The organism is Nocardia inohanensis NBRC 100128, assembly GCF_001612945.1.
In the GTDB taxonomy this organism is placed as follows: domain Bacteria; phylum Actinomycetota; class Actinomycetes; order Mycobacteriales; family Mycobacteriaceae; genus Nocardia; species Nocardia inohanensis.
Genome location: NZ_BDBK01000001.1, coordinates 1,190,775 through 1,245,128, shown reverse-complemented (window position 1 = coordinate 1,245,128; position 54,354 = coordinate 1,190,775). Strand labels below are relative to the sequence as shown.

Sequence of the window (54,354 nt, the reverse complement as noted above, 5' to 3'; positions counted from 1 at the left end):
GCCGCTGCGCACGATGCGATCGTGCGGGCGGGACCGCGCACCGAAGGCCGCCAGCATGGGCTGCGCCGACCAGTGCGTGGTGGCGGGATGCCCGCGCAGGATGTCGGCGGCGGCCAGTACCAGCGCACCGCTGCACACCGAGGTGGTCCAGCTGGTGTTCGGATGGACGGCGCGCAACCATTCCACCAGTTCCCGATCGGCCATCGCCTCGGTGGTGGCGGACCCGGATCCGGGCACCAGCACCAGATCGGGGGCGGGCGTCTCGGCGAAGGTGTGGGTGGCCCCGAGCACCAGCACGCCGCTGTCGGACACGATCGGCCCGACTTCGCCCGAGACGAACCGCAATTCACTGTCGGGCAGATTGCGCAGGATCTCGTAGGGGCCGATGGCATCCAGCACGGTGAGCCCCGGATACAGCACGATGGCGATCTGGAAGGTCATGGAGGGAACTCTCTTTCAGCATCGAGTGAACCGGGCGCGATACTCGCCCGGCGGTATGCCCAAGTGGCGGTGGAAGATTCGGTACAGCGTTTCCGGACTGCCCAGCCCGACGGCGGCGGCCACCCGATCCAGGGGCTGGTCGGTGGTCTCCAGCAGCCGGCGTGCCGCACCGATCCGCACCCGCTCCACATAGCGGGCCGGGGTCAGACCGGTCTCCCCCGCGAACACCCGCGAGAAATGCCGGGTGCTCATGCCGGTCCGCGCGGCCAGTGCGGGCAGTGACAGATCCGCGGCCAGGTTCTCCTCCAGCCAGACCTGTAGGGCGCGCAGCGAATCCCGCTTCGGCGGATCGGCCGCGATAGGTGTGCTGAACTGGCTCTGCCCGCCGGGCCGATGCAGGTAGACCACCAGCCACCGCGCCACTTCCCGCGCCAGCTCGTGCCCGTGATCGGCGGCCACGATGGCCAGCGCCAGATCGATTCCCGCGGTCACCCCGGCCGAGGTCCAGATCGGCCCGTCCTGCACATAGATCCGGTCGGGTTCGGTTCGCACACGCGGGAATTCACGGGCCAGCGACTCCCCGCCCGCCCAGTGCGTGGTGGCCCGCCGGCCGTCCAGCAATCCCGCTCGCGCCAGCAGGAACGCCCCCGAGCACACCGAACCGGTCCGGGTAGCCGACCGCGACACCCGTTCGATCGAACCCACCAGCGCCGCGTCCTCGCTGGCGGTCCAGGACGACAGGCCCCCGGCCACCAGCAGCGTGTCCACCGGCTCCGACCAGGTGGCCAGATCATGCCGGGCGATGACTTCGACCCCGCTCGAGGACCGCACCGGCCCGGCGGGCGTCGCCGCGATCTCCAGCCGGTATCCGGGCGCGGCCCCCAGTGCGGCGGCCGCGCTGAACACATCGGCGGGCCCGGCGAGGTCCAGCAATTGGAACCCGTCGAACACCACCATCAGCACCACCCGCATGCCTACAGCCTGCGACCGCTACCCCATGGCGTCAATGACACGACTATTGCAATTCCGGCCATCTCGACACACGCACCCGCGCGTCACAGGTATCCGGCGGCGGACGGGTGAGACGCTGCCCGCCGTGACCGATTCCCTCATGCTCGCTGCCATGGACACGGTGTCGGAACTGGTGAATTCGACTGCCGTCGAGGCCACCGGCGCCGATCTGCCGCGCGTCACCTGGACCTGGGACAGCTGCGCCCGCCTCGCCACGCCCGGCGCGGGCCGTCCGGAGTTTCTCGGGACCATCCATCTGGACCTATCCGGGCCCGAGGCCGAAGCCGCACTGCTGGCGTGGGCGAGCGCGCTCGAGCTGTCCGAATCGACCAGTGCACGCGAGGCGGCCGACGGGCGGCGCGGCTTCTCCGGGGTGCTGGCCGGATCCCTCATCCGGATCACGGCCGTGGTCGAAACGGCCAAGGACGCCATGGATTTCGATACCGACTACTACAGCGTCGTGCGCTGACGGCGAGACCGGGCGCGCGGATTCTCACGCCCGGTCTCGTTCCCCCTCGATCCAGTCCCCGATCATGGCGGCGGTGTCGTCGATCAGCCGATCGCGGTCGATCCCCTTGGGCGAGAAAGCGATCCGGAAGCTGGCGGCCAGGCCGGTGTTCATCATGACCAGGGCCTTCCCATCCAGGTCCAGCTCGTCGCGCGGACCCCATTGATGCAGCAGGTAGGCGCGGGTCAGCACGAGCAGCCGGCGTTCCAGGTCGGTCAATTCGAGCGCGCTGAGCGGGATCTGCGCGACCAGCGCACGGGCCAGACCTTCCTGCGCGGCAAGGGTATCGGCGATGGCGCGCAGGCTGGCGGCGACCGCGACGCGCGGCGGTCCGGCGAGGGTGCCCAGCACCGCGGTGGTGAATCGCTCCTCGATCTCGGCGAGGAAGCGGGCGCGCAGCACGGCCACGATCTCCTCGCGGTCGGCGAAATAGCGGTACAGCGTGCCGATGCTCATGCCCGCGTGCGCGGCGATCCGATTGGTCGAGGTATCCGCGATCCCGCGTTCGGCGAAAAGTTGAGCGGCCGCCTCGACGACCCGCTCCCGCGAGTCCTGCGCGCGCTGCTGTTTCGGGCTTCTCCGCTGTTCAGACGCCATAACCGACGCCCCTGCCAGACGGCGTGAAACTGGAGTAGAAGGTGAGCACCAACTCACTTTACAGTTTCGGTATGAGCACCGCGGCCGCCTCGCCGGCACCCCCGGCTCCCAGCGAATTCCGCTACTGGGACAAGGTTTACGATCCACGCGTGCAGCGCGCACGACGGCTGTGGGAGCGGGTGTTCCGCTTCGATCCGCAACCCTCCGACGAGCTGGTGCGGTCCTTCGCCGCCGCCTACTACGAGGCCGATCCGGTGGCCGAGGCATTCGTGGACGAGGTGTACCTCGGCGAGATCGGGCCGAAGGCCGGACGCGCCATGCTCGATCGCGCGCTCACGCACGGCATCGAGGCGGTACCCGACGCCCCGCCGTCCCTGGTACGCCTGTTCCGCGAATACGAGACCCCGCCCGACTGGCTGGATCCCGAGCTCGCCGAATTGGGGGCGCGGGTGTTCCGGCGCTGGGGCACTTCGGTTTTCAGCTTCGCCACCACCAGCACGCTCGAAATGTATTCGGAGAGTTCGATCGCCAAACCGCTCGCCTACACCGGCGGCTATACCGGCGCGCGGGCGCACAAACGGCAATTGGAGACGGTGCGATTCTGGATCGACGTGTCCGAGCCCGGCGGTCTGGATCCCGGCGCACGGGGCCGGCAGACCGCCATGCGGGTGCGGATCATGCACGTGTTCATCCGCCGCAAGCTGACCCAGCGCCCGGAATGGGATCACGCCGCCTGGGGTGTGCCGATCAGCGTCGGCGACGCCACCCTCACCCTGATGGGCGGCAGCGTGGTGCCGGGGCTGGCACTGTGGAGCCTCGGCTATCAGACCACCATCCGGGAAATCGAAGCGACACTGCACTTCTGGCGATATGTCGGTCATCTGCTCGGTGTGCAGCCGCAGTGGTATCCGCGGGACTTCCGGGATTCGGTGCGGCTGATGTTCGCCGCCTTCGTCAAGCGCGCGCACACGGCCGGGGCGGACGGCGCGGAGCTGGTCGAATCGTATCTGCCCGCCTTCGCTCCGAAGCCGGATACGCCGTGGCACAAGCGGATTCGCGACGAGCTCAACTATCGGGTGCAGATCGGCTACACCGGGGTGTGGCTGCCCCCGGCCACCTATGCCCGCCACACCATGCCGAATCGATTCCCCTGGGTGCTGCATCCGGTCGTGCAGGCGCCCTTGATCTTCGGGGCGGAGACGGCGCGCCGGGTGGTGCCCGGCCTGGACGCGATCGCCGACCGGGTGCAGCGTGCGCGCCGCGAGCAGTGGTACCGCAACGAGATGGGCGACCGGCACGCCGAATTCCAGCCCGTCGAGGAGTTCCGCCGCTGATCAGTGCGCGGCCACCAGACCGGCCGGTCGCTGCTCGGCGCGAGCGTACCGGCGTGCCAGCGCGGCGCAGGTGATCAGCTGGATCTGGTGGAAGAGCATGAGCGGCAGCACGATCAGGCCCACCGGATGCCCGGCGAAGAGCACCGACGCCATCGGCAGGCCGGTGGCGAGGCTCTTCTTGGATCCGCAGAAGGTCATCACGATGCGATCCGGGCGCTCGAAACCCAGCCATCGGCTGCCCAGGCTGGTCGCGCCCAGCACCACCGCGAGCAGCGCCGCGCACACCGCGACGGTGGCCAGTAGATCCTTGGGCGACAATCCCTTCCAGATGCCTTGGACCATTCCCGCACTGAATGCCGCGTAGACGACCAGATACACCGAGCCCCGATCCACCGCCGTCAGCAGCGCCGGTCGCCGCAGCACCCATCCCAGACGCGGGCGCAACAGTTGCCCGGCCAGGAACGGCAGCAGCAATTGCACGACGATGGCCAGCACCGCCGATGCCGAAACCCGCACCTCACCGGTGGTGTTCAACAGCAGGATCACCAGCAGCGGCGTCAGGAACACCCCGGCCAGGTTCGACAGCGACGCGCTGACCACCGCGCCCGCCACATTGCCGCGCGCGATCGAGGTGAAGGCGATCGAGGACTGCACCGTGGACGGCACCAGGCACAGGAACAGCACCCCGGTGTAGATGTCCTCGCTCAGCACCGACGGCACCAGCACCCGCAGCGCCAGCCCGAGCAGCGGGAAGAGCACGAAAGTCGCCGCCAGCACGCCGGAATGGAGCCGCCAGTGCCGCAGGCCCGCCAGCGCTTCCCGGGGCTCGAGGCGGGCGCCGTAGAGCAGGAACAGCACCGCGATGGCGATCTTGGTGGCCCAGCCGAGCAGGTCCGCTACCTCGCCGCGCGCGGGCAGCACGGCCGCGCAGGCCACGGTGGTGAGGATGCCGAGCAGGAACGGATCGATGCGGAGCTTGGCCACGAGAGTCACTCTTCGAACGGTATGAGCCCGGCGACCGATCGCGATAGGCGTTGGATCCGATAACTCCGAACGGATAATGCGATAATTCGGTGGTGTTCGAACCGGACCTGTTGCGCACCTTTCTCGCGGTCGAGCGCGCCGGTGGCTTCACCGCCGCGGGCCGCCTGCTGGGCCTGCGGCAATCCACCGTCAGCGGTCATATCGCCCGCCTCGAGCAGGCGGCCGGGCGCGAGTTGTTCCGGCGCGACACCCGCAATCTGGCGCTGACCGCCGACGGCGCGGCCATGATCGGCTTCGCCCGCCGGATCCTGGACGCCCAGGCTCGAGCCGAGCGCTACTTCTCCGAATCCACCCTCACCGGCCTCATCCGGCTCGGCGCCTCCGACGATCTGATGGCCCACGAGTTGCCCGACATCCTGGTCGAATTCCAGCGCACCCATCCGGGCGTGGATCTGGAACTGACCGTCGGCCTGAGCGAGAACCTGAAAACCCGGATGACCGCGGGCGAACTGGATCTGGTCTTCGGCAAACGCCTGCCCGGGGAACGTCACGGCCGGTTGCTCTGGCGCGATCGCCTGGTGTGGGCGGGCCGTTCGGCCGCAATGGAATTCGAGGATCCGGTCCCGCTGATCACCTACCCCGAACCGAGCCTCACCCGCGATCTGGCCCTGCGCGCACTGCGGCACGCCGGACGCACCTACCGGATCAGCTGTGTCAGCGACAGCCTGCTCGGCATCCGCGCGGCCGCACTGGCGGGGCTCGGCGTGTTCGTGCACGCGCGGGGCGTGCTGCCCGACGATCTGGTCCCGCTCACCGACCCGCGCCTACCGGAATTGGGCGACCTCGATTTCGTGCTCATGCACCGGCGCACCCGGCTCTCCGATCCGGAACAGGCGCTGGTCGAGGTCATTACCGCCAATACCCGGCGCGCCGCGGGCCGCGAACCCGCTACCGGGCGCGCGCCGCAGTGAGGAAGGCGCGAATCAGCCCGTGGTCCTTGACCCCCGGACTCGATTCCACCCCGCTGGACACATCCACTCCCCACGGTCGCGCCTGCGCGATCGCCTCCCGCACATTGCCCGGTGCCAGCCCACCCGCCAACAGCCACCGACCGGTCGGTCGTTCCTCGGTCAGCGCCGAAAGGTCCCACCGCTCACCCGAGCCGGCCTTCGGCGAATCCAGCAACAGCATCTCCTCGCCGTACGCCCCCACCCGCAGATCGGGCTTGTCCCGTAACGACACCGCCCGCCACAATCGCACCCCCAGCGCGGCCGCCGCCTCGAAATCCGCCTTCGTATAGTCCCCGTGCAGTTGCAGCACATCGACGCCGATCTCGAGCGCCGCCCGCGCCCCCTCCTCGGCGGTCACATCGTGCACCACCAGCACCGAATCCACCTGCGCCGGAACACCCTTGACCAATTCCGCGGCCAATCCGCGCTCGACGGCCCGCACACTGGTCCGGCTCATCACGAACCCGACCGCGTCGGCCCCGGCGTCCACCGCGGTCTCGACGTCGCCGACCGTACTCAATCCGCACACCTTCACGAAAACCACGACCTGAACGTTATTCCCTGCGAGAATCCTTCTCGCTTCGCCCCCCGGTCGAGGGCCGGCTCGGGGGAGGTGCACAGGGGGAGTAATCGTGGAGTTGCCGTCGGGGTCGGAGTTCGCGGGATTCACCATCGTGCGGCCGCTCGGGTCGGGCGGGATGGGGACGGTGTATCTGGCCCGCCATCCCCGGCTCGACCGCGAGGTCGCGCTGAAGGTCCTCAACGACGCGCTCGCCGCCGATCCGCGCAGCCGCACCGCCTTCGATCGGGAGGCGGCCGTCGCGGCGCGGCTCGAGCATCCGAACATCGTGGCCGTCTACGACCGCAGCGAGCCCGGCGATCGCGCGCTCTGGTTGTCCATGCGCCACATTCCGGGCGGCGACACGCTCCGGCTACTCGCCGACGCGCCCGGCGGTCTCCCGGTCGACCTGGCCGTGAGCCTGATCGCCGATGCCGCGCACGCCCTCGACTACGCACACCGCAGCGGCGTCCAGCATCGCGATGTCAAACCCGCCAACCTGCTGATCGAACACGATCCGCGGCACGGCAGGCGCGCGGTGCTCACCGATTTCGGTATCGCCCGCACCCTCGACGACACCGTCACCCTCTCCGGTGTCTGCGCCACCTTCGCGTACGCCGCGCCCGAGCGGTTCACCGCCAAGCCCGCCGACCATCGCGCCGACATCTACTCGCTCGGCTGCACGCTGTTCCAATTCCTCACCGGTCGAACGCCTTTCGCACGCGCCGACCAGGCCGCGGTGATCGGCGCCCATCTGATGGAACCGCCGCCCGCGACCCGGGCACTGCGCCGGGAGCTGCCGGCCGGAGTCGACGCCGTGATCGCCACCGCGCTGGCCAAGAACCCCGGTGACAGGTATCCGACCTGCGCAGCACTGATCGCCGACCTGACCCGCGCCCTCGCGCCACCCGCGCCGCCGCCGGTGCCGATCGAGGCGCCGGCGAACGTACCTGCCTCAGCACGGACGGGTGCGGCCACGCCGGCGGACACCGTGCGTGCACCCGTCGCGCCGCACCCGAAAACTGCTATGCGGCAATCGGATCCGCAGCCTCCCGAGCGCGGAAGATCCCGGCGTCGGCGGTTGACGATCGCGGCCGCCGCGCTGCTGGTCGTCGGTATTCCCGTGGGTCTGCTCGTCGGTTACGGCGTGATTCGCGGCAACTACTATGTCGGCACCGACCACAGCCGCGTGGTGATACTGCGTGGCCTGCCGGGTTCGGTCCTGGGCTTTTCGAGCCGCGAGGTGGAGCAGATCGGCTGCGTCACCCGTGCGGGCGAACTACAGCTCGTCACACCGGCCTCCGAGTTTCCGAGCGGATGCAAGGAACTGAAGATCACCGATCTGCGCGCCACCGGCCAGTATGCGATCGGCAAGGGTCTGCCGCGGGGCTCGCGTGAAGACGCCCTGAAGCAGATCCGCTCCCTTGTCGAGAAGGAACTGCTCCCGCCCTGCGAGCAGGCGTCGTCCGCGGGACATCAGGCGGCTCCGCCGAGCGCCGCCCCGTCCACTCCGGCCACCACCGTTGCGCCGGCCACCGGCGTCGCGGCGCAGTCCGCGGGGCAGGACTGCCGGATGACCGGATAGGCGGCGACGCGGTCAGATCGAGCGGCCCACATCCTGCGAAACCAGTTGGCCGAGAGCGCGTTCGGCGACCGCGGCGATGGTCATCGACGGATTGCAGGCGGCGGTGTTGCCGGGCATGAGGGCGCCGTCCAGGACGTACAGCCCGCGCTGGCCGAGCACCCGGCCGTCGAGATCGCAGACCGTGCCCATGCTCGCGCCGCCCAGCGGATGCCAGGTCGACGGGAAGAGCGTATTGGTGTCCAGGAGGGCGCTGCTGTCGCCGGCGATACGGCGCACGGCCGGGCCGATGTGGTTGTCCTGGATGTAGGAGTCGCCGTCGGCGGGCCAGTGCAGGGTGGCGTTGCCGGTGGCGGTGTCGTAGCGGAATTCACCGCGCCCGGCGCTGACGCCGTAGCCGACGAGCATGGTGGATTTCGCGTCCATGGACAGGGGTGGGATGGAGGCTTGGATGACGGTGTGGGCGGCGTGCGGATCGGACCAGTTCTTGCTGCCGTAGACGACGGGACCGCCTTGGGCGGAACCGAATTCGTCCGCCGGGCTGGTCCAGACGTAGATGCGGTCGGCGTTGGTGCCCCAGTTGCGGCCCAGTTCGTCCGGGAGGTCGGGGATTCGGCCGCGGCCTTGCGCACGGACCAGCAGGCGGGTGGTGTTGAGGCTGCCGGCGGCGAGGATGAGCGTGCCGGTGGTGAGGATCTTGTTCTCCAGCACGGCGCCGGACGCGTCGGTGCGGTCGACGTGCACGATCCAGCGGCCGTCCGGCGCGCGCTCGATATCGGTGACCTCGTGCAGGGTTTCGACGGTGACCCGGCCGGTGGCCTCGGCGGCGGCGATATAGGTGACGTCGACGGTGTGTTTGCCGCCGTTGTTCACGCCCAGTGAACCGTCACCGTTGGTGTAGGACGGAGTCATCTCGCCGCGCAATTCCGCCAGCGCGAAATTCCAGTCGATGGGCATGGGGATCTTCGACAGCGGCAGGCCCGCGCGCCGCACATGCTCGGCGAAAACCCGTGCCACACGGTAGTTCTCGGAGTCGACGAGCTCGTCGGGGGCGACGGCCAGGCCCAGCATGCGCGCCACGCGGGGGTAGTACACGCTGTCCATCGAGGCCCAGTCCAGGCCGGCCGGGAAGTGCGCGGCGAAGACCTCCTCCGAGGGTTGTAGCGACATGCCTTGATAGACAAGGGATCCGCCGCCCAGCCCCGCCGCGCACAAGGCGGTCATGTTCTCGCCCGGAACGGCCTCGACCAGACCGGCGTACGGTTCGAAGACCACCGGCCTGCCGAACAGTTCGGGACTCGACCGATGCCACAGCATGCGCTTGTCCGGGTCCGTGGCCTTCGGGAAGGTCCGGGAATTCGGGCCGGTCGGCCAGCGCATGCCGCGTTCGAGCAGCAGCACGGGCACACCCGCCTCGGCCAGTCGCAAAGCCGCTACGCCGCCGCCGAATCCGGACCCGACGACCACGACCCGATGCTCTTCCCGGGTGAGCGGAATATCGTTGACCCGCGCCGCGATTCCGGGCCGGGAATTACCGAGCCGGGTACCGGCGAGCAGTGCGGCGGAGGCCGCGACGCCGGTCAGCAGCGAGCGGCGCGAAATATCTGACATGTGAGACCTTCGAGATTCGAGCGGGACGGGTCAGTCGAAGGTGCAGCCCTGCACGGGCTTCCCGTCGAGCCGGTCCACGAGATACCTGACCGCACTGTTGGTTCCGAACCCGTCGATCAGCTCCGGGCCGAAATGGTTCGGGATGGTGGTGCCGTAGAGGATCGGCGGCAGCTCGTTGGTGCGGAAGGTGACGGTGGCACCGGCGCCGCACCAGTCGGTCGCGAGTTGCCGGGCCTGCGCGTACGGGACGGTGTCGTCATTGCTGCCGCTGGTGATCAGCACCGGGCTGGCGGGAGTCAGCGATCCGGTCCGCTGCTGCGCCAATATCTTTCCGACAGCCGGGATTTCACGCATGTGATCCACCAGCGGCCGCTGATCGGCGGTGAACGCGGGCGTGCGCAGGAACGGGTGCTTCAGGATCATGTCGCCGATACAGCCGTTGGCCAGCTCGTCGAGCAGGCCGCGCCCCGCCGCGTTGATCCGCGCGTCGAACTCGCCGTGCAATTCCGGATAGCGCGCCAGGAAACCGTTGAGCGCGTACCCGACCGCTCCCCCGATCAGGCTGCCCTCGATACGATCCAGGATCGCCGACAGATCGGCGGTCGGCGCTCCCGCCCAGGTCCCCTTCAGATTCAGTTCCGGCGCATAGCTCGGCTGCATCTCGGCCGCCGCGGCACTCGCGCCGCCACCCTGCGAGTACCCCCAGAACGCGAGCGGGGTGTCATTCCCGGTGCCGGACAACGCATTCGCTGCCCGCGCGGCATCGAGCACGGCGTGCGCCTCCTCGATCCGGTTGGCATAGGTGTGGATGCCCGGGGTCCCCATCCCGATGTAGTCGGTGACGAAAACGCGCGCGCCGAGCGAATTCCACGCCACCGCCGCCAGCGCTTCCTGATTCGCCGAGAAGGTCGGTGGCGTCACCGCGGCGTAAATCCCGGTCGAGAAGGCCAGCGACAGCGCGCACTGATCCCCCTGCCCGACGGTGCCGGGCGCGATGAGCACGGTCGGGCGCGGCCCCGACCCCCGCCACGGCTGGCTCGCGTCGATGAAGGTGCCGGTCACCGCCACCGGGCTGTCGTCCTGGGTGCGGGAGGTGTACATGACCCGCTGCGCCGGAATCGGCCAGGCCCCGTCGGAACCCGGCTGTGCGGTGTACACCGGCATGCTCGCCGTCTTGATCACCGCACCGGGCGCGGTATCGAATTGGGCCGGCGGCTGATAGAAGTCGTCGACCGGTTCGCCGCTCACCGGCGCGACCGCCGCACAGGTGGCGGCGATCGCGAGGCCGATCGTGGCGGCCAGCGTCCACGCGCGGGCGATCGGCCGCCGGCGCGGCAGGGACCGATTCTGCTGTCCAGGCATCGTGTTCTTTCTCTGCGAACTCGCCCGGCGACACCCGGCGAGGCACGATGAGTAACTCGGTTACTCAAGTAACGGCGTTACTGTAGCGGGATGAGCAGGGAGACGGAAGAGGCTTTGCGCGCCCGGATCATCGATGTGGTGCGCGCGCTGCTCGAAGCCGACGGCTACGACGCCGTGCAACTGCGCGAAGTGGCCCGGCGGGCACGGGTTTCGCTGACCACCATCTACAAGCTGTTCCCGACGCGCGACGAATTGATCGTGTCGGCGATCGAGCGGTGGATGGAGGAGAACATCTATGTGGCAATGGAATCCCCGCCGCCGGGCGAGACGGTGTACGCGGGCCTGATGCGGGTGACGCGGCACGTGTTCGAGCCGTGGGAACGGCATCCGATCATGCTCGAGGCGTACCACCGGGCACGCGTCGGCCCGGGATCACAGCGCCTCGACAATCACGGCCTCGATGCGGTGCTGCCCATCGCGGCCGCGGTACTGGGCGGGGCCGATCCGCAGTATCTCCAGGACATCGCGGTCGTGCTGTCGAACATGACCTTCTCGCTACTGGGCCAGTGCGCCGACGGCACCCTCCGAGTAGCCCAGGTGCTGCCGATCCTCGAGCGCGCGGTCTACCGCCTCACCGCCAATAACGAACCCGAGGCGGCCGCGGCCGTGCAGCGACGGGAGGCGGGTGGCACACCGCCGCTCAGCCCGGAGATCGCCGCGCCCTATCGCCGCACGCCGGACTCCGAAGCGGCCGAGAACAAATAGGGGTCGTGCGCGTTCACCAGCAGCAGATCAGGGTCGGCCGCGGCCCAGATCTCTTTCAGCCGTGCGTGATTGGCCTCCACCAGTGACCAGTCGGAGGCGACGAGGCGCTCCATCGCGGTGAGCGCCCTGGGCGCGCAACCGGTGCCGTCGAGCTGGCCGTGGTGATCGAACGCGTCGCCGGCGTGCAGGATCCAGCGCTCGCCGGCGTCCACCGCGACGGCGGCATGGCCGCGGCTGTGGCCGGGCAGGCTGATCAGCACGATGCCGGCGGCGATACCGGTGAGCTCCGCGGCGCGCGGGAATCCACGCCACGACTCCCCCGCCGCCGGTTCGTATTCGACGAGCCGCGGCCCGTGCGCCCGGGACGCGGGCAGGTACCGGGCGCGCTCGGCGAAGGTGCGGGGCCGCCGGGCCGCCGACGCCTCCGCGCCGGTGAGATGCACTTGGGCCCAAGGGAAGTCGGCGAGGCCACCGACATGGTCGGCATCGAAGTGGGTGAGCACGATGTGCCGGACGTCGCGCGGGTCGTAGCCGAGTTCGCGGACCCGGTTGATCGCCGCCTCGGCCGGATCGAATACAGGGCGGACGTAATGCCGTGCGGGACCGAAGCGCGAGGCCGGGGTTTCGGCATCGCGCAGGCCGAGGCCCGAATCGACCAGTGCCAGTCCGTTTCCGGTCTCCACCAGCAGCACATGGCACACCAGGCCGCCGGGTGTGGCGGGCGGATGCATGGTGCCGCAGTTGAGGTGATGGATCTTCATCCGGCGACCGGCGTGTTCACCAGCAGCGGGTCGGGCGTGCTGGACATGGCGAGCAATCCGCGGAGTGCTCGGATCGCCAGCGGCCAGGTGCGCGGGTCGCGCAGGTTCAGCCCGCCGATGAGTTGTTTGAGCATCGAGAGGGTGTCGAAGTAGATGCGTTCGACGGTGAGGTTCTCGTTCTCGTCGAACACGAAGTACGCGGTCATCCGGGTGCGATGGCGGCCGCCGGTGGCCGGGATCTGCCCCAGCGGGCCCAAATGTGTGCCCAGCAGCCAGAATTCGACGATGACCGCGTCCGCGCTGTGCCGCAGCGCGATGATCTCGTGGTCCTGATCCGGGAAGGCGACGCGGGTGTCGTGGTAATACTCGCGGACCGCGCGGTCGCCGTCGTGGACCGTCAGCGTCGGAATGATCTCGTAGTGCGGATGCGGGAAGGTCGCGAGCACATCGTCCCAATCCTGCCGCACCTCGTCGTGGAAATGGTCCAGGACCAGCCGCTCCCGGGCATGCAGCACCTCGGCGGACGGAATGGCGAAACGGTCGGTCATGGCGGACTCCGGAGCACTCGACTAATAAACCCACGGCGTGGGAATATTCGGTAGAGTAAACCCACACCGTGGAAATAAGCAAGGGTGGTGAAGAATGAACGCCATGACCGGTCCCGTCGCCTCTCCCCCGCGCCGCGGGCGGCCCCCCAAAGCCGAAGCGCAGCTGTCCCGCGCCGCGATTCAGGCCGCCGCGCTCGCGGTGATCGACGCCGAAGGCATTGCGGCGGTGAGCATGCGGTCGGTGAGCCGGGTGCTCGGTGTGGACGCCAAGAGCCTCTACCACCACGTGGACGGCAAGGACGATCTGCTCGACGCCGTCGCCGAGCACCTCCTCGAACAGCTCCGAATGCCAACGCCGACAGGGTCTCTCGATGCCGACCTGCGCGCGCTGGCGCAGGAATTCCGCCGCGTCACCCTCGCCCACCCCGAGGCCGCGACCTTGGTGCTGACCCGGCAACTGGCCTCGTCCGGCGGACTCGCGCCCACCGAGGCCGTGCTGTCGGTGCTGTGCGCGCACGGCGGTTCCCCCGAGGAGGCCGTGCATCTGCTGCGCACCCTGCTGGCCGCGCTGATCGGCACCCTGCTGCGGGAGGTCTCGGCGGGACCGACCTTCGGCACCGGCGACACCGCCGGCATCGCCCAGCGCCGCCGCACCCTGGAGGACTCGGGGCTGCCGCAGATCGCCCGCGCCGCACCGCATCTGGCGCGCTTCGACCGCGATCGCGAATTCGATTACACCCTGGACCTTCTCGTCCAGCTGGCCGCATCCCGCCTCGGCGTCAGGTAGGCCGGCAACCGGCCGTCAGCGAAGGTCATCGCGCCGGGATGCACCGAATCCGCCTGCATGCGGGCCCAGCGGTCGCGAATCGCCTCCTTGGTGCGCGGCCGCACCCGGCACACCAGCGCGATACCGGCGGCGCAGCCCACGGTGATCGCCAGCGCGACCAGACCGGGCGCGATGGCATGGGCGGGTTCGGCGGGCCGGTACCAGCTCGGCGAATAAGCGATTCGGTCGAAATCCCTGCCCCACAAGGCAACCGCCGCCGACGGCACGAACAGCACGGCGATGCACAGCGGCGGAACCGAGGGGAACAGCGGGGTCGCCGCACCGAGACAGTAACCGCCCACGAACGCCACCGCCATGCCGCTCACCACGGCGGTGAACGTCCCGTGCGCGCCGGTCAGCACGGTCACGATGGATGCCGCGGCCAGCAGCGCGGTCAATCCCGCCGCGATCAGCGGCAGACCGCGCCGGTATCCGGTGGCCAGGCCCGATCCCACCATGGCGACGAAAAGCAGCACCGCCCAATCCGGCCGGGGCACGGTCACCGGCGTGCTCCCGGCGGCGGCGTAGGCGACCAGCAGCAGCAGGAGCACCCCGTCGCGGCCCGGCAGGATGAACGCGCCGACCACCGATACCAGGACGAGCACCAGCACCCCCAGGATCAGCACCCGCAGGTCGCGGCCGTTGCGCGCGAACCACTCCGAGGTGAGCAGGATCGTCGGGAACACGATGCCCGCGACCACCACCGGCCGCAGCGGGATCACATCGACCAGCTTGCGCACCACCGCGGCTCGATGCCGCAGCCCCAGCGCGCAGACGCCCGCCGCGACGACCAGCAGTGCGGTCAGCCCGATGGTCGGCGTGTCCAGCAGGAAGCGATCGAGTCGCGAAGGCGCGTGACCCGGGGCCGGAGCCGGGGTGAAATCGCCGACCAGAATGCCGCTCATGGCGCCGAACAGGAAGGCGCTCGCGGTGGATCTCCGATGCCAGGCCAGGGTGCCGACGGTGCCCATCAGCATGCCGGCCAGCACCGAGTCGATCCAGGTGAGCAGCGATTGCGAGCCGACCTCGTTGCTCCACAGCACCTGATCGATCAGCAGGCCGCCCGCGCCGAGCGCCACCACCACCCAGCCGACCGCATCGCTGGCCATCACGATGCAGACCGCCGCCAGCACCGTCACGAAGGCCGCGGCCAGGGTCGCGCGCGGCACGTTGAACACCGCCAGGTCCACCCAGGCCGAGGATTCCTGCGATACGCCGACCGTCGGATCGATCGGCACCATGACGGTCAGCCCGGCCACCGCCGCCGCCACACCCACAGTCGCTGTCTCCAGCGCACGCCGCAGTCGCCGCACCCCTCAACGATGCCCCACGCCGAACCGATCAGCAATCACCATTTTTGCTGTTCAGGGGCAATTATCTCGATACAGCGAACATTTGGGAACGAACCGGTGCGAACGCGGGCTGAATTTCGCGCGTCCGAACCGAGACCGCTCGGCGAAACGATCATCGCGAGTCCTCATGGCGCGGTACAGTTTTCGTCACGCCGCAGCCTCGGATCAATATCGACTTCGCCGCGAGCCGAGCTGTCGACGGCAACTGTTGATCGACGCCAGGACGTAGTATGTCGCAGCACCGCCACGCCGCCGGGTCCCTGTCCGTGAAAGAACTGGTGGGTCACACCGCCGCCATCCCTCGCCGACATCGCGCCGAACCACCCGTGACCGGCCGGATGCGCGCCCTCACCGGCGCTGCCGTCGCCGCCGGAACCCTCCTCAGCACCACCGGGCTGCTCGCGCCCGCGATCGCCCAAGCCGCACCCCACACCGAGGCCCCCGGCGATGCCGCCGAAAACGAGCCCGCCGATATCGCCGTCGAAGCGCCCGCGGTCGAACCCGTTGCCGCGCTGACGCCTTTCGGGCTCACCGGGCTGCCGGTGGAGATCGCCGGTCCGCTGGCGCAGGCCGAGCAGGCGATCAAGGACATCCAGAAGCAGTTGCCGCAGGCCCCGCAGCTTCCCGAGGTCACCGCCCCGGCCCCCGCCACCCCGGTTTTCCAGCAGGCCCCCGCCGTGCTGCCGGTCGCGGGTGTGATCAGCTCCGGATTCGGTAGCCGCTGGGGCGAATTCCATTACGGCGTCGATATCGCCGACCCGATCGGCACCCCGATCCACTCCGCGCTCGGCGGTACGGTGCTCGAAGCCGGCCCGGCTTCGGGCTTCGGGCAATGGATCCGCGTCCAGCAGGACGACGGCACCATCGCGGTCTACGGCCACGTCAACGATATGTATGTCTCGGCGGGCGAACGCGTGAACGCCGGCGATGTGATCGCTTCGGTCGGCAGCCGCGGCAACTCCACCGGCCCGCACCTGCACCTGGAGATCTGGGACGAGTCCGGCACCAAGATCGATCCGGTCTCCTGGCTGGCCGCCAAAGGCATTCTGATGGAACAGCATTGGGGCGCCGACTAGCCGCCACGGCGAACTATTCGATTTCGGGATCGATACCGGCGGTCGCGGCGATTCGTCCCGCGACCGTTGCTGGCATCGGGTGACCGGATTCGACGGCCGCGACCTCACCGCGCATCACCCGCGCGCGCCGGGCCAAACCATCGACCGTCCAGCCCCGCGACTGCCGCGCCGCCCGCACCCGCTTCCCGAACTCGTGGGCGCGCTCCAGCCGCGACAATTCCGCGCGGTCCCGAGCTACGCCGGCCCGGCGCCGATCGAACTCCTCCTGTTTGATCATCACTTTCGACTCTAACCAGCGAATTGTGCTCAATGCCGGAGGCCGAGCCGCCCGCCCCGCGCCGCCCTGATCCGCCCGCCGAGATCGGCGGAGGCGACCGCTTTCACGAGGGTGATGAGCCAGACGGCGATGGCGATCACCAGCAGTACGCGTCCCGCGGTGCCCAGCGCGCCGACACCGGTGACGGTGCCCGCGGTCAGCGTGGCGACGGCGGTCATCCCGAGCGGGAAGACGGTCGCCCAGCGGCGAATGTCGTAATCCGGTCGCGGGCGGGCGATCTCGGCGAGGGCCAGCACGATGTACAGGGCCCAGTTGCAGGCCAGCAGCGCCCACAGGATGACCAGCAGGCCGGTATGCATCGAGCCTGACAGTCGGTGCGCGGCGAGTATCTTGGCGGCCGCCAATGCCGAGATCGCGAGCGCGCCGGTGCAGACCCATTGATCACCCGCACCCCGCCAGATCTGCTGGAGATCGAAATGGGTGAGCGCCACCAGATACAGCATCACCCCCGAACAGAATCCGCCGAGCGCGACCCACACCAGCCACGCCGTCCCGGTTTCCGCGGCCAGGGTCGCCGCCAGCACGGCGGAACCCTGCGTGGCGACGCACACCAGAAACTCCGACCCCGGCATGCTGCGTGTCCACCGCCGCATCACCGCGAAAAGCAGCACCGGCCACCACAGCGCCGCCAGCACCAATGCGCCCGCCGCCACGAAATCCCACCCGAGCAGCGCGACCCGGGTGCCCAGCACGGTGGTGGCCGCGACACCGGTCAGTCCCGGCGGCGTGCCCGCCTCCGACTCCCAGCGCGAGCGCTCCCGCAACAATCGCGTCACGAAATCGATGCCCAGCAGCACCCACACCACCGCCGCCAGGACCAGCGCGACCACCGACAGCACCTCGAACCCGGTGAGATGCAATCCGATCGACACGATGCCGGTGGCCATGACATACGCCCCCGCGGCCGGTGGCAGCTCCCGCCACCCCGGCGCACCCGTCCGCTCCGCCATCTCACCTCGCTGCCCAGTAGGTCGTGCGATCGACATCCCGAAACGACCGCACGATACCTCCGGGAACCCTCGGCTCCGGGCTTCCGCACCGGCCGCGTCGTCCCTGAGCGGGTCGGCCCGTGCGTCTCGATCGTTCCCGATCCGGCCGGCGAGTGAGGTCCGACACTGCGGGGTTTCGCGAAATGCGTTCTGCCACGGGCGATGCCGATCGGGGGCAGCGTGGCGGGGGTTCGGCGATTTGCGCGGGTAACGATCGGGCCCAAAGCTTAGTCGGTTCCGAATACGTTGTTGCACTGGGCAGGTAGACAAAACGATGGTTACAACTCCACCGAAGCAGGGTCGCAGCGTTCGTGAGATCGATGTGGGCAACGCGCCCAGTCGGTTCGCGCGCGGCTGGCACTGCCTGGGTTTGGCGGCGCCTTTCCGCGATGGGAAGCCGCACGCGGTCGAGGCTTTCGGCACCAAGCTGGTCGTGTGGGTCGATGACGCCGGTGAGCTGAGGGTGCTCGACGCCTACTGCCGGCATATGGGCGCCGATCTGTCCAAGGGGACGGTCAAGAACGGGGATATCGCGTGCCCGTTCCATGATTGGCGATGGAACGGGGCGGGGAAATGCTCCGAGATCCCGTATGCGCGGCGAGTGCCGCCGCTGGCGCGCACCCGGGCCTGGACGACGCTCGAACGCAATGGTCAGCTGTTCGTCTGGCACGACCACGAAGGCAATCCGCCGCCGCCGGAGGTCACCATTCCGGTGATCGAGGGGCCGTTCTCCGCAGACGGCTCACACAGCGACGAATGGACGCCGTGGACCTGGAACACGATGCTGGTCGAGGGCGCGCACTGCCGCGAGATCATCGACAATGTCGTGGACATGGCGCACTTCTTCTACATCCACTACGCCTTCCCGACTTTCTTCAAGAACGTCTTCGAGGGCCACGTCGCCACCCAGTACCTCCAGACCAAGCCCCGCCCCGATATCGGCTTCGCCGCCGAATACGGTGACACGCTACTGGTTTCGGAGGCGTCCTACTTCGGGCCGTCCTACATGATCAACCCGCTGCGCAACAGCTTCGGCGGCTTCGAGATCGAAAGCGTCCTGATCAACTGCCACTACCCGGTCAGCCACGACTCGTTCGTCCTGCAATGGGGTATGACGCTGCACAAGCCCACCGGGCTGCCCGACGAGGCCGCGGACATGCTGGTGGAGAAGATGGAGGAGGGCATCAGCGTCGGCTTCCTCCAGGACGTCGAGATCTGGAAGCACAAGTCCAAGATCGAAAACCCGCTGCTCTGCGAGGAAGACGGCCCGGTCTACCACCTGCGCCGCTGGTACGAGCAGTTCTACGTGGACGTCGCCGACATCGACCCGAAGTCGGTGCAGCGCTTGGAGTTCGAGGTCGACACCAGCAAGGCCAACCAAGCCTGGGAAGCCGAAGTCGCCCAGAACCTCGCCAACCGGGCAGCCGAAGCACAAATGACCGCCGACGTCGACTGACCATCTCGCACGAACCGCCCGCAGTCCGTCAATAGGGCTGCGGGACGGCGTGTTTCGCGGCCGCAGCCGGCACCCGATCCGACCGGCCAGAATCCGGCCGAGCCACGTACCCGAAGTCAGCGCAGCGGTACTCCGGTGCGTATCCGACATAGGTGTTGAGTTCTTCCAGGTCCACCGGTGAGGTCATCTTCATCGACGCGAGGTTGTCACATTGGGCGAGGATTCCCGGGTGCACCTTGGACGGGCGCTGGGTCGAGAGCCGGTCGCGGGAGCTGATCCCGCCACCTGGCTGTGCCTGCATCGTCGGGTTACGCTGGCCTGGTTCGTCTTCTGGGCCGCACATCTGGTGCTGATGGTTCCGCTCTACCTGGCCAACAAAGTGGTGTTGCTCGGTTCGGTCACTGTGATCCTCGGCAAACCCGCCCTCGTCGTCATGCTGGCGATCAGCTGGCTATGGGTTCGCCGCTCGGTGCCGGCGCGCCACCCGCAGACGAACTGACCCGGCGACTCGAACAGGTCGCGCTGACTGCTCCGTGAATCTCGGCGGCGTCGATCAGTGGTCGAGTGCTGCCAGCAACATGTCGAAGGCGACCTCTACGGTCTGCCGGAGCACCTCCGTCGGGTCGCCGTCGAAATGCTCATGGCGCGTGCGGGTTCCGGCGGGCCCTTCGACCGCTAGCCAGACCGATCCCGCGGGTTCGCCGTCTTGCGGATCGGGTCCGCCGACGCCGGTGACCGCGACCGCGAGGTCCGCGCCGAGCAGCGCGCGCACCCCGGCCGCCATCGCCCGGGCCGCGGTCTCCGAAACCACCGGGACATCGGGCACGCCGAGCACCTGATGTTTGACGTGGGAGCTGTAGGCGACCACCGCGCCGCGCAGCCATTGCGAGGAATCGGGGGCCGCGCCGAGCGCCGCCGAAAGCTTTCCGCAGGTCAATGATTCGGCGACGGCGATCGTGCGGCCGGAGCTCTTCGCCAGCTCGGCCACCCGGTCCGCGCCCTCCTCGATTCCGGCCATCGTCTCGCGCCTGCTCAGCGGGCGACGACGCGCAGGGTGCGCAGGTCGGGGTCGGCGGGGTCGGGGACGTTCATCCCGGCCGCGTGCGCGGTGCGCAGGTACTCGATGACGCCGCGCTCGATCAGCTCACCGGGGACGATCGCGGGGATGCCGGGCGGGTAGGGGGTCACCTGTTCGGCCGCTATCCGGCCCGGCGCCTGGTCCAGCGGCACCGCTTCCACCGGCCCGAAGAACGCGTCCCGGGGCAGCATCACCGATTCGAGTTGCAGATCCTCGGGGCTGGGCAGCCGAATATGGTGGGGCTGAGGGTCTTTGAGCTGGGCGACCCATTCGGTGAGCGCGGTGGTGAGCCGGTCCGCGGTGGCGTCGTCATCGGCGAAGGAGAAGGTGGCCAGGATGCGGCGATGGTCACTCAGGCCGATATCGATGCGGCGGTGCTGCCGTAACCAATCCGCCGCGTCGTAACCGGTTGCGCCGGTGGCCGATACGTCCATCAGGACTTGCAGCCGGTCCAGATCGTGAGAGGCTTCGACGCCGAGCAGCTCCTTCTCCATGACCTCGATGCCGTCGATGCGAGCGCAGCTCGCGCGCACCCGATCCGCCAGCCGCAGTGCGTCACCGAGCAATTCATGCCCGTGCTGCGCCATCTGCCGGCGCCAGCCGTCCATCGCCGCATACAGCAGCACATTGGGGCTGGTGGTCATGAGCAGGTCCGCGCAGGCGCTCAAATGCGCGAAATCGACCAGGTCGCCCTGGGCGTGGAAGACCGAACCCTGTTCGAAGCCGGCGCCCATCTTGTGCACGCTCACCACGCAGACGTCGGCGCCGGCATCCATTGCCCAGGTGGGCAATTCGCGATGGAACGGCAGATGCGCGCCCCACGCCTCGTCGACGATGAGCGGCTTGCCGCGGCGATGACACACCTCGGCGATGCCCGCCAGGTCCGCGCAGGTGCCGTACGGGCTCGGACTGACGATCAGCGCCCCGGCCGCGTCCGGGTGCTGCGCCCAGCTCTCCTCGACCTGCTCCGGTGACGGCGGATGCGACAGATGCCGCTCGGCGTCCCAGCGCGGAGCGATCCAATACGGCTGCACCCCGGAGAAGATCAGCCCGGCGACGATCGATTTATGGCTGTCGCGGCCCACCAGGAGTCCGCCGCGGTCGCCGCCGGCCACCGCCATCATGGCCGCCTTCACCGACAGTGAACTGCCGCAGGTGGAGAAGAAGGCCATCTCGGCCCCGACCGCGTCGGCCATCAATTTCTCCGCGTCCGACAGGTAACCGTTGCGGGAGAGCCGGTCGTCCAGTCCGCTCGCGGCCAGCACATCGGCGCGCAGCGCATCCCCGAGCACCGCCCGTACCCGCGGGTCCGCGCCGCGCCCCTGCCGGTGGCCGGGCGGGGTGAAGCCGTACCGATCGAGCCGGTGATAGTCGGCGAGGGCATCCAGAATCGGCGCTTTCGATTGGTCCACGATTCTCGCGTACCCGCCCCGCCCCCGAATACACCCGTCCAGCTACCTTCCGGCTCACGCAGGCGTGTCCGGCTCGGGCTTCCGGCGGCGTTTACGGTGGCTGGTGTCGCAGAGCGGATAGATCGAGGAGCGGCGGCACAGGCACAGCGCCACCACGCAGCGGTCGCAGTGCAGGGTGCGCCCGTCCGCGGTCACCACGTCGAGTGGGCCCTCGATCAGTGCGGGGCCTTCATGGGTGTAAGTGATTGTCCGGCGGTCATTTCCGGGGTCGGTCGGCACGGATCACCACCAACTCCTCCTCGCACTGCCCCGGCCCGGTCAGGCCGCGGGCGGTCAGCCAGTCGGCGCGCCGGCGCAGCACCGGGCCGAACGGGATGATCGCGCGTGCGACCGTGGCGGCCTTCAAACCGTTGGCGCGCAGCTGATTCAAGGTCCGGTCGACACCCGAGAGGCTGGATTGCACCATCAGCATCAGCCCGGTGCTGGAGAGCAGTTCGGGCGCGAGCTGGCACAGCGAGTCGATCGCGGCGCGACCGTCGATGCCCGCGTCCCAGGAGCGGGCCGCGCCCCGGGGCGGTCCGTCCGCACCGGACGGCACATACGGTGGATTCGATACCAGCACATCGAATTTCCGGCCCCGCACCGCGGATCGGAAGTCGCCGTGCAGCAGCTCGACCCGAAGTCCGCGCAGGCGGCAGTTCAGCCAGGCCGAGGCCAGTGCGGACCGTGAGATGTCCACGGCGGCAACCGAAGCTCCGGGCAGGCGGGCCGCCGCGATGGCCACGGCTCCGGTTCCGGTGCACGCGTCGAGTATTCGGCTGCCCGGCGGAACGCCGGCCTCGGACAGGGCGCGAGCGAGCAGCCTGGTGTCGGATTGGGGCCGATACACCCCGGGCATGCGGATCAACATCACGTGTCGGCAATAGCCGTGGATTCGCTTCTCAACCCTCCGGCGGCCATCGAATTCTGCTGCCGCCCCGCACCCGGCAGTTCGGTGAGCAGCGAGGTGCGGTCCTCGCGCCAGCAGCTCAGCAGCTGATCGGCGAAGCGATCCTCCAGGTGGGCGGTGGCCCGGATCCCGAAGGCGATCGAATCGCTCAGCCCGGGTTCGGTCGCCATCAGGTCGCCGATAACGCCGCGGCGCATCAACTGCTCGTGCACCGCATCGGCTTCGACATGCTCGCGGTAGAAGAACACGCAGGCCGGGTCGGCATCCAGGCGTTCCAACGCCTCGACCATGCGCCGCGACGCCGGCGACGAGGTGATCTCCACGGAGGCGAAATTCCCGACGCCCGCACCGCGCCATTCCCGATGCAAACCGAACAGCGTCATCATGTTCACCAATGCGAGCATCGGCGCCGGCACCACATCCAAATAGGCCAGATACGACGGATCCAGCCCCGCGCCGGCCAGCAGATCCGCATACAGGCGCTGATGAATTCGCTCCCCGTGCCCGCCGCCGAATTCATCGAATTCGACGGCGACCAGGGCGGCTTTGGCGGGGCCGCGCAGCCGCGGGATCAGCCATGCGTACGGGTCGGCCTCCTGATGGTGCAGGATCGAGCGGTGCACGAAGTATTCGCGCACCTGCCAGGGCTTTCCCTCGTCGCGGAGGAATGCGCCGATCCCGGCATCGCCGTCGGGTGCGATCAGCAATTCGTCGAGTTCGGTCTCGAGGTCGGGTCCCGGTTCGGTCTCGGCCCGTAAAACCTCGAGAAACGCCTGTTCCAGCCGCGCGCGCAGGCCGAGCAATCCCGGATCCCATTCCCACGCCTCGTCCACCCCGTCCAGGCCGTCGTAATGCAGCGCGTAGCAGGTGTGCAGCGCCAATTGCAGATCGCGGCCGTAGGGGTCGCCGAATTGCAGACCGGTCGGGACCGCGGAGCCGGCGGATCGCCGCAATGTCTCGCCGACGGCGGCCGACAGTTCACCGGCGGGTTGCGGAAGCGGCCTTTTCCGCTCGCCTTTCACCACGGCGGGCGTACCCATGACAAACTCCTCCCGACGATGACAGGGTGCATTCACCCGCCTACCCTGGGAAATCGATCTCAATCCGGTTCGCCGAATACGAGGTGGCAATGAAGAATGCGGCACCACGCGTACAGCGCGGCTTCGACCTCGTCGTCGCCGCCGCGGACAACGCGCTGTGGATCGTCACCACCGTTGCCGATGGGGAGCGCGCCGGTTGCCTGGTGGGCTTCGGCACGCAGGTCAGTATCGAGCCGCGCCGGTTCCTGGCCTGTCTCTCCAAACAGAACCACACCTTTCCGGTGGCCGAGCGAGCCACGCATCTCGCCGTCCATCTGGTGCCCGCGAACGCGCTCGCTCTCGCCCAGTTGTTCGGCGGCGAAACCGGCACTGAGATAAACAAATTCGACCACTGCGACTGGCAGGAAGGTCCGCACGCTCTGCCGATTCTCACCGCTGCCGCCGGCTGGTTCGCGGGTGAGATCATTCGGCGCGACGATTTCGGTGATCACGTCGGCTTCCTGATCGCTCCGACCGACTCGAAATCGCCTCCGGAGGGCACCGTTCCGCTGCGCCTGCGCGACACCGAGGGCATGACGCCCGGCCATCCCGCCTGAACCCGATCCGGGAGCGACCGGCCTGATCAGCCGGTCGGGAAGTCGAAATCACTTGCAGCGCAGGGTTTCATACCGCCGTGCGGGGTAAGTCGGGAGATGGTGCAGCGTCGCGCCGACCACTCGTCCCCGACGAAGGATCGATTCACATGAGCACCCGTGACACCACAACCCTGCTGGCCCAGCTGCGTACGCTGCGTGAGCTGACCGCCACCGAAATCCAGATCGCGGAGACCCGGACCGCGCAGGCCCGGACCGACGCGGTGCGCCGCGAGCTGATCGACAACGCGGAACAGGCTCGCCGCCGGGCCGAGGCGATCGAGTCCGCGATCCGTGAACTGGGTGGCGTGCCGGCGGTGGTCGGACCGTTCCTGGGCCGCGCCACCGCCGTCTTCAAGACCGTGGCCGAACAGGCCCGCCCCTTCGAAGAGGCGCTGCTCGCGGACTTGTCGCTCGAGCGGAGGCTGCTCGATCGGGCCCGCTACGTCAAGGCGCTCGCCACCGACGGCGAGCAGTCCGATATCGCGGCCTTGGCCGACCGGCTGATCAACGCCCATTCGGCGACCGTGGAATGGCTCACCACCGTACTCACCGAGGACGCGCTCGGCGGCCCGTCCGCGCTGCGCCGCACCCCGTTGCAGCTGGCGACCGGAACGACGGTGAAGCTGGCCAATATCCCGATCACCTGGACGACACAGGCCGTGGATCGCGCCCTGGACGCCTTCCGCTCGGTGCCGCCCGCCCTGAACGAGCTGCTCGCCCGTGGCGCGCACGCCGGCGAAGTCGCCGCGAAGACCTTCGGCGCCTCCACCGACGCCGCCCTGCAAACCGCCGAGCAGGTCACCCGACGGGAAGGCGCCGACGGCACCTCCAGAGCCCTGCACTCCCTCCGGACCGCCACCGGCGTCCTGGAACCGGGCGAGTTGCCGATCGACGACTACGACGACCTGAACGTCTCCCAGACGGTCGCCGCGATCAAGGACCTCAACTCGCCCTCCGATATCCGCGCCACCCTCGCCTACGAGGAGGCGCACAAGAAGCGCCAAGGCGTCGTCTCGGCCGCCCAGGCCCGGCTGGCGACCATCGCACCGGAGATCACCGGCCTGAACTGATATCTCGCCGCACGCAGGCCCGGTTCAGCACCACCCCGGGGTCTGCGACCCTGCCCTCACCACAGGGCAGGGTCGCGCTCCCGAATCGGATCATGTTCTCGCACATCGTCTTAGGCTCGAAGGATGGTTGGTTCAGCGGACGCGGACACGACTGAGCGCCGCGCCTCGACTCTCGAGCTGTTCTTCGATCTGGTCTTCGTGTTCACGATCACCCAGCTGACCCACGCGTTCACCGAGCATCCGGGCTGGCCGGCGGTGCTGCGGATCGCGCTGGTGTTCGGGCTGATCTGGTGGATGTACAGCGGCTACGTCTGGCTGACCAATGAAGTGGCGCCGAACAATTCGGTCCGCCGCGGCTGGTTGCTGGTGGGAATGTTCGGCTTCTTCATCCTGGCGTTGGCGATACCCGAGGCATTCCATGACACCGGTGCCGCATTCGGGCTGGCCTATGTGCTGGTCACGGCCGTGCATACCGCGTTGTTCCACGCCAACGGCGGGCCTTCGGCGGCCCGGGCGATTCTGCGGATCGCTCCGCTCAATGCCTTGTCGGCGGGGTTCGTGCTGGCGGGTGGGCTGGCGCCCGATCGGCTCCGGTATCTGTGCTGGAGCCTGGCATTCGCGATCCAGCTGGTCAGCCCGTATCTGATCGACAGCCGCGATTTCGTGATCAGGGCCGGTCATCTGTGCGAACGCCACGGGTTGATCATCATCATCGCGATCGGCGAGTCGATCATCGCGATCGGGGTCGGGCTGACGGGCGAGCCGATCACCTTCCCGCTCGTCGCAACCCTCGCGATGGCTTTGGCTCTGGCCTTTGTGCTGTGGTGGGCCTACTTCGGGTCCGATGACGAGCGCGGCGCCCGCGCGCTGGCCGCCATCCCCCGGCCCACACGCGCCACCCCCGCGGTCACCGCGTACGGCTTCGCGCTGTATCCGCTTCTCATCGGCATCATCATGACCGCGGCCGGATTGTCGATGAGCATCGCGCACGGCGGCCGGTCCGCGACCGTCACCGCGGCCACCGCGCTGTCGGGCGGTGTGGCACTGTATTTTTGCGGCCAGTTCTTGTTCCGCCGGATTCTCGGACTGCCGCACGCATGGCATCGCCTGATCGCCGCTCCCGTGGTCGGCTCGACCATCCCCGTCGGCATCGCCTGGACCGCCGGTGCGCAACTCACCGCCTTGGTGGCCGTGGCTACCGCGGCGGTGGCCTTCGACAGATCCGAGCGGTGACGGGCCCGCCCGCGGCTGGGCGCGACCTCGCCAGGCGACCGGCTCGAACCTGGTGAATTCCGCGCTGCACCGGATGTTCAACTAACATCGGAACGTTGCCCGGTCCAACAACCGGCTGGGCAGCGGGTGGTTGCGCTCCGCGCAACGTAGCGAGGAGTACCCGCGTTGACGCGCAACGATCATCGTGGTGCCTGTGGCGCCTGATTCCCGGAATCCCTTGGGTAGTCAGCTGTTTCCGGCCGACACGACCCACGCAGATGTACTACTGATCGAGGACGACGCCGCTGACGCACTGCTGGTGGAGGCCCTGGTCGAGGACGGTCCGCTGGGCATCCGGCTCCAGTGGGTGTCTTCGCTGGCGGACGCGACCGACCTGCTGCGGGTCAGTCGCCCCGATTGTGTGCTGCTGGACCTGAACCTCTCCGATGCCCACGGCTTGGAGGCGCTGGCGCGGGTTCGTACCGCGACCGATGCCGCGGTCGTGGTGCTCACCGGATTGGACGAGAAGCTGGCCGGTGCGTCCGCGATGGCCGCGGGCGCACAGGATTACCTGGTCAAGGGACAGGTGACCCCGGACCTGCTCGGACGTGCCGTGCGGTATGCGATCCAGCGCCGGCAGGCCGAACGCACCACGGCGGCGTTGCAGGCCAGTCAGTTGCGAGCCGCGGAGAACGCGCGGCTGGAGCGGGGGCTGTTGCCCACGCCGCTGCTGCGCCCGGACAGCGCGGTCGAGGTGGTGCCCCGCTATCTGCCCGGCCGGGCGCACGCCTTGCTCGGCGGCGACTTCTACGACGTGGTCGAGGATGCGGACGGGCTCGTCCACGCGGTGGTCGGCGATGTTTCCGGGCACGGCCCGGAGGCCGCCGCGATCGGCGTGGCGCTCCGATTGGCCTGGCGCACATTGGTTTTGGGCGGTGTGACCGGAAACCGGCAGCTGCGCGTCATGGAGGAGGTACTGCTGGCCGAACGCTCCGATCGCAGCACCTTCGCCACCGCGACCACGCTCACCCTGTCACCGGCCGACCGCAGCGCCCGGCTGCGACGTGCCGGACACCCCGGCGTACTGCTGCGTTCCGGCGGGCATTGGGATTGGGCGGAGGTGCCGGGCGGTCCCGCCCTGGGGTTCCGGCCGGGCCGGGCGCAATGGCCCGAGGCCACCGTCGAATTCGCCGGTGACGCCGCGCTGGCGGTGTTCAGCGACGGTTTGTTCGAAGGTCCGGTCGACCCCGACCGCAATCGGCTCGGCGAGCACGGACTGCTGGCCTTGGCCCGCGATATCCGGACCGACCACCCGCACCGGTTCGTCGACGAACTGATCGCCCGCGTCGACCAGCTCGCCACCCCTTCGGGCGGGCTCGACGACGATATCGCGATCCTGTATCTGCGCTGGAAGGCAAGGACATGAGAACGGCAGCACGCACCGCGTTGCGCGCGCCCACGGGCCTCACCACCCGCGGCTGGTTCCGGATTATTCTCGGCTCGATGGTGCTGGTGATCACGATCGGCGCCATCGTGGGCGCGCATGTCATCGGCACCACGGCCGCCGCCACCAACCGGTTGATCGACTCGTCGCTGCCCGCCCAGCGCGCGGCCTTGGAACTCCAGACCGCGCTGCGGGACCAGGAAACCGGGATCCGCGGCTTCGCCCTCACCGGCGACCGGCAGTTCCTCCAGCCCTACGACGCGGGCGTGACCACCGCTCGGCAGTCCGCCGAGAAGCTCCGGGAACTGCTGGGGGACAAGAGCACTCAGCTGACCGGCGACCTGGATGAGATCGAGCGCACCGCCTCGGCTTGGCGGACCGCCGCCGTCGATCCACTGCTGTCGGCACCGAATCTCGCTCAGGCGCAAGGTGATCGGACCGCAGACGCGGGCAAGCAGCTCTTCGATCAGCTGCGCACGCAGTTCACGACCCAGAACCGGCACCTGACCGATGAGGTCACCGCGGACACCGATCACCTCTACCACGCCCGCACCGTGCGCGACAGCGTGCTGATCGGGTTCCTGGTCATCTTCCTCGCCACCGGAGCCATCCTGATGGCGGTGGTGCGCCGGCTGGTCGAACGGCCGCTGCGCGATCTCGCCGACTCCTCGCTGCGGGTGGCCGGCGGCGAATTCACCCATCACATCGAAGCGCGCGGCCCCGCCGATGTCCGCGCGGTCGCCGCGGCCGTCGAGGCTATGCGCCGGCGCATCGTGGCGGAGCTGGAGGCGTCCCGCGAGCAGGGTGCGCTGCTGCACGAACAGAAGCTGGCCCTGGATGCCGGCGCCGTCGAATTGCGCCGCTCCAACGCCGAACTCGAACAGTTCGCCTATGTCGCCTCCCACGATCTACAGGAACCCCTGCGCAAGATCGCCTCGTTCTGCCAGCTGCTGGAGAAGCGCTACTCCGGGCAGCTCGACGAGCGGGCGACCCAGTACATCGCCTACGCGGTCGACGGCGCCAAACGCATGCAGACGCTGATCAACGATCTACTCACCTTCTCCCGCGTCGGGCGCAGCGGTGACGGCGGCGAGCCGGTGGATCTGGCGCTGCCGCTGGATCGCGCCCTGGCCAATCTGGCCGCCGCGATCGAGGACAGCGACGCGCGGGTGATCCGGCCGCCGGAGCTGCCGCGGCTGACCGGGGAGCCGGTGCTGCTGACCATGCTGTGGCAGAACCTGATCGGCAATGCCATCAAGTTCCGGGCCCCCGACCGCGCCCCGGAGATCGTGATCGACTGCGAGCCCGAGGGTGCGGGCTGGCTGTTCTCGGTGCGCGACAACGGGATCGGCATCGAACCCGAATTCGCCGAGAAGGTCTTCGTCATCTTCCAGCGCCTGCACGGCCGCGGCGAGTACACCGGTACCGGCATCGGCTTGGCGTTGACCAAGAAGATCGTCGAACAGCACGGCGGCCGGATCTGGATCGACACCGAGTACACCGGCGGGACCCGGGTGCTGTTCACCCTGGCCGGGTTGCCCGCCACTCCTGCCGACTACGACATTTCCACCGAAGGAGTTCAGCCATGACCGTATCCGGCCGACCGGTCGACATCCTCCTGGTCGAAGACGACCCCGCCGACGAGTTGATGACCCGGGAGGCGTTCGAGGACAACAAGATCGGCAATACGCTGCATGTCTGCCGCGATGGCGGGGAGGCGCTGGACTTCCTGTACCAGCGCGGCGCGCACACCGATGCCTGCCGCCCGGATCTCATCCTGCTGGACCTGAACCTGCCCAAATACGATGGGCGCGAGGTGCTGGCGCAGATCAAGGCGGATCCGGAGCTGGCCTCGATCCCGGTGGTGGTGCTCACCACCTCGGCCGCGGAGGAGGACATCCTGCGCAGCTACCAGCTGCACGCGAACGCCTACGTCACCAAACCGGTCGAGCTGGACCATTTCGTGCAGGCCATCAAGCAGATCGACGAATTCTTCGTGCAGATCGTCCGACTGCCGCCGAACCGCTGAGCGCTCAGCTCGCGGCCAGCGCCGATTCGACGGTGTCGTACAGATCCAGCACCTGATCCAGGCCGGTCACCTCGATCGGCCGGCGCGCTTGCAGGGACGCGACCACGCGCACCCGCCCCGGGTCCGCCTGTTCCACCGCGGCCAGCAGCACGCTCAGCCCCACCGAACCCAGGAATTGCACGCCGGACAGGTCCACGATGGTGTCCGAGGCCGGTCCGACGGCCGCGTCGAGCACGGTGCGCAGCTCGGGCGCCGAGTTGATGTCGATCTCGCCCACCGCGGTCACCACCGCGATGCCATCGACTCGGCGCTGCGACACCGTCAGCAGACGCGAAACTTCGCTGTCGGTCACGATCACTCCCTCCACCTGCGGCCGGCCGGTTCCCTCCGGCCCACCCGGGCTCACACGCCTCGCTCGAATACTCGTGCCTCGCAAAGGTATCGGCCAGGCGCGGTGACAGACGTACAAGCCACCGAGCAAGACGGTACCGAACGCGGCGGCGCACCGCGCGGATACCCCGATCATGACGCTTGCCTCCCCCGGCTCACCGGCGCTCACCACCGTGCGCGCGGCGGCTGAAGCGCACGGTCAGCGCCTCCGCGGCCGAGCCGTCCCCGGCGGGCGCACGGTCGATCTCGATCGAATCGGTGAGGCTTTCGAGCAGATGCCCGCCGAAGGCGCTGAGCTCGAAGGCATCCCGGTGCGCCAGCACCGACATGATGACCTCCACCCGGGTCGGGTCGTAACCGAATTCACATTCGATGCGCTGCCCCGGCGCCGCCGCCAGGATCATGGCGGTGATCACCTCGTCGAGCGCGACGCGGACATCGGTCACCACATCGAGCGTGAAATCGACTGTCAGCAGGACGGTTTCGGCCACGGCGCGCAGTAACGACAATTGCCGCACGTCCGCGGGTATCCACACACCGAACCGCTCGATATCCCGCCGCGCCCCCACATCCACCATCTCGTCGACCGCCATCCTCACCTCACTGATTCGCCGCAGCCTCGCACCCGCGACCCGTACGTTCCCCACGACGGTATCGCCCGGAGTCTCCCGCGTCCTTCCTCTACTCAAGCGGCGTACACCCGTCCCTCCGATTGCAGTGCGCGTTCACGGATCTCGACCAGGGTTCGCGCGAGCAGCCGGGAGACATGCATCTGCGAGACGCCGAGCACCCTGGCGATCTCGGATTGAGTCTTGTTCTGGCCGTACCGCATGATCAACATGGTGCGCTCGCGTTCGCCGAGCGTAGCCAGCAGCGGACCGGCCGCCATGCTGTCCTCGATGAGTGCGTAGCCGGGATCCTCGGTGGCCATCCGGTCGATGGGCGCCAGGGTCTGCTCGCCGCTCGTCGCCGCGGGGGCGTCGAGGGAATCGGTGGTGTAGCAGTTGCTCGCGATGAGCGCCTGGGTGATCTCGAACAGATCGACCTCCAGATGCGCGGCCAGCTCGCGCGCGGTGGGCTGATGCCCCAGCCGCTGCGCCAGTTCCGGGACCACGGTGGTCAGCCGCTGCTGGATCTCCTTGATCCGGCGCGGCACCCGCACCGCCCAGGTGCTGTCACGGAAGTACCGCTTGACCTCGCCGGTGACCGTCGGGATCGCGAAGGAGAGGAAGCTGGCGCCATTGGCCGGATCGAACCGGTCCACGGCCAGCACCACGCCGACGGCGGCGATCTGCGCCAGATCCTCGTACTCGACGCCGCGGCCGGTGTAGCGGCGCGCGATGTGCTCGCCCAGCGGCAGGCACCGGCGGATGATCTCGTCGCGCAGCCGCGCGTACTCGTCGCTGTCGTCCGCGAGCGTGGCCAGCTGCTTCAGCCACGGCTCGATATTGTCGTATGAATCGCCACTGCCCTTGCCGTCGACCGTCGTTTCCGACCGAGCCGCGTGTTCATCTGACATTGCTCTACCTCACTGTGGGTCCAGGGGAGTTCCACTGCCGTACTGCCTTTCCTACCCGCACCGGCACGCTCGAAACACCGCACGCCGAATCGGCTGTTCAACCTTTCGGATGCGGCCGCCGAATCCGGGGCACGTAAGATGGTCGGCGGTCGGCCTCGCACGCACTTCCGGCCGTCTCCGTCTACGCTCGAGGTCCTTTCGCCTATGACTCATACCGCCGACGCGGATTCGACCGCCGGATTCCTACATCCGGCGCTCTTTTATCGCGATGCGGCCGAATACCTGGCGGGGACGGTGGAATTCATCCGCGAGGGGCTGGAGCGGGGCGAGCCGGTCGCGGTCTCGGTGCCGACCGAGCAGCTGGCCCTGCTACGCACCGAACTCGGATCCGACGCCGCGGCGGTGCGATTGCTGGACATGACGGTCGAGGGCCGCAATCCCGGCCGGATCATCCCCGGCGTGCTGCGCGCTTTCGCCGACAAACATCCGAACGAGCGCGTGCGCATCATCGGTGAACCGATCTGGGCCACCCGATCCGCGCTGGAGTACCCGGCCTGCGTCCAGCACGAAGCCCTGATCAACGCCGCCTTCGCCGGCCGCGAAGTGACCATCCTGTGCCCCTACGACATCACCGCGCTCCCGCCCGAGATGACCGAGGACGCCTACGCGACCCACCCCACCGTCATCGACCGGGGCAGCGAAACCCCCAGCACCGCCTACGATCCCGACCGCATCGTCGCCTCCTACAATCGTCCCCTGCCGGCTCCCCCCGGCACGGCGCTGCACCTGCCCTTCGACGCCACCACCCTCTCCCGTGCCCGCCACCGCGCGGTCGACTTCGCCCGCCGATCCGGCGTCAGCCCGGACCGGGTCATCGATCTGGAACTGATCATCGGCGAGTCCACCGCCAATTCGGTGGTGCACGGCGGCGGTGGCGGAACCCTCACCCTGTGGCCCGACGGCCCCCACCTGTGCTGCCAGATAACCGATTCCGGCCACATCACCGATCCCCTCGCCGGCCGCCTGCCCCCACCCGCCCGCTCGCTCGGCGGCCGCGGCCTGCTACTCATCAACCAGCTCGCCGAACTGGTCCGCCTGCACACCGGCCCGGCCGGCACCACCCTGCGCATCTACCTCGCCCGCGCTTGACGGCCGGTTGACGAACGCGCCCGCGCGCGCGGCCGACGCCGCGGCCAGCGCCGCACGGCCGGGCAGGCCCGGGTCCGGCGGGGTGCGCAGGAGCACCAGTTCCTGGTAGAGCGGAGCGGTGGCGGCGACAAGCAAGGCGCGCGCGTCGGTGTGCGCCGACAGTTCCCCGCGCTCGATCGCGCGCCGGACGATGATCTCGGACTGGGAGTATCGGCTCTCCCACAGTCTGCGCAGGGCGCGCGCGGCCGCTTCGGAGCGAAACGACACCGCGATCAGCGCTACCGCGATCGACGGCTGTTCGGTCAGGGCGTGCTGAATTTCGTGTAAGAAATGAGCTGAATGCGTTCTCGCCCTGCCCATATCGCGATGATCGGCATCCCCGCCGTGAGTCACGTCCTGCCGAGCCTCGAGGTCATCCGCGAGCTGGTGACCCGCGGCCATCGGGTGACCTACGCCAACGATCCGGCCGTCGCCGAGCTGATCACCGACACCGGCGCGGAAATCCGCGCGTGCACCTCCACGCTGCCGGTCGCGGACAACAATTGGCCCGACGATCCCATCGCGGCCATGGATCTGTTCCTGGACAACGCGATTCAGGCCCTGCCGCAACTGCGAAGGGCCTATGACCGCGACCGTCCCGACCTCTACCTGTACGACATCGGCGCCTACGCCGCGCGCGCCCTGGCCGAGACACAGGGCCGGCCGCTGCTACAGCTGTCGCCCACTTTCGTGGCCTGGCAGGGCTACGAGCAGGAAGTGGCCGCGCAACTCCGGCAGCTGCCCGGCGCCGACGAACACCGATCCAAATTCGCGCGGTGGCTCACCGAAACCGGCACGACGACAACCGATGTGGACGAGTTCTCCGGGCCGCCCGGCCGGGCCCTTGCCCTGATTCCGCGCGCCATGCAACCCCACGGCAATCGCGTCGACACCGGCACGGTGACCTTCGTCGGCCCCTGCCTCGCCCCGCATCCCGGCGAATGGATACGGCCGGGCGACGCGGAGAAGGTCCTGCTGATCTCGCTCGGCTCGGCCTACACCCACCGGCCCGAGTTCTACCGGCACTGTCTGCGCGCGTTCGGCGACCTACCCGGCTGGCATGTGGTCCTTCAGATCGGCAAGTACACCGACCCGACCGAACTCGGCGATATTCCCGCCAACGTCGAAGTACACCAATGGGTCCCGCAACGTGCGATCCTGGCGCAGGCCGACGCTTTCGTCACCCACGCGGGGATGGGCGGATCCGGCGAGGGCCTGCTCGCGGGCGTGCCGATGATCGCCGTTCCGCAAGCCGCCGAACAATTCATGAACGCCGACCGGCTCGTCGAACTCGGCGTTGCCCGTCGCGTCGACACCCCGCAAGCCACCCCCGAAAACCTCCGGCAGGCACTCGACGAACTGATCTCCGACCCGGAAGTCGCTCTCCGCTCCGCGCAGCTGCGCGCCGCGACCATCGCCGAGGGTGGGACTCCCCGCGCAGCCGACCTGATCGAGAAGATGATCGGCGGAGTTTCCGCGGGCAGTCGGGGTGTTTCTCAGGGGTCGCAACACCTCGGGACCCATTAGGTACTGTGAGTGCCCAGGAGGTGGTCGGAGCGTGCGCGGGAGAATGACGCAGGTCAGGCAGGAGCGGCAGCGCGCTGTCGTGGCCGCCGCGGCGGGTTTGTTCGCCGCCTGCGGGTATCGGGCGGCGAGTATGGAAGAGATCGCCTGCCGGGCCGGGATCAGCAAACCGGTGCTGTACAAATCGTTTTCGAGCAAGCTCGAGCTGTATCTGGTGGTGCTGCACGACGCGTTGCAAGTACTGAACGAGACGCTCACCGCGGCGCTGGCGCCCGCCCAGGAAATGCGGTCGATCGTGGTGGCGACGGTGACCGCGTTGTTCGACTTCGCCGATGCCCATCCGCGCAGCGCCGCCCTGCTGGCCGGCGCCGCCGCGGTGGATGAGCCGTCCGCGCAGCGGGTGGCGCAACAGGCCGCGCGGATGTGCGCCGATGCGCTCGGAGAAGCCCTGTCCCGCTACCCGTTACCGCGCGCCGAGCGCGGCTGGTTGATCACGGCGGAACTGGTTGCGATCGCGCAATCGTGCGCCCGGGACTGGGTGGTCACCGGCAAGCCGTTGCCCAAACATGAGGCCATCGCCACGACGGCGGCACTGTGCTGGACCGGTCTCTCCGGTGTTCGGCTGGCGGCGCCCGAGCCGCGGGCGAAGGTTCCCGACACCCCGCAGTCCTGAGCCGCGCGCCCGGCTCAGGACTTGCTGGGTTCGTGTCCCACGCCGAGCCATTGGTTGGCGGTGTCGCGGAAGTCGTTGTAGGAGTGGGACTCGAAGCCGCGGATGACATCGGCGTAGAACGCGGTCTGCCGTGATGCGAGGCCGGCGTCGAGTTTGTCGATATCGGCATCGGGCGAAATGCGCACCAGGTAGGTGGGGCCGGCGATGCCGCTGACGCGGGGAATCGCGGGGCGGGCGAAGGCATTTCCGGGCGTGATCTCGCGCGGACCGTGCAGTAAGGCGTGCCGGGTCAGGTCATGGTGGCCGAGGGCGGCCTTGCTGATGTCGAGCAGCACGCCGCCCGTCGTCCAGATCGCGTACATCTCGTTCTCGCCGGTGGCGTGGTAGCCCCGGTCGATACTGTCGATCCATTCGGTGGCGCCCAGATGTTCGATCGACACCGCCACGGCGGTGCGGGCGACGATATCGGGGTGGCTGTCGATCCAGCCCCCGGCCTCGGGCAGGTCGTGGGTCATGTGCCCGGGCCATGCGGCGAACACCAGGGTTCGCCGGTAGCGCTGGGAATCCGGCAGGGAGGCGAAGTGCCGCGCCAGGTGCACCAGCGCCACGGCGCCGTTCTCCTCGAAGGCGTTCTGACCGTCGGTGTGGGTGTGCACGACCACCACTTCATCGCTCTCACCTGGTAGCACGGCCGTCACCGAACGCACTGTGGTGTCACGGTATTCGACTTCGAGGGTGAGCCGGGCGGTGGCCTTCTCCGCGCAGGCCCGGCGCAGCGAATTGCCGGTGTCGCGATCGACCACGAGGACCGGAAGTTCCTGTGGGCCACCACGATGCGGGGAGTAGTTCCCGCGCAATAGTTCCGCCGAGACGTCCTGCACCAGCACCACGCCTTCGACGCCGCGCGCCGCGAACTCGTCGAGCGCCGGGAACGACGACATCCACAGCCGCTTGTAGTCGATCTGCGCCCAGTCGAGCTGCGAGTGCCCCGGCCAGTGCAGATAGTCGGCCTGCGGCAGGAACACGCCGCCGACCAGCGGTAGCGGCGCCATCGCGTCCAATACCAGTATGGCTCCGTCCAAAGCCGAGCCCAGCTCGGCGATCCGGGCTCGGACCCAGGAGTCGAGGACGGCCGGATACTCGGCGAGGGCGGCGGTCAGCGCGCCGGGGTCGGTGCCGTTCACGCTCGGCAGCGGCACTCGCCCGGCGTGCACCAGCGGACCGGTGACACCGCCGGGAGGCGTCGCCGCCGCCCCGACCATGGTCGTTCCCACCGAGACCGGCCCCGGCATCGAGCCGCCGAGCACCTCGAGCCCGAACGCCCCCGCCATCCAACTCCGATGCGAGTACAGGTCGCTGGGCAGCAGTTGCAGTCCGGCCGAACGGAATTCGCCTTCGATCCAATCGCAGAACCGGTCGAGTCCCGGATATCCGGCGAGCCGTGGCCCGAGATCGGCCATGAACCCGTAGTCGGCGCGGATCTGCGCGGCGTCGGGCAACGAGACCACACCGCTTGCCGCGGCGGGTGTCGCACCGGCGCGGGCGGAGAATCCGAGGACCCCCGTCGCGACGCCCGCGACCGCCGCACCCAGGACGTTGCGGCGAGTCAACTTTCCCGCCGATACCAGGGACTCGTGCTTCATTTACCTGCCTTCGCATTGCCGACCGTGCACAGGTGCAGTGCATGCGGTCGTGAATCTGCTGCACCGGTGCCGACCGGTGCTCCACTGGGATTTTCAGTCCGGGGCTAGCTTACCATCCATTAAGTAAGCTAGTGTGCCTGATCACAGCGACCGGCGATCGGGGCGTACGTCACAACGACTCCGCGCATGCGGCGACGACAGCCTCGCTCCGCCGTCCTGTCCCCCGCCCGCACACGCGGGCAAGGCCGCCGTCATGCGACGGCCCGCCGCCGTCCACCCGGACGGCATCACGAAGATGAGGAACTCACATGAACATTCGTCGAGCGACGCTCACCGCCGCACTCCTCGCGACGAGCATCGTCACCACGACCGCGACCGCCGGTGCCACACCGCAATCCGAGCCGGAAGCCGTCACCTACCACGCGGGCCTGGAGGACCGGTCGGTCGTCACCACCCTCGACCACGGCCGCTTCACCCTCGCCGAGGACCAGCGCTCGGTGGCCGTCGTCGATATCGCCGGACAGGTACTCGATGCCTTGCCGCTCTCACTCAGCCTCGACGGGCAGCAGTTGCCGATTCGGTCGCAGGTCTCCGAGGACGGGCGCACCCTGCGGCTGACCCCGGATGTCAGCGCCATCGACCGCACGGCGCTGAAGCCGGTCGCCTCGCCGCTGGAGAACCAGCTGGCCATGAACGATCTGATCAACGCGGTCAGCCTCGGCACCTCGATCGGCAGCCTGATCGGCACCGCCATCGGCGCCGCTGTCGGCATCGGCGTCGGCTTCGCGGTGGCCGGCGCCTCCTGCCTGGTGCTCAGCATCGGCTGCGTGGTCGCGGTACTGCCGATCGTCAGCCTGGTCGGGGCGGCCGGCGGACTCGCGGGCCTGGTCATCGCCGGTGGCCCGACCGCCGCGTACGGCCTCTACGAGTACGTCTCGACGCTGCGCGCCGATCCGGGTCAGAGCAAGTACGCGGCGAACCTACAGGGCAAGCCGGGCATCCCGGCCGCCGCCACCGACGCGCCCCGCTGATCCGGCAATCGACGAGAGAGCTGTTGAAATGAACGTTCGCGCAACAACTTTGGCGGCGCTACTGGCAGCCGGCGCGGTCACCGTCGCGGCGGCGCCCGCCGGTGCCGACACCGCCCCCGAGGCCGCGTACCGCGCCGGTGTGGTGGGTGAGTCGGTGGTGGCCACCCTGGAGGAGGCGACCTTCGCCCTCGCCCCCGACGCGCGGTCGGTGCTGGTCCGCGACAGCGCCGGACAGCAGGTGATGGCACTGCCGCTCGCCTTCGAACTCGACGGCACACCGCATCCGATCGCGCACCGCATCGTCGACGCGGGCCGAACGCTGGTTCTCACCCCCGATCTGGGGCTGAAGCCGGTCGCCTCGCCGATGGAGAATCAGCTGGCGCTCAATGATTTCGCGAGCAATATGTCCAAGGGACCGTTGATCGGCACCATCGCCGGGACCGTGATCGGGGCGCTCGTCGGCGCCGCCATCGGCCTCGGTTCCTGCCTGCTGGTGGGCCCGGGCTGCCTGGCCACCACACCGGCCGCGATTGCCGCGTTCGCCGGCGCGGGCGGCCTGGCCGGAACCCTCGTCGCCGGCGGCGCGGCCCTGGCCGATGGCGCGTGGAAGTACCTGACCACGCTGCAAGCCGCCCCGGGAGCGAGCGCCTACGCCCAGCAGGACGGGTTGCTCGACCCGAACGGCACCGGCGTGCCGGACGCCAATCTGCGCTTGCCCAGCGGCTCCGCGAGTGGTCTGAAGGCCGGTTCGTCCGGCGGCTCCTCCCACTGATCGGGTCCGGGCCCAGCGCCTTCCGTCGCAACGGCCGATCGTCGCCTGATCGGTCGTTGCGCGGCAGCCGCTTTCGAACCGGCCTGCCGATCGCACGGCGGCGGCACCGGTAAAGTCAGCTCGAATCGACGGTACGAAGGGGGTACAGGGTGGCCCGGACGCTAGGGGCCGATCAGGCTGGGCACCTGGCCCGCGAGCGTATTCTGCGCGCGGCGCTGGAGTTGTTCGCCGAACGCGGATACGCGGGCACCTCCATCGCGGCCGTCGCCAAGCGGGCCGGGCTCTCCGCGCCGGGAGTGCTGCACCATTTCGGCGATAAGCGCGCCCTGCTGATCGCGGTCCTCGAAAGCGGTGAACAGCACGATCGGGATCGCGACGAGCCGGAGGGTTACGGCGATCGCACCGTGGCGGAAGCGCTGGAGTACATGGTGCGCACCGCCGAGCGCAATCTGAGCAATCGCGAGGTCATCCGGCTCGAGCACGTCTGCGCGCTGACGCCGGGCGACAGTGCCGAAGTGGCCTCGGAGTGGGCCCGCACCCGCTTGGCCCGCATGCGCACCGACATCGTCCTGCTCGGCGTTCGAGCCAAGGAGCGCGGGGAGTTGTCCGCCGATGTCGATATCGAGCACCTGGCTTCGCTGGTGACGGCGGCCTTCGTCGGGCTCGAGCATCAGTGGCTCGCCGATGAGAACTTCGACATGGTCGGCGGTATGCGGGCGTTCGCGCGCATGCTCGCGGTCGACCTCGGCCTGCCGGAGGCGCCGGGCCTCCGGTAGGGCTGCGGCGGTCTGCAATTGGGGCCGACCTATACCCAAACTGGCTTACTAATCATTAAGTCAGTTAGATTGACCGTCGCTGGTGTTCATCTCCCAGCCGAACCGCAAAGGAACGTCCATGTCCCATATTCGCCTCGGCGACCGACGCCGGCATCGGCTCGATCACGCGAGCAGGGCACCTCGATGACCACCCGCACCGCACCCACCGGCTTGGGCGCGCGATTCGGAATCACGCTGGGCGGGGCCAACTTCGGCCTCCAAATGGTGGTGCACTCGGTGCCCCACGTGCTGCTGGCCATGCAGATCGCCGACCTCGATCCGCGCGGTAAGGAACTACGGCTGGGCATCGCCACCGCCGTCGCGGCCCTGGTGGTGAGCGTGGCCCAGCCGCTGTGGGGCGCACTCTCCGATCGCACCCGCACCCGATACGGCCGCCGCTCCCCGTACATCCTGGGCGGCGCGCTGCTCTCCGGCGTCGGATTGCTGTCGCTGGCGGTGACCGATGACTTCCTGGGCTTGATCATCGCCTGGTGCGGGACGTCGGCGGCCTTCACCGCCACCAACGCCACCCTGATGTCCGCACTCCCCGACCGGGTTCCGGAATCCGCGCGCGGAATCTTCGCGGCGATCGCCGGGCTGGGCGGTATTCTCGGCGCGCTCTGCGGTCAGATCCTGATCTCGAAGCTAGCGGGCGGCGGGTACCTGCTCCCGTACGCGGTGGTGGCGCTCGTCTTCGCAGGCACGGCGGCGGTGTTCGTGCTGTTCTCCCCCGAGCCGGCCCCGAACACGACTGTCACGCAACGCTTCTCATTGCGCTCACTGTGGGTCGATCCGCGGCGGCACCCGGATTTCGCGTGGGTCTTCGCCAGCCGGCTGTGCACGCTCACCGGCTTCTTCATGGTCAACAGCTATCTGCTGTACATCCTGGCCGATCATCTGCACCTGGGTTCCGACGAGGCGCTACGGCAGCTGCCGGCGGTTTCCGCGGTGAGCGTTGTCACCGTCGTGGTTTCGCTTGTCCTCGCGGGCATCTGGTCCGACCGGGTGGGACGGCGCATACCGTTCGTGTTCTGGTCCGCGATCGTGATCGCGGGTGGTCTGCTCTCGGCGGGGTTCGCCAGGTCGATTCCGGCCATGCTGGGCTGTGTCGTGGTGTTGTCGGTCGGGTACGGCGTTTTCCGCGCGCTCGACGAAGCCTTGGTCTCGCTGGTGCTGCCGTCGCGGGAATCGGCGGCACAACATCTCGGCACCGCGCATCTGGCCACCAATATCTCGAATGCGGCCGCGCCCGCACTGGCCGGTGTGGTCATCAACTTCGGCGGCGGATACACCGCGTTCTTCCCGCTCGCCGCCGTCCTGGCTCTCCTGGGCGGGCTGTGTGTCCTGCCGGTCCGCTCGGTGCGGTAGCCGTTCATCGAAAGGGAATTCATGACTTCGCATCCTCTGGTCACGGAACTGACCGACGCAGAGAAGGCCGCGCTGTGTACCGGCGCGAGCTTCTGGGAGCTGATGGGCGTGCCACGGCTCGGCGTGCCGAGTATCTCGGTGGCCGACGGTCCCCATGGACTCCGTAAACAGGACCGGATCGTCGACAATCTCGGTATCGCCGAATCCAAGCCGGCCACCTGCTTCCCGACCGCCGCCGCCATGGCCTCCAGCTTCGATAGCGCCCTGCTCGAACGCGTCGGCGCGGCGCTGGCGGTCGAGGCGCGCGCGGAAGGGGTGTCGGTCCTGCTCGGTCCGGGGGTGAACATGAAGCGAACCCCCTTGTGCGGGCGTAACTTCGAGTACTTCTCCGAGGACCCGTACCTGGCGGGCAAGCTCGGGGCCGCCTTCGTGCGCGGCGTGCAGGGCGGCGGGGTCGGCGCTTCGGTGAAGCATTTCGCCGCCAATAACCAGGAATCCCATCGCATGACGGTGTCGGCCGAGGTCGATGAACGCACCCTGCGCGAAATCTATTTGCCCGCTTTCGAAACCGTGATCCGCGAGGCCGCGCCGTGGACGGTGATGTGCGCCTACAACCGGATCAACGGCACCTACTGCGCGGAGAACCACTGGCTGCTCAGCGAGGTGCTGCGCGCGGAGTGGGGTTTCGACGGCCTGGTCGTGTCGGACTGGCTCGCCGTGAACGACCGGGCGGCCGGGATCGCGGCCGGGCTCGATCTGGAGATGCCGCACAGCCCCGACGGTCCCGCCCGGGTCCTCGCGGCCTTGGAATCCGGTGAGCTGGATCGCGCCGATCTCGACCGTGCGGTGTCGCGGGTGCTGGAACTCATCGACCGGGCGAGCGCCGCGACCGGTCCGAGCGCGGTCGATGTTGACGCCCATCATGAACTCGCTCGCGCGGCGGCCCGGGAATCCGCTGTGCTGCTTCAGAATTCAGGAGCGCTGCCGCTGGCGGCCGGCGGTGCGCCGCTGGTCGTGGTCGGGCCGTTCGCGGAGACGCCGCGGTTCCAGGGTGCGGGCAGCTCGCGGGTGGTGCCGAACCGCCTGGACACTCCCCTGGCCGCCCTGCGTGCCGCGTTCCCAGATCGCCGCATCGACTACTTCGCCGACTACGACGCACAGGCGGCCGTCGCCGTCGCGGGTGCGGCGGACGCCATCGTCTTCGCGGGCCTGCCCGAGCAGGCCGAGTCGGAGGGTTTCGACCGCACGACTCTCGAATTGCCCGAAGACCAAACGGCTTTCCTCGACCGGGTCCGCGAACGTCGCGGCCGCCTGACGGTAGTGGTGCAGGCGGGTGCCGCGGTGACGATGCCGTTCGCCGCGCACGCGGACGCGATCCTGTTCGCCTGGCTGGGCGGGCAGGCCGGTGGCTCCGCCCTCGCGGACCTGCTGTCAGGTGCGCACTCCCCTTCCGGCAAGCTGGCCGAGACGCTACCCCTCGATCTGCGAAACACCCCGGCGCACACCAATTTTCCGGGCAACGGCAGCACGGTCGGCTACCACGAGGGCATCTTCATCGGCTATCGCTGGTACGAAGCCCACGGTCTGCCGACCGCTTTCCCGTTCGGGCACGGGCTCACCTACACCACTTTCGCGTACTCCGATCTCGACATCACCGTCGATTCCGCCGCCGCCACGGCCACCGTCGCCTTCACCATCACAAATACCGGATCGACGGCCGCCGCCGAGATCACCCAAATCTATGTGGCCGACCCGGAATCCGATCTGCCGCGCCCGGTTCACGAGCTCAAAGGGTTCGCACGCACCCATCTCGAACCAGGTGCGTCCCGCCGGGTCACCGTCGAACTCGACCGCCGCGCATTCGCCTACTGGCACCCCGACCGCGCCGACTGGCTGGTGGAGAGCGGTGAATTCACTATCGAGGTCGGCGCGTCCAGCGCGGATATCCGGCTGTCGCAGCCCATTCGGCTCGATGGCGAACCGTTGCGCCGCACGCTCACCGCGACATCCCCGACGGGAGCGTGGCTCACCGACCCCCAGGCCGGTCCCCGGGTGCGCGCGGTACTCGCCGAGGCCGCAGACGGCCTGGTCGGCGCCCTGCTCGACAACCCGCAGCTCGACCCCGGCCGCTATGAGATGTTGCTGAGCATGCCGCTGAACCGGCTCGGCCGGGTCAACTCGATCGATTTCGACACCCGGGCGCTCGCGGAAATCGCCGCACAACACTGACGCCGAGTGTGCCGCCGTTGACCCGCCCGCCTTCGCCCCGGCGCTGCGCGGGAGGGTTTCGGTGCAGCCCATGGGTTTTCCTCAGCGCCGGGAAGCGTGACGATGCTCAGCCGAGCAGGCCGGCCGAAAGCCCACCGGTCCGGCGGATCACCTCTACGATTGCGTAGCTGAGCGCACTCGAGGGGAGACACATGATGGTCGAATTCCTGCGACGTGGAACACGGCAGCTGGGCTACGAAGTGACCGGCACCGGCCCCACCATCGTGCTTTCACACGGACTCGCCGACTCCCGCGACACGTTCCGCCACCTCACGCCACTACTCGTCAAGGCCGGTTACCGAGTCGCCACCATAGATCTACGCGGACACGGCGATTCGACGCCGAAGTGGGACACCTACACCCAGGCCGACACCGCCGACGACATCGCCGCACTCATAGACCACCTCGGCGCACCCGCGGCCGTCGCCGGCTCGTCCTTCTCCGCCGGCGCCGCGGCAATCCTGGCCGCCGACCGCCCCGAACTGGTGAACGCCGTCATCCACCTCGGCCCCGCCACCCGCCCGGTCCGCCCCACCCGCGCCATGCTCCGCCCCGGCCACCTGCGCGGAATGATGCTGGTAGCAGCCACCATCGGCCTCCGCAGCCCGAAGTTGCTGCGCCGCTTCATGCGCGATGTCGCCTACGCCACCCACCGCCCGGACGACTTCGACCAATACCTCGAAAAACTGGTAACCACAATGTCCCAACCCGGCCGCATGGCCGCCGCAGCCGGCATGGCCATGGCACTCCAATCCCGCACCGCCGTAGACGCCCTCCCCCGCGTAACCCAACCGGCCCTCATCATCATGGGCACCCTCGACTCGGACTTCCCCGACCCCGCCGCCGAGGCCACAGCCATCGCCGCCCTACTCCCCGCCCCGCAGATCGTCATGATCCCCGACGCCGGCCACTACCCGCACGGCCAATTCCCCGACGAAGTCGCCGCCGCCATCCTCTCGTTCCTCGACAAGGACTCCGCCGCCCCGGAACAGAACTGAGCTGCTTACGCGGACACGCCTACGCGGTGGGCGAACTCCCTGAGGGTGTTTCGGCGATCGTGCTGCAAGAGCACGCCGACTACGGTGCGCAGCAGGGTTTGGTAGCGGACCCATTCTTTGCCTACGACGCGTTCCGCGGTCAGCAGCATGTCGAGGGCGAGCTGATACTGGCCCAATTGCACTGCTGCGGCGGCCTTGTCCACCAGATGGCGGCCCTGGGCGACCGGGGTGAGGCCGATTCCGCGGTTGGGCATCGCCTTCGCGGCGTTCAGTGCTTCGGCGAAGCGGTCGTTGGAGATATTGATGTCGACCGTCTGCATGACTTGCTGGCTCGGGCCGAAATCCGATTCGTACCATTTGGTGTCGCGGCCGATCCGTTCGGCGACGGCACCGGCTTCCTCGGTCAGTGCCAATGCCTCATGGACCTTCTGTGCTCGCCCGGCCGCGGTCGCACCCTGAAGCAGCAGGGCGCCGTGGACAGCCAGATCCTGTTCTGACACCGCGCCACGGGGTTCGATCGACGCGGCAGCCTTCAGTGCGACCGCGTGCGCTTCCTCGTGCCGGCCGGAGACCAGCAGTTGCCAGGAGACACTGCCGCGCAGTGCCGCGAGCAACAACTCGTCGTTGCCTTTTTCGGCTGCTTTCAACGCGTCGCGGATCGCGATCGAGGCCAGGTCCGGCTGGCCGAAGTGCACCAGTGCGCAACCCGCGACCCAGTTGATGCGCGCGAGTTGCTCATGAGCCGAGGCGATCTCGTTGCCCTGCGCGGCGTGCGCGGCGGCGCGTACCTCCGATATGCCCGACGGCAGCAACCCGGCCAGTAGTTCGAACCTGCCGAACGAGTATGCGCCCCAGGCCCTCTCGACGGTCCGCTGTGCGTCGGACAGCGACACCGGAGGGTCCTCGTCCGATCCGGGCATCAGATCGCCGACCGGCGTCAGCGCGCGGCGGATGGCGACGATGCCGGCATCCGGATCGGCGGAGGGAAGACTGTTCTTGGTACCGAGCAGATCCCGCAGGTCGACGTCGAGCGCTCTCGCGATCCGCTGCAAGACCGGGATCGAGGGCGTCTTCCGGTCCTGTTCGATCTGCGAGACCATCGACTTGCTGATACCGACCAGTTCGGCGAGTTCGCCTTGTGTGAGTGCCCTACCGCGTCGGCGCTTGATGCGTTCGCCGAGTGATTCTTCCATTCCTGGTTCCTTCGGCTGGTCCCCCGGCTTCGAGCGTACCGATCCGGCGGCGTAGGAGTAACACCCTCGGTGCCACCTCGCCCGCCGCGCCCGGACTTACCTTCGAATGGCCCGACGCAGATCCAGGCGCGCGTCCGCCGGCTGAAACGCCGCGTGGAGATTCGCCGATAAGCCCAAGGTGGTAACCCATGGCTTTCACTGAGTCCGAGGCGAAAGTTCTTGATGCACTGTCGGTTCTGGGACCGGCGTGCACATTGTCCGTTCCGCAGCTGCGTCGCGCGACCGGGCTGCCCGAGACCTCGATTCACCGAGCTCTGTTGCGGCTGTCCAGAACTGGGCTCGCGGTGGGGACTCGTGAGGGTCCGGTGGGGTGGTGCAGTACGGCGCGTGGGCGTATCGCGATCACCCGGCCGGTGTATCGCGAGTACATCGGAGCGCATTCATGACCGGCCGGGTGATCGGGTTTCTTCGCAAGGACGTGTCGGGCGCATCGTGGGCGCGGGACCAGACCCGCCTCTACGGTTTCGCTGCCGAGCACGGATGGTCGGTGACCCTGGTCTACCAGGGTGATTCGGACCGTCCCGGCGGCCGGGTGATCAATCGCCTGATGAACCTCGCCTACAACGCGGACGTCGGTCAGATCATCGCGCCGAGCATCGATCACTTCGAGGACGGCGATATCCCGGCCCTGATCAAGATCGCGGATGTGATCTGCGCGGACACCGGCGTCAGATACTCCACCTCCGCGAGCCGGCTGCCCTGACCCGCATCGGACGCGGCCCCGGTTTCACTCGCGACAGGCGGGGTAAAAAGCGATCATGACCGTGACACACGAGGCTCTCACCAGTCGGACCTTCGGATCGCGCTCGCTGCCGGGCGTCGACGCGTCGTTCACTCGGCGCCGGGACGACCGTCTCGTACGCGCGCAGGCCCGGCTGGCCGCGCTCGCCGGTGGCTCCGCGCTCACCGCTGCCACGCTCGTCGCTTCGATCCCGCTCCAGTTCTAGCCCTCCGGCGCGACCGCCGAAGCCCGGAAGCGGCGCAGACCTCGTTGCAGCAGGGTGAGGTTCCAGAGGCTCTGGGGTGTGCGCCGCGGGTCGATCAGTTCGTTCTCCGCCAGCGGGCTGTCCTCGTCCTCGACGGTCTCCGGGTCGAAACGCACGAGGCTGCGGCCGGGCTTGCGCAGGGCTTCGACGGTTTCGAGCAGTGAGCCTGTGGCGGAGAGGGTTTCGTCGAATGCGGCGGGTGCGACGTCCAGGTGTTCACACAGCAGCTGCCTGCGGATATCGAGGATGGTTTCGCGGAGTTCGGCGGCGTCGGGGGTGGCGTCGGTGACCTCCACGATCAGATCGCACTCGGTGTCGAACCCCATCGAGCGGTTGTTCAGGTTGGAGGAGCCGACCCGCAGGACGCGGTCGTCCATCACCAGTACCTTGGCGTGGACGTAGACGGGCGCGCCGCCCTCGGTGACGGGGTAGTAGACGCCGAGCCGGTTTCCGGTGTCGGCTTCCCAGAGCAGGTGCAGCAGCCGGCGGCGGGCGCCGTCCATCGCCTGCTGTTCGAGCCAGCCGTCGGCGTGCCGGGGCAGTACCAGAACCACTTGCGGGCCTTCGGGTTCGCGCAGGCGGGCGGCGAGCGCCTCGGCCAGGGTGCGGGAGGCCAGGTATTGGCTCTCGATGTAGAGCGAGCGGGTGGCGTTCGCGATGACCGCCAGGTAGAACGCTTCGATCTCCCGGACTTCGATCCGGTCGGCATGCGCGGGAAGGGTTCTGGCGATGCCGACGTCGACGGCGCGCATGGTCGGCTCGAGGCCGCGCGGCCACGGAACCCCGCCGATCTCGCCGACGGGTTCGAGTACTTCTCCCGTCGCGGCCTGCCAGCGGGCACGAGCCAGGTCGCCCATGGCGCGCGCCGCGGCACCGTCGACGGCGGTGGTCGCGTCATGCCAGGGCCCGTAGGAATTACCGTTGGGCTCGGTGCGATAGTGGTTCACATCACGGTGATCGCTTGTGTCCCAACGATCCACGGTCATGTCGATACCGCCGCAGAACGCCAGCGCGTCGTCGATCACCACGATCTTCTGATGATGCGCCGATCCGATCGGATGCGCGCCGTCGATCTCGAGATGCAACCGGCGATCGGTCATCCAATTGATCACGAAGATCGGCGTCATGCCCCGCCCGATCGCCGCGAACGCCCCGATATTCCACTTCAGCAGGTAGATGTCGAGATCCGGCCGGCGCCTGGGCAACCAGGCCAGAAACCTGCCCAGTGTCTCGGGCCCCGACAGGGTCTTGCCCTGCGGTTCGAATTTGATCCTGGTGTCGAAGTCCCAGCCGATCAGCACGATTCGCTTGCGCGCCTGCAACATCGCGGATTTGACGTGCCGGAAGTAGTCGGCCGCGTCGACGATGCAGGCCAGTCGGTCCGCTCGGGCGAGCTGCCAGCAGGTCTCGCCGGGCACGAGAACCGGTCGAACATCGCCCATCCTGGTCTCCCGCCTGCCCCACGCCCGCCTCGAACCCCAACATTCCAGACAGTACCGTCCCGTGGCATCGGGAGTCGGGCAAGCGTCGGCCGTGCGCGCCGCGCGGGGTCAGCGAAATGCCGAGCGCGCGGTCGGCGCCAGCCGTCGTTGCTCGATGGGCCCGCTGAGCCGATCGTGCAGCTCAGGCAGCAGTTCGCGCGCCCATTCCGGTGCGCCTTCCAGTTCATTCAGATGCGATTGCAACTGGTCGGTGTTCTCGAAGCGGGCGAACCAGGTCAGGGTGTGACCGGTACGCACCGGCATCGGGAACTCGTTCGGCGTCTGCTCGGTCACATAGACCGCGATCGGGTCGGCTCCGGCCTTGCGCAGCACCGGTTGCAGCCGGGAGGCGAAGAAGTCCGCGAATCCGGCACCGGAATCCCGCAGCGGGTAGACGGTGACCAGCAGCCGCGTATCCGGGAGTTCGGTGGCCCCCGGGTCCGGCCGCGGAGCGAGGCCGGGGAATCCGGAGTCCGCGGTCAGCGGGCGCAGCAGCAGCACGTCGCTCACGTCACGGAGCAGGCCGGTGGCGTGCGCGCCGTGGGCTCGCCAAGCCGCGCTGTCGACATAGAAGGCGGTCAGCGCTGCGGCCCGACGTGTCATGTCGGGAAACGAGCGCAGCCAGGCGAATCGGTCCGGATCATCCTCGTCACGGAACTGGCCCAGTACGCTGATCCCCTCTGCCTCTTGCGATTCCAGGAACTCGCCGTCGAACAAGGTGACGAGTTCGTCGCATGCGCCGGGCTGGGTGAGGTACTGCCGCAACTCGATCAGCGGGTGTGCGCGCTCGGTCATGATGGAGTGCTCCTGTCGAAATCGCCGGTGCCGCCGGTCATCTGCCCCGTGACCGCCCAGCGCACGCACCGGCGCAGGATGGCGCGATACGCGGGCACCGTCCAACTCCCCAGATCCACCTGTCCCAGATCATCGACGCCGAGATCTTGCAGGTCGTAGCGGCCGCGACAGTGCCCGAGCGTGAAGTAGCAGACCGTGCCGGCTTCGTGTTCCTTGAGATACAGCACCGGCCGGGGCTCGTCGATGCTGGTGTGTCCCTCCTCGAATCCTGGTGCCTCGCCGACGAATCGGGTGTGCGCCAGGACCCGCAGCGGTGGATGCAGTTCGCTGATGTAGAGCTCGTCGGCGACCTCGAACGCGTCGATGCCCGCGAGGAAGGGGTGGCCCGGTTCGGTCGGCTCCACCAGATAGGGGGCGATCGGCGGGTGCCCGAGGAACTGGCTACCCAGCAGCCGCGGCAATTCGCCGAGGGTGCGCGGCGTGGCGAATCGGTTGGGCCCGATGGGTTCGATCGCGGAGTTGGTGCCGTGCAGCGCCAGCCAGCGCCCACCGCGAGCGAGGAACTCGGACAGCGCTTTTCGTTCCACGGCCGTGGGCACGATGTTGCAGGTGTAGGTGATCAGCAGGTCCGCACCCGCGAGGGCGTCGGCGCAGTCGTAGTCTTCGTACACCCGGGTCCGGACCTGCTCGTAAGCCGCGAGTTCGGTCAGCAATCGCAGTCTGGCGTAGTCGAAGTCGTGCCAGCGGCCACCGCACACCAGGACGGCGTCGGTACGGCCCGCGGGTCCGGACATGGTGGTATTCCTCGGTTCTCGCGGTTCAGTAGTCGAAGCGGTTGGTGAAGCCGCCGTCGATCACCAGGTTGACGCCGGTGACATGCCCCGCGATCGGTGAGGCCAGGTAGGTGACCGCGTTGGCGACGTCCTCGGCCGTGGCCAGCTTGCCCAGCGCGCTGGCTGCGACCGCGCCCTCGAACAGCGGTGGGATCGAGGTGCGGATGCTGTCCCACACCCCGCCTTCGAAGAACACCGGGCCCGGCGACACCGCGTTCACACGGATGCCTTGGGGCCCGAGCTGCCGAGCCTGCGCCGAAACATGTTGCAGCATGGCCGCTTTCAACGCGCCGAAGCTGTTGGCGGTCGGCAGGATGCCGGCTTCCAGAGCCGAGGTGCTGGCGACCGCGACCACGGCCCCGTGCCCACCGGACGCGAGCGCGGGAGTCGCGGCTTCGATGAGCGTGACCAGGCTCATCAGATCGGTCCGGAAATTGGCGGCCCACGCATCGGGTCCTTCGCCGACCGAGGCCGAGGCATTGGCCACCACGATGTCCACCCCGCCGAGCGCTTCGGCGGTCTCTCCGACGAACGCGGTCAATGCGGCGGCGTCTGCGACATCGAGGGCCTGGTGGAAGACCGTCCCGCCCTGCGCGCTCAATTGCGTGGCCACCGCGTCGAGCGCTTCGGCGTCCCGCGCGCAGATACTCACCGACGCGCCCTCTGCCAGTAATGTTTTGGCGATCGCGAGCCCGATACCCCGGCTGCCGCCGGTGATGAGAGCGCGCTTGCCTTTGAGATTCAGATCCATGTCGAACTTTCCTTCTCGCTACCGCGGCCCGGATCGACCGCGGGACTTACAGATCGAGGACGCCCAGCGTGGTGCCGACGGGATAGTCGGTGTCCTGCTCGGCGGCGCCGTAGCGCAGCACGCCGTCGGCCGGGGAGGGGATCTCGGTCTCGACTTTGTCGGTGCCGACCGAGTACAGCGGCTCCCCCGCTTCGACGCTGCCGCCGTCGGGCACCAGCCAGCCCATGAAGGTGCCCTCGGTCATCGACACGTCGAGCTTGGGCATCTTGATTTCCATCGAATTCGCTTTCCTTACCGAGTTTTTCCAGGAACCAGGCGCAGTGCCCGGCTCGGGCAACCAGCCACCGCCGCCTCCGCCGCGCCGGTGAGTTCCGGCGGGATCGCACCGCCCGGCGTGTGCACGGTGCCGTCATCGCCGACGGTGAACAGCTCGGCGGCGAGCGATTCGCAGATGCCGTGCCCGACACAGAGTTCGCGATCCACCGCCACTTCCCTCGCCACCGGTCCGCTCACCGGGTGAGCACCGTGCAGCCGCTGAGCCCGGGCGCACCGTAGACGTGGGAGAACGCGACCGCGGGCCGGCCGGGCACCTGGCGCGCCCCCGCGGCGCCGCGCAGTTGCAGCACGTTCTCGTGGATCTGCCGCAGCCCCGACGCGCCGATGGGTTCCCCGTTGGCCAGGCAGCCGCCGTCGGTATTGACCGGCAGCGCCCCGCCGATCTCGGTGACGCCGTTGTCGATCAGTTCGGTCTGCTCCCCGTGCGCGCACAAACCGGTCTCGGCCATATGAATGAGTTCCGCGCCCGCGTCTGTGTCCTGGAGTTGTGCGACATCGACGTCGGCGGGACCGATTCCGGCCAGCTCGAACGCGGCCCGGGCGGCGTCCACCGTCGGGCTGTCGCCGCGCTCGATCGACAGCGACGGGCTGAGCACCTCGAACGATCCCGGCTTGCGGGTACGCACCGCGGTCGCGGCCACATAGACCGGGTCCGGCCGATATCGCCTGGCGTGTTCGGCATTACAGAGCACCAGCGCGGTCGCACCGTCACCGGGCGAGCACAGCATGTACTGGCGCAGCGGGTCACTCAGCAGCAGCGAATTGTCGATTTCCTGCTCCGACAACGCCTTACGCCGCCACGCGTTCGGGTTCGACGAGCCGTTGCGGAATGCCTTGGCCGCCACCGTGGTCAGCAACCGGGGCGGCAGCGCGTGCTCGTGCAGGTAGCGCTGGATCTTCAATGCGAAGAACTGGGATGTCATGGCCAGGCCGGTGGCGCCGTACCATTGACCCAATCCCATCTCCTCGGCCCGGATGGCGAACGCGCCGCGCGGATGGGAATCGAATCCGACGACCAGCGCCAGTTCCGCGACACCGGCCGCGATCGCGTGCACGGCGGAACTCAGCGAACTACTGCCCGTGGCACAACCGTTGAACACGTTGAGGAACGGCACCCCGGTCAGCCCCAGCTCCGAAACCAGGGTGTCGGCGGGTCCGGCGGACATGCTGCCGCCGACCGCGTAGTCGATATCGCGCCATGCCACCGAGGCGTCCGCGAGCGCCAGCCCGATGGCTCGCACGGCTTCGCGCCGCACGGTGGTGTCCTGGTAGCGCCCGAACGGGGTGCACCCGATGCCGATCACGGCGACCTCGTTCACCATCACCGACCTCCTTCCGGGACGGGAGCGAAGGCGAAGGTGGTCGCCGGTTCGCCACAGTGCGTGAGCACTTCGAGCGCGGTCACCCGCATCGGCATGCCGATCCGCAGTTTCGCGGCGTCGGCTTCGGTCAGCAGGGCTTCGACGATCACCTCGCCGGGCAGCTCCACATAGCCCACCCCGAACGCCGCGAACTCCTCGGCGCGCCGGACATACGGTGGGCTCGGTGGCTGAAACCGCTGTACCGTCCAGCTCCAGAGCACTCCTTCGGTCGCCAGACGCACTGTGCCGGTGTCGGTTCCGCCGCACCGCCGGCACGAGTCCTGGGGCGGGAAGTTCGTTTCGCCGCAGGTGGCGCATCGGCAGCCGAGCAATCGGAGCCCGTTCTCGTCCAGTTCCATGATTTCCGGATCGATCGGCCTGGCTGTCATGACCGGTCACCTCCTCCACTGTCATTGCGGGGTGCGGGACGAACCCCGCGTTTGTGCACCACCACGTCGCCGTACACCGCGGCTTGGCATGCCAGCCGGACCGGTCCGGATCTGCGGCCGAGGGTGGCGCTCAGTTCGGTAATGGCTTGTGCCTCGATGGCTTCGGGGGCCGACAGGCATTCTGGATGTTCGAGTACCTCGACGAAGCACACCCGGCAATCCCCCTTGCCGCCGCAGACGGTCGGCCAGCGATAGCCCGCCGCCACCCCGGCGGTCATGATCGGTTGCCCCGGGCGGGCGGAGAACCGGATACCGGAGGGCCGCACCGTCACGGTGTGACAGCGCCGCGAGTTCGCCTGCGCTACAGCCGCGTTCATGGCGGTTCCATCCGCTGTCGAGTCAGCCACGGCGCAGCTCTCGCCACGGGCGGCCCCGATCGGGGTCGGGCTCACGATCCAGACCGAGCACGCGTTCGGCGATGATGTTGCGCTGGATCTCCGAGGTACCGCCGGCGATGGTGAACCGTCGGCTGTCCAACAGCCCGAAGGCTTCCGGCCCCATCGGCTCGGCTCCGGGGTCGGCGGCGACCACGGCCTCGTCGTCGCTCCAGTACGCCGCGCCCGGGCCGGCGAGCTCGAAACGGATCTCGGCCAGCCGCTGCGACAGCTCCGATTGCACGAGCTTGGTGATCGACCCTTTCACTCCGGCACCGGAATGCGTTGCCTCGGCGCGCAATCGAAGGTTGGTCAGCGCCAGCGCCCGTTCCGTGGCGATCATCCCGGCCAACCGGTCCCGCACCGATTCCCGCCGCCACTGCCCGGAGACGCGAGCCAGTTCGAGCACCGGTTCGAGCGCGAGACCGCCCACCTCGGAGCCCCCGGACAGCCCCGAGCGTTCGGAGTTCAACGCCGACAACGCCACCCGCCAGCCCTCGTGCAACGGCCCCAGCCGGGCACTGTCGGGCACGATCACGTCATCGAGGAACACTTCGCAGAAATGCGCGCCCCCGGTGATCTGCCGCAGTGGCCGCACGGTCACCCCGGGCAGCCGCATATCCAGCAGGAAGCACGTGATCCCGGCATTCTTGGGCCGATCCGGATCGGTGCGCGCCAGCAGCAGCCCGTACCGCGAGAGGTTCGCGAACGAACTCCACACCTTCTGCCCGTTGACAATCCAATGCCCGTCATCGGTGGCCACCGCCCGCGTGGACAGCGACGCCAGATCCGAACCCGCGCCGGGTTCACTGAACAACTGACACCACATATCCGCGCCCGAGACGATCCCCGGCAGATATCGCGCCCGCTGTTCGGCCGTACCCCAACTCCTGATGCCCGGCCCCACCAAGGTGATCGGCACGAAATGATGCGCCGGCAAGTCGGCCCGATAGCGCGCCAGCACGGCACCCACCACCCCGGCCCGGTCCGCATCCAGCCCCGCCCCACCGTCCTCGACCGCCCAATGCGGCACCGTCCAGCCGCGCGCACCCAATGCCTCGAACCAGTCGCGCGCGGCCCCCGGGTCGCCGAGCGCCGGCTCGGCATCGGAATCACCGGACTCGATGGCCGCCAACCACTTCGGTGGCAGCTTGCCACGCACCCACCGTTCGACCTCGCGCTCGAATTCCGCGAGCATCCCGCCGCTCACGACCGGCCATCCCGTCGATCGACCAGCTCGGCCACCTGCCGCCGATACCGCGCACCGCCGCCGGTCATCGCGGCCACCGAATGCGCCCGCCGAAAGTACCGATGCGCCCAATGCTCCCAGGTAATGGCTATACCTCCGTGCAACTGCACCGCCGCCTTCGTAACGCTGACCGCCGCGTCGCCGGCCAACCCCGCCGCCACCGCCGAATCGATCCGGGTCTCCACCGCCCCGGGATCCGCGGTGAGCGCCCACGCCGTCCCGTATACCGCCGACCGTGCCAATTCCACCTGCGAAACCAAATCCGCCAGCCGATGCTTGACCGCCTGAAACGAGCCGATACTGCGCCCGAATTGCACAC

General features: G+C 68.7%; 62 protein-coding genes (2 of these 62 running past the window's edge). 27 read left to right on the top strand and 35 right to left on the bottom strand.

Going from position 1 to position 54,354, the window contains the following annotated elements:
- Positions 1-441, bottom strand: the 5' portion of a protein-coding gene (locus NI1_RS06115) for a DJ-1/PfpI family protein (protein WP_067814771.1). Its footprint begins 294 nt before the window's first position; 441 of the gene's 735 nt are visible here — the first part of the coding sequence; it begins with the start codon at positions 439-441; the stop codon falls past the left edge of the window.
- A 15-nt stretch (positions 442-456) separates the two neighbouring features.
- A complete protein-coding gene (locus tag NI1_RS06110) occupies positions 457-1,413 on the bottom strand; it encodes a GlxA family transcriptional regulator (RefSeq protein ID WP_067814769.1) in 957 nt (318 codons plus the stop codon).
- 124 nt (positions 1,414-1,537) lie between these two features.
- Between NI1_RS06110 and NI1_RS06105 the strand changes: the two genes are divergently transcribed.
- Entirely contained in the window at positions 1,538-1,921 is a 384-nt protein-coding gene (locus NI1_RS06105; protein WP_067814767.1) for a hypothetical protein, read from the top strand.
- Positions 1,922-1,945: 24 nt separating this feature from the next.
- Here NI1_RS06105 and NI1_RS06100 read toward each other — a convergent pair whose 3' ends face one another.
- Positions 1,946-2,557, bottom strand: a complete 612-nt coding sequence (locus NI1_RS06100) for a TetR/AcrR family transcriptional regulator (RefSeq protein ID WP_067814765.1) — start codon at positions 2,555-2,557, stop codon at positions 1,946-1,948.
- A gap of 71 nt (positions 2,558-2,628) precedes the next feature.
- On the opposite strand from NI1_RS06100, the gene NI1_RS06095 reads away from it, so the two are divergent.
- The gene (locus tag NI1_RS06095) at positions 2,629-3,891 is read left to right on the top strand and encodes an oxygenase MpaB family protein (protein WP_067814763.1); all 1,263 of its coding nucleotides are present in this window, start codon (positions 2,629-2,631) and stop codon (positions 3,889-3,891) included.
- Here NI1_RS06095 and NI1_RS06090 read toward each other — a convergent pair whose 3' ends face one another.
- Positions 3,892-4,884 (bottom strand): bile acid:sodium symporter family protein, encoded by a 993-nt coding sequence (locus NI1_RS06090; RefSeq protein ID WP_067814761.1) that lies wholly within the window; start codon positions 4,882-4,884, stop codon positions 3,892-3,894. It lies immediately after the preceding gene.
- Positions 4,885-4,964: 80 nt separating this feature from the next.
- On the opposite strand from NI1_RS06090, the gene NI1_RS06085 reads away from it, so the two are divergent.
- A complete protein-coding gene (locus NI1_RS06085) occupies positions 4,965-5,846 on the top strand; it encodes a LysR family transcriptional regulator (RefSeq protein ID WP_067814759.1) in 882 nt (293 codons plus the stop codon).
- On the opposite strand, the gene NI1_RS06080 is transcribed toward NI1_RS06085, so the two are convergent.
- Complete coding sequence (locus NI1_RS06080; RefSeq protein ID WP_067814757.1) at positions 5,824-6,429, bottom strand: phosphoribosylanthranilate isomerase; 606 nt, start codon at positions 6,427-6,429, stop codon at positions 5,824-5,826. The genes NI1_RS06085 and NI1_RS06080 overlap by 23 nt on opposite strands.
- An 88-nt stretch (positions 6,430-6,517) precedes the next feature.
- On the opposite strand from NI1_RS06080, the gene NI1_RS06075 reads away from it, so the two are divergent.
- On the top strand, positions 6,518-8,029 hold the full coding sequence (locus tag NI1_RS06075; protein ID WP_157534950.1) for a serine/threonine-protein kinase: 1,512 nt from the start codon (positions 6,518-6,520) through the stop codon (positions 8,027-8,029).
- A 12-nt stretch (positions 8,030-8,041) separates the two neighbouring features.
- Here NI1_RS06075 and NI1_RS06070 read toward each other — a convergent pair whose 3' ends face one another.
- Both NI1_RS06070 and NI1_RS06065 read right to left on the bottom strand, forming a co-directional pair.
- A complete protein-coding gene (locus NI1_RS06070; RefSeq protein ID WP_084522582.1) occupies positions 8,042-9,637 on the bottom strand; it encodes a GMC oxidoreductase in 1,596 nt (531 codons plus the stop codon).
- Positions 9,638-9,667: 30 nt separating this feature from the next.
- Entirely contained in the window at positions 9,668-10,999 is a 1,332-nt protein-coding gene (locus NI1_RS06065; RefSeq protein ID WP_084522580.1) for a lipase family protein, read from the bottom strand.
- A gap of 90 nt (positions 11,000-11,089) precedes the next feature.
- Here NI1_RS06065 and NI1_RS06060 point away from each other — a divergent pair, with 90 nt between their 5' ends.
- Positions 11,090-11,764 carry a TetR/AcrR family transcriptional regulator gene (locus NI1_RS06060; protein ID WP_067814753.1) on the top strand — a complete coding sequence of 225 codons (675 nt, stop codon included), beginning with the start codon at positions 11,090-11,092 and terminating at the stop codon, positions 11,762-11,764.
- On the opposite strand, the gene NI1_RS06055 is transcribed toward NI1_RS06060, so the two are convergent.
- Positions 11,722-12,525, bottom strand: coding sequence for an MBL fold metallo-hydrolase (locus tag NI1_RS06055; RefSeq protein ID WP_067814751.1), 804 nt, complete (start codon positions 12,523-12,525; stop codon positions 11,722-11,724). The two genes, NI1_RS06060 and NI1_RS06055, sit on opposite strands and share 43 nt — an antisense overlap.
- Positions 12,522-13,073 carry an ester cyclase gene (locus NI1_RS06050; protein ID WP_067814749.1) on the bottom strand — a complete coding sequence of 184 codons (552 nt, stop codon included), beginning with the start codon at positions 13,071-13,073 and terminating at the stop codon, positions 12,522-12,524. Before NI1_RS06050 ends, NI1_RS06055 begins: the two co-directional genes overlap by 4 nt.
- A 103-nt stretch (positions 13,074-13,176) precedes the next feature.
- Here NI1_RS06050 and NI1_RS06045 point away from each other — a divergent pair, with 103 nt between their 5' ends.
- Positions 13,177-13,860, top strand: a complete 684-nt coding sequence (locus NI1_RS06045; protein WP_067815499.1) for a TetR/AcrR family transcriptional regulator C-terminal domain-containing protein — start codon at positions 13,177-13,179, stop codon at positions 13,858-13,860.
- Here the strand turns inward: NI1_RS06045 and NI1_RS06040 are convergent.
- Positions 13,806-15,212, bottom strand: a complete 1,407-nt coding sequence (locus NI1_RS06040; protein ID WP_067814747.1) for a hypothetical protein — start codon at positions 15,210-15,212, stop codon at positions 13,806-13,808. The genes NI1_RS06045 and NI1_RS06040 overlap by 55 nt on opposite strands.
- A 269-nt stretch (positions 15,213-15,481) precedes the next feature.
- Between NI1_RS06040 and NI1_RS06035 the strand changes: the two genes are divergently transcribed.
- Positions 15,482-16,327 carry a M23 family metallopeptidase gene (locus NI1_RS06035; RefSeq protein WP_067814745.1) on the top strand — a complete coding sequence of 282 codons (846 nt, stop codon included), beginning with the start codon at positions 15,482-15,484 and terminating at the stop codon, positions 16,325-16,327.
- Positions 16,328-16,340: 13 nt separating this feature from the next.
- Here the strand turns inward: NI1_RS06035 and NI1_RS06030 are convergent, their stop codons facing one another.
- On the bottom strand, positions 16,341-16,604 hold the full coding sequence (locus NI1_RS06030; RefSeq protein WP_067814743.1) for a helix-turn-helix domain-containing protein: 264 nt from the start codon (positions 16,602-16,604) through the stop codon (positions 16,341-16,343).
- A gap of 29 nt (positions 16,605-16,633) precedes the next feature.
- Complete coding sequence (locus NI1_RS06025; protein WP_067814741.1) at positions 16,634-17,614, bottom strand: tellurite resistance/C4-dicarboxylate transporter family protein; 981 nt, start codon at positions 17,612-17,614, stop codon at positions 16,634-16,636.
- A gap of 313 nt (positions 17,615-17,927) precedes the next feature.
- Between NI1_RS06025 and NI1_RS06020 the strand changes: the two genes are divergently transcribed.
- Positions 17,928-19,109 carry a 3-ketosteroid-9-alpha-monooxygenase, oxygenase component gene (locus NI1_RS06020; RefSeq protein WP_067814739.1) on the top strand — a complete coding sequence of 394 codons (1,182 nt, stop codon included), beginning with the start codon at positions 17,928-17,930 and terminating at the stop codon, positions 19,107-19,109.
- A 28-nt stretch (positions 19,110-19,137) separates the two neighbouring features.
- Here the strand turns inward: NI1_RS06020 and NI1_RS40085 are convergent, their stop codons facing one another.
- Complete coding sequence (locus NI1_RS40085) at positions 19,138-19,302, bottom strand: hypothetical protein (protein ID WP_218026684.1); 165 nt, start codon at positions 19,300-19,302, stop codon at positions 19,138-19,140.
- Positions 19,303-19,338: 36 nt separating this feature from the next.
- Here NI1_RS40085 and NI1_RS39800 point away from each other — a divergent pair, with 36 nt between their 5' ends.
- On the top strand, positions 19,339-19,608 hold the full coding sequence (locus tag NI1_RS39800) for a DUF3159 domain-containing protein (protein WP_169815542.1): 270 nt from the start codon (positions 19,339-19,341) through the stop codon (positions 19,606-19,608).
- Positions 19,609-19,662: 54 nt separating this feature from the next.
- Here the strand turns inward: NI1_RS39800 and NI1_RS06010 are convergent, their stop codons facing one another.
- The 5 genes from NI1_RS06010 to NI1_RS05995 are packed head-to-tail and all read right to left on the bottom strand — an operon-like array spanning position 19,663 to position 23,588.
- The gene (locus NI1_RS06010; protein WP_067814735.1) at positions 19,663-20,127 is read right to left on the bottom strand and encodes a CinA family protein; all 465 of its coding nucleotides are present in this window, start codon (positions 20,125-20,127) and stop codon (positions 19,663-19,665) included.
- Positions 20,128-20,141: 14 nt separating this feature from the next.
- Positions 20,142-21,599: an aminotransferase class I/II-fold pyridoxal phosphate-dependent enzyme gene (locus NI1_RS06005; protein WP_067814733.1), complete on the bottom strand. Its 1,458-nt coding sequence runs from the start codon at positions 21,597-21,599 to the stop codon at positions 20,142-20,144.
- 54 nt (positions 21,600-21,653) lie between these two features.
- Positions 21,654-21,878, bottom strand: coding sequence for a CDGSH iron-sulfur domain-containing protein (locus NI1_RS36980; protein ID WP_245663085.1), 225 nt, complete (start codon positions 21,876-21,878; stop codon positions 21,654-21,656).
- Complete coding sequence (locus tag NI1_RS06000) at positions 21,856-22,497, bottom strand: HemK2/MTQ2 family protein methyltransferase (protein ID WP_245663084.1); 642 nt, start codon at positions 22,495-22,497, stop codon at positions 21,856-21,858. The genes NI1_RS36980 and NI1_RS06000 overlap by 23 nt, the downstream gene beginning before the upstream one ends.
- A gap of 11 nt (positions 22,498-22,508) precedes the next feature.
- On the bottom strand, positions 22,509-23,588 hold the full coding sequence (locus NI1_RS05995) for an iron-containing redox enzyme family protein (protein WP_067814728.1): 1,080 nt from the start codon (positions 23,586-23,588) through the stop codon (positions 22,509-22,511).
- Between the two features lie 89 nt (positions 23,589-23,677).
- Between NI1_RS05995 and NI1_RS05990 the strand changes: the two genes are divergently transcribed.
- From NI1_RS05990 to NI1_RS05965, 6 genes are all read left to right on the top strand, one after another.
- A complete protein-coding gene (locus tag NI1_RS05990; RefSeq protein WP_157534949.1) occupies positions 23,678-24,184 on the top strand; it encodes a flavin reductase family protein in 507 nt (168 codons plus the stop codon).
- A 146-nt stretch (positions 24,185-24,330) separates the two neighbouring features.
- Complete coding sequence (locus NI1_RS05985) at positions 24,331-25,293, top strand: ferritin-like domain-containing protein (RefSeq protein ID WP_067814726.1); 963 nt, start codon at positions 24,331-24,333, stop codon at positions 25,291-25,293.
- Positions 25,294-25,416: 123 nt separating this feature from the next.
- Entirely contained in the window at positions 25,417-26,526 is a 1,110-nt protein-coding gene (locus NI1_RS05980) for a low temperature requirement protein A (RefSeq protein WP_067814724.1), read from the top strand.
- 193 nt (positions 26,527-26,719) lie between these two features.
- The gene (locus NI1_RS05975; protein ID WP_369690123.1) at positions 26,720-27,931 is read left to right on the top strand and encodes a PP2C family protein-serine/threonine phosphatase; all 1,212 of its coding nucleotides are present in this window, start codon (positions 26,720-26,722) and stop codon (positions 27,929-27,931) included.
- Complete coding sequence (locus NI1_RS05970; protein WP_067814720.1) at positions 27,928-29,538, top strand: sensor histidine kinase; 1,611 nt, start codon at positions 27,928-27,930, stop codon at positions 29,536-29,538. The genes NI1_RS05975 and NI1_RS05970 overlap by 4 nt, the downstream gene beginning before the upstream one ends.
- Entirely contained in the window at positions 29,535-29,978 is a 444-nt protein-coding gene (locus NI1_RS05965; protein ID WP_067814719.1) for a response regulator, read from the top strand. Before NI1_RS05970 ends, NI1_RS05965 begins: the two co-directional genes overlap by 4 nt.
- A 4-nt stretch (positions 29,979-29,982) precedes the next feature.
- Here NI1_RS05965 and NI1_RS05960 read toward each other — a convergent pair whose 3' ends face one another.
- The 3 genes from NI1_RS05960 to NI1_RS05950 all read right to left on the bottom strand — a co-directional run bounded on the left by NI1_RS05960 (position 29,983) and on the right by NI1_RS05950 (position 31,887).
- Entirely contained in the window at positions 29,983-30,330 is a 348-nt protein-coding gene (locus NI1_RS05960; RefSeq protein ID WP_067815493.1) for an STAS domain-containing protein, read from the bottom strand.
- Between the two features lie 193 nt (positions 30,331-30,523).
- Positions 30,524-30,961 (bottom strand): ATP-binding protein, encoded by a 438-nt coding sequence (locus NI1_RS05955; protein WP_067814716.1) that lies wholly within the window; start codon positions 30,959-30,961, stop codon positions 30,524-30,526.
- Positions 30,962-31,053: 92 nt separating this feature from the next.
- Positions 31,054-31,887, bottom strand: a complete 834-nt coding sequence (locus NI1_RS05950) for a SigB/SigF/SigG family RNA polymerase sigma factor (protein WP_067814714.1) — start codon at positions 31,885-31,887, stop codon at positions 31,054-31,056.
- A gap of 204 nt (positions 31,888-32,091) precedes the next feature.
- Here NI1_RS05950 and NI1_RS05945 point away from each other — a divergent pair, with 204 nt between their 5' ends.
- A complete protein-coding gene (locus NI1_RS05945; RefSeq protein WP_067814712.1) occupies positions 32,092-33,036 on the top strand; it encodes a sensor histidine kinase in 945 nt (314 codons plus the stop codon).
- On the opposite strand, the gene NI1_RS36975 is transcribed toward NI1_RS05945, so the two are convergent.
- The gene (locus tag NI1_RS36975; protein ID WP_245663083.1) at positions 32,950-33,396 is read right to left on the bottom strand and encodes a TetR-like C-terminal domain-containing protein; all 447 of its coding nucleotides are present in this window, start codon (positions 33,394-33,396) and stop codon (positions 32,950-32,952) included. The two genes, NI1_RS05945 and NI1_RS36975, sit on opposite strands and share 87 nt — an antisense overlap.
- Here NI1_RS36975 and NI1_RS05935 point away from each other — a divergent pair.
- On the top strand, positions 33,376-34,602 hold the full coding sequence (locus NI1_RS05935) for a macrolide family glycosyltransferase (protein ID WP_067814710.1): 1,227 nt from the start codon (positions 33,376-33,378) through the stop codon (positions 34,600-34,602). The two genes, NI1_RS36975 and NI1_RS05935, sit on opposite strands and share 21 nt — an antisense overlap.
- 43 nt (positions 34,603-34,645) lie before the next feature.
- The gene (locus NI1_RS05930; protein WP_084522570.1) at positions 34,646-35,272 is read left to right on the top strand and encodes a TetR/AcrR family transcriptional regulator; all 627 of its coding nucleotides are present in this window, start codon (positions 34,646-34,648) and stop codon (positions 35,270-35,272) included.
- 14 nt (positions 35,273-35,286) lie between these two features.
- Here NI1_RS05930 and NI1_RS05925 read toward each other — a convergent pair whose 3' ends face one another.
- Positions 35,287-36,915 (bottom strand): zinc-binding metallopeptidase family protein, encoded by a 1,629-nt coding sequence (locus NI1_RS05925; RefSeq protein ID WP_067814708.1) that lies wholly within the window; start codon positions 36,913-36,915, stop codon positions 35,287-35,289.
- A 308-nt stretch (positions 36,916-37,223) separates the two neighbouring features.
- On the opposite strand from NI1_RS05925, the gene NI1_RS05920 reads away from it, so the two are divergent.
- The 6 genes from NI1_RS05920 (at position 37,224) to NI1_RS05895 (ending at position 44,167) form a co-directional block, all read left to right on the top strand.
- A complete protein-coding gene (locus NI1_RS05920; RefSeq protein ID WP_067814706.1) occupies positions 37,224-37,946 on the top strand; it encodes a DUF8020 domain-containing protein in 723 nt (240 codons plus the stop codon).
- Positions 37,947-37,974: 28 nt separating this feature from the next.
- Entirely contained in the window at positions 37,975-38,718 is a 744-nt protein-coding gene (locus tag NI1_RS05915; protein WP_157534948.1) for a DUF8020 domain-containing protein, read from the top strand.
- 149 nt (positions 38,719-38,867) lie between these two features.
- Positions 38,868-39,494, top strand: a complete 627-nt coding sequence (locus NI1_RS05910) for a TetR family transcriptional regulator (RefSeq protein WP_067814702.1) — start codon at positions 38,868-38,870, stop codon at positions 39,492-39,494.
- A gap of 183 nt (positions 39,495-39,677) precedes the next feature.
- Complete coding sequence (locus NI1_RS05905) at positions 39,678-40,901, top strand: MFS transporter (RefSeq protein WP_067814700.1); 1,224 nt, start codon at positions 39,678-39,680, stop codon at positions 40,899-40,901.
- A gap of 21 nt (positions 40,902-40,922) precedes the next feature.
- The gene (locus tag NI1_RS05900; protein ID WP_067814698.1) at positions 40,923-43,130 is read left to right on the top strand and encodes a glycoside hydrolase family 3 N-terminal domain-containing protein; all 2,208 of its coding nucleotides are present in this window, start codon (positions 40,923-40,925) and stop codon (positions 43,128-43,130) included.
- Between the two features lie 191 nt (positions 43,131-43,321).
- Positions 43,322-44,167: an alpha/beta fold hydrolase gene (locus NI1_RS05895; RefSeq protein WP_084522568.1), complete on the top strand. Its 846-nt coding sequence runs from the start codon at positions 43,322-43,324 to the stop codon at positions 44,165-44,167.
- A gap of 5 nt (positions 44,168-44,172) precedes the next feature.
- Here NI1_RS05895 and NI1_RS05890 read toward each other — a convergent pair whose 3' ends face one another.
- The gene (locus NI1_RS05890; protein ID WP_067814696.1) at positions 44,173-45,360 is read right to left on the bottom strand and encodes a helix-turn-helix domain-containing protein; all 1,188 of its coding nucleotides are present in this window, start codon (positions 45,358-45,360) and stop codon (positions 44,173-44,175) included.
- Positions 45,361-45,548: 188 nt separating this feature from the next.
- On the opposite strand from NI1_RS05890, the gene NI1_RS40080 reads away from it, so the two are divergent.
- The 3 genes from NI1_RS40080 to NI1_RS05880 are packed head-to-tail and all read left to right on the top strand — an operon-like array spanning position 45,549 to position 46,367.
- The gene (locus NI1_RS40080) at positions 45,549-45,806 is read left to right on the top strand and encodes a helix-turn-helix domain-containing protein (protein WP_157534947.1); all 258 of its coding nucleotides are present in this window, start codon (positions 45,549-45,551) and stop codon (positions 45,804-45,806) included.
- Entirely contained in the window at positions 45,803-46,123 is a 321-nt protein-coding gene (locus NI1_RS05885; RefSeq protein ID WP_067814695.1) for a hypothetical protein, read from the top strand. The genes NI1_RS40080 and NI1_RS05885 overlap by 4 nt, the downstream gene beginning before the upstream one ends.
- A 55-nt stretch (positions 46,124-46,178) precedes the next feature.
- On the top strand, positions 46,179-46,367 hold the full coding sequence (locus tag NI1_RS05880) for a hypothetical protein (RefSeq protein ID WP_067814692.1): 189 nt from the start codon (positions 46,179-46,181) through the stop codon (positions 46,365-46,367).
- Here NI1_RS05880 and NI1_RS05875 read toward each other — a convergent pair.
- From NI1_RS05875 to NI1_RS39125, 11 genes are all read right to left on the bottom strand, one after another.
- On the bottom strand, positions 46,364-47,848 hold the full coding sequence (locus tag NI1_RS05875) for a phospholipase D-like domain-containing protein (protein WP_067814690.1): 1,485 nt from the start codon (positions 47,846-47,848) through the stop codon (positions 46,364-46,366). The genes NI1_RS05880 and NI1_RS05875 overlap by 4 nt on opposite strands.
- A gap of 108 nt (positions 47,849-47,956) precedes the next feature.
- The gene (locus tag NI1_RS05870) at positions 47,957-48,682 is read right to left on the bottom strand and encodes an NIPSNAP family protein (RefSeq protein ID WP_067814688.1); all 726 of its coding nucleotides are present in this window, start codon (positions 48,680-48,682) and stop codon (positions 47,957-47,959) included.
- Positions 48,679-49,476, bottom strand: a complete 798-nt coding sequence (locus NI1_RS05865; RefSeq protein ID WP_067814686.1) for a ThuA domain-containing protein — start codon at positions 49,474-49,476, stop codon at positions 48,679-48,681. Before NI1_RS05865 ends, NI1_RS05870 begins: the two co-directional genes overlap by 4 nt.
- Positions 49,477-49,501: 25 nt before the next feature.
- Positions 49,502-50,266, bottom strand: a complete 765-nt coding sequence (locus NI1_RS05860; RefSeq protein ID WP_067814684.1) for an SDR family NAD(P)-dependent oxidoreductase — start codon at positions 50,264-50,266, stop codon at positions 49,502-49,504.
- 46 nt (positions 50,267-50,312) lie between these two features.
- Positions 50,313-50,543 (bottom strand): biotin/lipoyl-containing protein, encoded by a 231-nt coding sequence (locus NI1_RS05855; RefSeq protein ID WP_067814682.1) that lies wholly within the window; start codon positions 50,541-50,543, stop codon positions 50,313-50,315.
- 14 nt (positions 50,544-50,557) lie between these two features.
- Positions 50,558-50,779, bottom strand: coding sequence for a ferredoxin (locus tag NI1_RS05850; RefSeq protein WP_245663082.1), 222 nt, complete (start codon positions 50,777-50,779; stop codon positions 50,558-50,560).
- Positions 50,776-51,924 carry a thiolase family protein gene (locus NI1_RS05845; RefSeq protein ID WP_067814678.1) on the bottom strand — a complete coding sequence of 383 codons (1,149 nt, stop codon included), beginning with the start codon at positions 51,922-51,924 and terminating at the stop codon, positions 50,776-50,778. The genes NI1_RS05850 and NI1_RS05845 overlap by 4 nt, the downstream gene beginning before the upstream one ends.
- Positions 51,924-52,352, bottom strand: coding sequence for a Zn-ribbon domain-containing OB-fold protein (locus NI1_RS05840; RefSeq protein ID WP_067814675.1), 429 nt, complete (start codon positions 52,350-52,352; stop codon positions 51,924-51,926). Before NI1_RS05840 ends, NI1_RS05845 begins: the two co-directional genes overlap by 1 nt.
- Positions 52,349-52,729, bottom strand: coding sequence for a 2Fe-2S iron-sulfur cluster-binding protein (locus NI1_RS05835; protein ID WP_245663081.1), 381 nt, complete (start codon positions 52,727-52,729; stop codon positions 52,349-52,351). The genes NI1_RS05840 and NI1_RS05835 overlap by 4 nt, the downstream gene beginning before the upstream one ends.
- 22 nt (positions 52,730-52,751) lie before the next feature.
- Entirely contained in the window at positions 52,752-53,996 is a 1,245-nt protein-coding gene (locus NI1_RS05830; RefSeq protein WP_245663080.1) for an acyl-CoA dehydrogenase family protein, read from the bottom strand.
- Positions 53,993-54,354, bottom strand: the 3' portion of a protein-coding gene (locus NI1_RS39125; protein WP_067814671.1) for an acyl-CoA dehydrogenase family protein. It continues 1,048 nt past the right edge of the window; the window shows 362 of its 1,410 coding nt (coding positions 1,049-1,410); its start codon lies off the right edge, out of view; it ends in the stop codon at positions 53,993-53,995. Before NI1_RS39125 ends, NI1_RS05830 begins: the two co-directional genes overlap by 4 nt.

Bases quoted from the DNA above. Each gene is read 5' to 3' on its own strand.
- NI1_RS06020 (WP_067814739.1), top strand. From the start codon at position 17,928: ATGGTTACAACTCCACCGAAGCAGGGTCGCAGCGTTCGTGAGATCGAT.
- NI1_RS06030 (WP_067814743.1), bottom strand. From the start codon at position 16,604: ATGATCAAACAGGAGGAGTTCGATCGGCGCCGGGCCGGCGTAGCTCGG.
- NI1_RS40085 (WP_218026684.1), bottom strand. From the start codon at position 19,302: ATGAAGATGACCTCACCGGTGGACCTGGAAGAACTCAACACCTATGTC.
- NI1_RS06010 (WP_067814735.1), bottom strand. From the start codon at position 20,127: ATGGCCGGAATCGAGGAGGGCGCGGACCGGGTGGCCGAGCTGGCGAAG.
- NI1_RS05925 (WP_067814708.1), bottom strand. From the start codon at position 36,915: ATGAAGCACGAGTCCCTGGTATCGGCGGGAAAGTTGACTCGCCGCAAC.
- NI1_RS05865 (WP_067814686.1), bottom strand. From the start codon at position 49,476: ATGTCCGGACCCGCGGGCCGTACCGACGCCGTCCTGGTGTGCGGTGGC.
- NI1_RS05875 (WP_067814690.1), bottom strand. From the start codon at position 47,848: ATGGGCGATGTTCGACCGGTTCTCGTGCCCGGCGAGACCTGCTGGCAG.
- NI1_RS06100 (WP_067814765.1), bottom strand. From the start codon at position 2,557: ATGGCGTCTGAACAGCGGAGAAGCCCGAAACAGCAGCGCGCGCAGGAC.
- NI1_RS06060 (WP_067814753.1), top strand. From the start codon at position 11,090: ATGAGCAGGGAGACGGAAGAGGCTTTGCGCGCCCGGATCATCGATGTG.
- NI1_RS05835 (WP_245663081.1), bottom strand. From the start codon at position 52,729: ATGAACGCGGCTGTAGCGCAGGCGAACTCGCGGCGCTGTCACACCGTG.
- NI1_RS06095 (WP_067814763.1), top strand. From the start codon at position 2,629: ATGAGCACCGCGGCCGCCTCGCCGGCACCCCCGGCTCCCAGCGAATTC.
- NI1_RS05995 (WP_067814728.1), bottom strand. From the start codon at position 23,588: ATGGGTACGCCCGCCGTGGTGAAAGGCGAGCGGAAAAGGCCGCTTCCG.
- NI1_RS06000 (WP_245663084.1), bottom strand. From the start codon at position 22,497: ATGCCCGGGGTGTATCGGCCCCAATCCGACACCAGGCTGCTCGCTCGC.
- NI1_RS05845 (WP_067814678.1), bottom strand. From the start codon at position 51,924: ATGGTGAACGAGGTCGCCGTGATCGGCATCGGGTGCACCCCGTTCGGG.
- NI1_RS06110 (WP_067814769.1), bottom strand. From the start codon at position 1,413: ATGCGGGTGGTGCTGATGGTGGTGTTCGACGGGTTCCAATTGCTGGAC.
- NI1_RS05950 (WP_067814714.1), bottom strand. From the start codon at position 31,887: ATGTCAGATGAACACGCGGCTCGGTCGGAAACGACGGTCGACGGCAAG.
- NI1_RS05955 (WP_067814716.1), bottom strand. From the start codon at position 30,961: ATGGCGGTCGACGAGATGGTGGATGTGGGGGCGCGGCGGGATATCGAG.
- NI1_RS05935 (WP_067814710.1), top strand. From the start codon at position 33,376: ATGCGTTCTCGCCCTGCCCATATCGCGATGATCGGCATCCCCGCCGTG.
- NI1_RS36975 (WP_245663083.1), bottom strand. From the start codon at position 33,396: ATGGGCAGGGCGAGAACGCATTCAGCTCATTTCTTACACGAAATTCAG.
- NI1_RS05970 (WP_067814720.1), top strand. From the start codon at position 27,928: ATGAGAACGGCAGCACGCACCGCGTTGCGCGCGCCCACGGGCCTCACC.
- NI1_RS05840 (WP_067814675.1), bottom strand. From the start codon at position 52,352: ATGACAGCCAGGCCGATCGATCCGGAAATCATGGAACTGGACGAGAAC.
- NI1_RS05945 (WP_067814712.1), top strand. From the start codon at position 32,092: ATGACTCATACCGCCGACGCGGATTCGACCGCCGGATTCCTACATCCG.
- NI1_RS06065 (WP_084522580.1), bottom strand. From the start codon at position 10,999: ATGCCTGGACAGCAGAATCGGTCCCTGCCGCGCCGGCGGCCGATCGCC.
- NI1_RS40080 (WP_157534947.1), top strand. From the start codon at position 45,549: ATGGCTTTCACTGAGTCCGAGGCGAAAGTTCTTGATGCACTGTCGGTT.
- NI1_RS06070 (WP_084522582.1), bottom strand. From the start codon at position 9,637: ATGTCAGATATTTCGCGCCGCTCGCTGCTGACCGGCGTCGCGGCCTCC.
- NI1_RS05855 (WP_067814682.1), bottom strand. From the start codon at position 50,543: ATGGAAATCAAGATGCCCAAGCTCGACGTGTCGATGACCGAGGGCACC.
- NI1_RS06045 (WP_067815499.1), top strand. From the start codon at position 13,177: ATGACCGGTCCCGTCGCCTCTCCCCCGCGCCGCGGGCGGCCCCCCAAA.
- NI1_RS05895 (WP_084522568.1), top strand. From the start codon at position 43,322: ATGATGGTCGAATTCCTGCGACGTGGAACACGGCAGCTGGGCTACGAA.
- NI1_RS05860 (WP_067814684.1), bottom strand. From the start codon at position 50,266: ATGGATCTGAATCTCAAAGGCAAGCGCGCTCTCATCACCGGCGGCAGC.
- NI1_RS05965 (WP_067814719.1), top strand. From the start codon at position 29,535: ATGACCGTATCCGGCCGACCGGTCGACATCCTCCTGGTCGAAGACGAC.
- NI1_RS06050 (WP_067814749.1), bottom strand. From the start codon at position 13,073: ATGACCGACCGTTTCGCCATTCCGTCCGCCGAGGTGCTGCATGCCCGG.
- NI1_RS05930 (WP_084522570.1), top strand. From the start codon at position 34,646: ATGACGCAGGTCAGGCAGGAGCGGCAGCGCGCTGTCGTGGCCGCCGCG.
- NI1_RS05920 (WP_067814706.1), top strand. From the start codon at position 37,224: ATGAACATTCGTCGAGCGACGCTCACCGCCGCACTCCTCGCGACGAGC.
- NI1_RS05915 (WP_157534948.1), top strand. From the start codon at position 37,975: ATGAACGTTCGCGCAACAACTTTGGCGGCGCTACTGGCAGCCGGCGCG.
- NI1_RS05900 (WP_067814698.1), top strand. From the start codon at position 40,923: ATGACTTCGCATCCTCTGGTCACGGAACTGACCGACGCAGAGAAGGCC.
- NI1_RS05985 (WP_067814726.1), top strand. From the start codon at position 24,331: ATGAGCACCCGTGACACCACAACCCTGCTGGCCCAGCTGCGTACGCTG.
- NI1_RS05870 (WP_067814688.1), bottom strand. From the start codon at position 48,682: ATGACCGAGCGCGCACACCCGCTGATCGAGTTGCGGCAGTACCTCACC.
- NI1_RS05880 (WP_067814692.1), top strand. From the start codon at position 46,179: ATGACCGTGACACACGAGGCTCTCACCAGTCGGACCTTCGGATCGCGC.
- NI1_RS06025 (WP_067814741.1), bottom strand. From the start codon at position 17,614: ATGGCGGAGCGGACGGGTGCGCCGGGGTGGCGGGAGCTGCCACCGGCC.
- NI1_RS05990 (WP_157534949.1), top strand. From the start codon at position 23,678: ATGAAGAATGCGGCACCACGCGTACAGCGCGGCTTCGACCTCGTCGTC.
- NI1_RS05890 (WP_067814696.1), bottom strand. From the start codon at position 45,360: ATGGAAGAATCACTCGGCGAACGCATCAAGCGCCGACGCGGTAGGGCA.
- NI1_RS05980 (WP_067814724.1), top strand. From the start codon at position 25,417: ATGGTTGGTTCAGCGGACGCGGACACGACTGAGCGCCGCGCCTCGACT.
- NI1_RS06055 (WP_067814751.1), bottom strand. From the start codon at position 12,525: ATGAAGATCCATCACCTCAACTGCGGCACCATGCATCCGCCCGCCACA.
- NI1_RS05885 (WP_067814695.1), top strand. From the start codon at position 45,803: ATGACCGGCCGGGTGATCGGGTTTCTTCGCAAGGACGTGTCGGGCGCA.
- NI1_RS05905 (WP_067814700.1), top strand. From the start codon at position 39,678: ATGACCACCCGCACCGCACCCACCGGCTTGGGCGCGCGATTCGGAATC.
- NI1_RS06035 (WP_067814745.1), top strand. From the start codon at position 15,482: ATGTCGCAGCACCGCCACGCCGCCGGGTCCCTGTCCGTGAAAGAACTG.